This is a genomic window from Vibrio sp. 99K-1, from assembly GCF_013114585.1.
Classification (GTDB): Bacteria; Pseudomonadota; Gammaproteobacteria; order Enterobacterales; family Vibrionaceae; genus Vibrio; species Vibrio chagasii_B.
Genome location: NZ_VTXF01000025.1, coordinates 1 through 56,330 on the forward strand (window position 1 = coordinate 1; position 56,330 = coordinate 56,330).

Genomic DNA, 56,330 nt, shown 5'->3' on the forward strand with positions numbered 1-56,330 from the left:
AGGGAGACGGATTCGAACCATCGAAGGCAGTGCCGGCAGATTTACAGTCTGCTCCCTTTGGCCACTCGGGAACCCCTCCAGGGTGTGTCTTACTTTTCACAAAGTAAGCCTAAATTGATGTTTTCCCATAAGCCCATCAATCAGGTTGTTCTCTTAACTCTTAAAGGAGATAAGAAGAAATATGGTGGAGGGAGACGGATTCGAACCATCGAAGGCAGTGCCGGCAGATTTACAGTCTGCTCCCTTTGGCCACTCGGGAACCCCTCCAGGGTGTTTTTCCTAACTCATAATGGATAGGCTAAAGAGATGTTTTTCCCAACGCATCTCTCAAGTGCGGAGCGCATCATAGCAAACACGTTAAACCTGTAAAGAGTTTTTCTTATGGTTTTGTGTTGAATGCTGCCTTTTTGGGCAAAGATGGCGAAAAGTACGCATATTGCTCGGGAAGTGAACATCTGTACTAAGGTTTACGTATTAATAGGTAACACCTTGAGGTAACTGGCTTTCTGTACGGTGTTTGATTTGTGTAATTCGCTAAGAAACGTAAATGGAATTTAACCTAGATTTACACTTCTTGACGTTACAGCATTCATCAGTTGATAGAATACGGTTAATTTCATTTATAGATAATAATACCAATCGTAGTAAATAACATGTCATCCTAGCTTGTTAAAAAGCTCGATAACGGCGTTAGAATTTTTGATTGTAGAATAACTACTTATCGAAAACTCTTCCTTGTTCTCAAGCCTTTTTCCTGCGCTATTTCTGACCGTTTACTTATTGTGATTGGTACAAACTTACTTGCAGACCATTATTATGAAGCATAAATCTGTTTTAACCCTGCTTAGCTTGTCTATTCTTATGGCGTCTCCAGCCGTACTTGCAAAGCGCATGGGCCCTAGCACTGTCACTGTTGTTACTGAGCAGGTCGATATTCACCAAGTTAGCCAATCTCTTTCGTTGGTCGGTAAGTTAGAAGCCGAGCAATCTGTAATGATCACCTCTGAAGTGGCTGGCAGAGTGGACTCTATCAACATCAAAGCTAATCAAGATGTCACTAAAGGGCAGATGTTGATTCAATTAGATGACGACAAAGCAAAAGCTGCAGTAGCAGAAGCGCAGGCGTACCTAAAAGATGAGCAACGTAAGCTAGCGGAATTTCAACGCCTAGTGAAACGTAACGCGATTACGCAAACTGAAATTGATGCTCAGAAAACCAATGTAGAGATCGCTAATGCTCGTTTAGCCGCTGCAAATGCTAACCTGAAAGATCTGCACATCAGCGCGCCATTCTCGGGTACTGTTGGTTTTATCGACTTTAGCCGTGGCAAAATGGTAACTGCAGGTACTGAACTGGTAACCCTTGATGACCTGTCAGTAATGCAGTTAGACCTTCAGATCCCGGAGCGATACCTTTCTAAACTATCTAAAGGTATGAAAGTAACAGCTCGCACCAGCGCATGGGGTGATACTCAGTTTACTGGCACAGTCGTCGGTATTGATTCTCGTATTAACGCTGAAACTTTGAACCTTCGAGTTCGAATTCACTTCGACAACAATAATGATTATCTAAAGCCGGGCATGTTAGTGGCCGCTGATATGGACTTCCCGCCAGTAGAAGCTCCTATTATTCCAGTTCAAGCGCTTGAGTACTCAGGTACGAAGCGTTTCGTTTATGTTATCGATGAAGATAATAAAGCAACTCGTACAGAAGTCTTCCTTGGGGCACGTATTGATAACGAAGTCGTGATCGACAAAGGTATCGAGATTGGTCAGAAGATCGTAGTGCAAGGGATCGTAAATATGCGTGATGGCGTGTTGGTTCAAGAGCTCGCTGTTAATCATCCAGCTGATGCATTGAGCGATAACAAAGCACAAGAAGGCGCTAACTAATGTTGTTATCTGATGTTTCTGTAAAGAGACCAGTAGCGGCTGTCGTATTGAGCCTACTATTGGTTGTGTTTGGTATTGTCTCTTTCAATAAGCTCGCGGTTCGTGAGATGCCAGACATTGAAAGCCCGGTGGTATCGATCAGTACTCGCTATGAAGGTGCGTCCGCCACCATTATTGAAAGCCAAATAACCTCCAATCTTGAAGACCAGTTATCCGGCATCAGTGGTATCGATGAGATCGAATCCACAACACGTAACGGTATGTCGCGTATCACGATTACTTTTGAGCTTGGTTACGACCTTAATACCGGCGTTAGTGACGTTCGTGATGCTGTAGCTCGTGCGCAGCGTTCATTGCCCGATGAAGCCGACGACCCGATTGTTTATAAGAACAACGGTAGTGGTGAAGCCTCGGTCTACATCAACTTAAGCTCGACTGAGATGGACCGAACGCAGTTAACCGACTACACAGAACGTGTGTTGATCGACCGCTTTAGTTTGATTTCTGGTGTGAGCTCGGTGGATATCTCCGGTGGCTTGTACAAAGTAATGTACGTCAAGCTGAAACCAGCTCAGATGGCGGGTCGCGGTGTTACTACCTCGGACATCACTTCTGCGTTGAACAATGAGAACATTGAAAGCCCGGGTGGTGAAGTGCGTAACGATGCGATTGTTATGTCGGTTCGTACCGCTCGTTCTTACACTGAAGCGAAAGACTTCGAATACCTAGTCGTTAAACGTGCTTCTGATAACACACCTATCTACTTGAAAGACGTAGCGGATGTTTACATTGGCGCAGAAAACGAGAACTCGACCTTTAAGAGTGACGGCGTTGTTAACGTCAGTATGGGGATTGTGCCTCAGTCAGATGCGAACCCACTTGAGGTGGCTGACTTAGTCCATAAAGAAGTCGAAGCAATTCAAAAGTTCTTGCCAGATGGTACTCGCTTGGCTGTCGACTATGACTCGACCGTGTTCATCGACCGTTCAATCTCAGAAGTTTACAGCACACTCTTTATTACGGGTGGCTTGGTTATCCTTGTGCTTTACATCTTTATTGGTCAAGCACGTGCAACACTTATTCCAGCGGTAACTGTACCTGTATCTCTGATCTCGTCGTTTATTGCGGCGTACTACTTTGGCTTCTCTATTAACCTGATTACCTTGATGGCACTTATCCTGTCGATTGGTTTGGTGGTAGATGATGCGATTGTGGTGGTTGAGAACATTTTCCACCACATTGAACGTGGTGAGTCACCACTGCTTGCAGCCTATAAAGGTACGCGTGAAGTAGGATTTGCGGTAATCGCAACAACGCTTGTATTGGTTATGGTATTCCTACCAATCTCGTTCATGGACGGCATGGTTGGTCTGCTGTTTACCGAGTTCTCGGTATTGCTTGCTATGTCGGTGATCTTCTCGTCGCTAGTTGCATTGACGCTAACGCCAGTGCTAGGCAGTAAGATCCTAAAAGCGAACGTGAAACCAAACCGCTTTAATCTGTTTGTTGAACGTGTATTTGGTAAATTAGAGTCTGGATACCGCTCGGTATTACGCCGCGCGTTAAATTGGCGTTGGGCTGCTCCAATCATCATTATCGCATGTTTGGGTGGTAGCTATGGTTTGATGCAACAAGTGCCAGCGCAGCTTACTCCGCAAGAAGACCGTGGTGTTATCTTTGCGTTTGTTCGTGGCGCTGATGCAACCAGTTACAACCGCATGTCTGCCAACATGGACATTGTTGAAGAACGTCTAATGCCATTGCTTGGTCAAGGCTTCTTGAAGTCATTCAGTATTCAATCACCAGCATTCGGCGGTAATGCCGGCGACCAAACAGGTTTCGTCATCATGATCCTAGAAGATTGGAATGAACGTGACGTTACAGCACAAGAGGCGTTGAACGAAGTTCGTAAATCTTTGAATGGTATTCCCGATGTTCGTGTATTCCCGTTTATGCCTGGCTTTAAAGGCGGATCGAGCGAGCCTGTACAATTCGTTCTAGGTGGTTCGGATTACTCAGAACTGCAGAAGTGGGGTGAAATTCTTAAGCAAGCGGCTGAAGACTCACCAATGATGGAAGGTGCGGATATCGATTACTCTGAGAAAACGCCAGAGCTATTGGTTACTGTAGACAAGCAGCGTGCTGCAGAGCTAGGTGTGAGTGTTTCTGATATCTCAGATACCTTGGAAATCATGCTGGGCGGTCGCAGTGAAACGACCTTCGTTGAGCGCGGTCAGGAGTACGACGTTTACCTTCGTGGTGACGAAAACAGCTTTAACAACGCGAACGACCTAAGCCAAATCTACATGCGAACTCAATCTGGTGAGTTGGTGACATTAGATACGCTAACGCATATTGAAGAAGTTGCATCGTCGATCCGTTTATCACACTACAACAAGCAGAAATCGGTAACGATTAAAGCCAACCTTATGGAAGGTTACACACTGGGTGATGCGTTAGATTTCCTTGATCAGCAAGCGATTGAACAATTACCGGGTGATATCTCAGTGAGCTACTCTGGTGAGTCTAAAGACTTCAAAGAGAACCAATCGAGCATCTTAGTGGTGTTTGCATTAGCGATGTTGGTGGCGTACTTGGTACTGGCGGCGCAGTTCGAGAGCTTCATTAACCCGCTAGTGGTAATGTTCACTGTACCTATGGGTATCTTTGGTGGCTTCTTGGGCTTAGTGCTGATGAGTCAAGGGCTCAACGTGTACAGCCAGATTGGTATGATCATGTTGATCGGTATGGTAACCAAAAACGGTATCTTGATCGTTGAGTTTGCTAACCAACTGCGTGACCGCGGTATTGAGTTTGAAAAGGCGATCATTGATGCTTCAGCTCGACGTTTACGTCCAATCATGATGACGGCATTTACCACGCTAGCAGGTGCTATCCCATTGATTACCTCAACAGGTGCGGGTTACGAAAGCCGTGTGGCAGTGGGTACGGTTATCTTCTTCGGTATGGGCTTTGCGACTCTGGTAACTCTGTTCGTAATCCCTGCGATGTACCGACTGATTTCTGGCTCAACACGCTCTCCGGGTCACGTCGAAGCGGTGCTCAACAAAGAGCTAAGCCATGACAACATAGGTAGAACTAGCCACGGTTAATTTAGTGGTATAGATAAGTAATTGATGAAAGCCCGATAACTTACTTGTTGTCGGGCTTTTTTATTTGGTTTTCCGAATGGTGCCAGAAAAGAGTGAGACTCTATTGCTCGCTCAGGGATTGAATGGTTTCCAGCAGTTCTTCCATAGAGCGGTGGCCTCTTAGTTTCACCATATAGCGCCCATTAATAATAAAGCTCGGAATGCTGCTAATCGATGCTTGCTCGGTCTTAGTAACAGCATTTTCCATGAACTTAGCCCATTGCTGTTGTTGATCTTGAGTCATGTCTTTTTGCTTCAAAAGGTTGTGTTCTTTGAAAAAGGCATCGATATCCGTTTCTTGCAGCGGGTTTTTAGTTTGAACCAGCGAGAATAACTCACTCAAAAGTTCATGAGACAGATCAGGCTTTTGAGCCAACACGGTGTAGTAAATACCTGCAGCTTGTAAGGTCGAGTCGTTAAAAATCACGTGAGTACGATGCATTTTCAGTTCGTCAGAGCCTTCTTTACCTTTGAGTAACTCTGTCATCTGCCAACAAGGCATGCAGGTCAATGAAAAGAATTTGTCTACTTGATACTCGGTTGAATAAGGCTTTTCCAAAAGCGTGTATTGTTTTCCCTCTGATGGAGATGCAAAAGCTGTAGCGCTTATAATAAGAGAAACTAAAAGGATAAATACGTTTTGTAATCGTTTCATGGGAATTCCGGTTTATCTATGAATGTTTTGAAAAGCCTGCGTTTGCTCCTAGCGCAGTGCGGGCTTTTTTTGTATAACAATATCTGCTCAATACATTAAAAAATGAAAATTATTAAGGGACACTAAAGTGGCTGAATTTAAATACAAAGATCTTTCTCAAGAAGAACAAGACAAGCTGGATGCAGCAACCTTTCGTCGCCTATTAGCACACTTAGACAACAACAAAGATGTTCAGAATATTGATCTGATGATCTTGGCTGGCTTCTGTCGTAACTGCTTCAGTAAGTGGTACAAAGCCGAAGCTGAACAACAAGGTTTAGACCTTGATATTGATGATGCTCGTGAGCGTGTTTATGGCATGACTTACGATGAGTGGAAACAAAACCACCAACCAAAAGCAACACCAGAGCAACTGGCTGCTTTTGAAGCGAAGCAGAAGCCAGAATAGTCTTAGTTTGTCGTTAACCAAAGACATATAAAAAGAGCCCATCAAGGGCTCTTTTTATTTTGGACTCTTGTGTTTTGCTTGGTGCTTAAGCTAATTCACCCGTTTGAGAGAAAGCTTCTAATTTTGCAGCGTAAGGCTGAAGGTCACCAATGTTGTTGTTTACCCACTCGTCATTGAAGTAAGTGTCTAGGTAACGCTCGCCGCTATCACAAAGTAGAGTAACGATAGAGCCTTTCTCTCCACGCGCTTTCATCTCGCTTGCCAGTTGAAGCACACCGTACATGTTGGTACCCGTAGATGCGCCAACCTTACGGCCTAGAATGTCAGACAACCAGTGTGTCGTTGCGATGCTTGCTGCGTCTGGGATCTTACGCATTTCGTCAACCACACCTGGAATGAAGCTTGGTTCTGCACGAGGGCGACCAATACCTTCAATTTTGCTGAATGTGCTGCCTTTTACTTCTGTATTGCCTGTCTTGTAATACTCGTGGAAAACTGAGTTTTCAGGGTCAACGACACAAAGCTTAGTTTCATGCTGTTGGTAACGAATGAAACGGCCAATCGTTGCTGAAGTACCACCAGTACCAGGGCTCATTACAACCCAAGTTGGAACCGGATGATCTTCCATCTGCATTTGATTGAAAATCGAGTTTGCGATGTTGTTGTTACCACGCCAGTCGGTTGCGCGCTCAGCGTAAGTAAATTGGTCCATGTAATGGCCATTGAGTTCCGCTGCTAAACGACGAGACTCATCATAGATTTGGTCAGAGCGGTCAACTAGGTGTGCTTGGCCGCCGTAGAATTCAATCTGTTCGATCTTTTTCTTCGCCGTGCATTTTGGCATTACCGCGATAAACGGAAGACCAAGTAGGCGAGCGAAGTAAGCTTCAGATACTGCCGTGCTGCCAGACGACGATTCAATGATCGTGGTTTCTGGGCCAACCCAACCGTTACAGATAGCGTATAAGAACAGAGAACGCGCCAAACGGTGCTTCAAAGAGCCTGTTGGGTGTGTACTTTCATCTTTAAGGTAGATATCAATGCCTTCAATGCTTGGAAGGTCTAGTTTGATAAGGTGCGTATCCGCAGAGCGTTGGTAGTCCGCTTCAATTTTACGAATCGCGTTGTTAATCCATTGATGGTCAGTGCACATAAGCGTTCTCCTGATCGAGTGTAGGAATTTTTTGTAATTGGTATGGTTTTAATTTAGCTAGATCTGGAGAGAAAAACTTTGCCATATTTGCTTTATTTTGACTAAAATGTAGAAAATTATTCTATTTAAAAGCGATTTGGTGAAAGTGTGATAGATGCCGTAGATAAAAAAATATTAGCGTTATTACAAGAAGACAGCACCCTGTCATTGAACGATATTTCTGAAGCCGTCAACCTCACCACAACGCCTTGCTGGAAACGCTTAAAGCGTCTGGAAGAGAATGGCATCATTGAAAAAAGAGTGGCGCTGCTGAACCCAGAAAAGTTAGATCTTTCTTTTACCGCATTCGTATTGGTGAAGACCAGCGATCACTCTCATGAGTGGTATGGTCGTTTTGTGAATACTGTGTCGGAATTCCCAGAAGTCATGGAATTTTATCGTATGGCTGGCGAGTACGATTATATGATGAAGGTGCAGGTTAAAGACATGAAGTGCTTTGATGAGTTCTATAAGCGCTTGGTTAACAGTGTCGATGGTATATCAAACGTTACTTCTACGTTTGCGATGGAACCATTAAAGTACACCACCGCGCTACCGCTATAACCTTGTTAAAAATTGTGTTTCGAGTTTAGATATCGCCTCTGCGATGAAGAAAAGGATTATTCATGCTTGCAAAAGTTTCTACTGCTATTCAGCTCGTGTTAGCTATCGCCATTTTTTACCTTGGCTACACCATCTATTCCTTTACCAATAAAGTCGGTGAGATCGTCGATACCTATCCTCAGGTTATTGAGGACCTTTCTGTGCTCACTAAAGAGCTAAAAGTCGAAGAGTTTCTGATACTGGCGGAGCACGTCGACGAGTTGGCGCCACAGATGCTAAATACCGTTGAAGATGTAAGAAAGACGGTAGAGAAGGTGAACAAAACGGTCGCATCAGTCGACAGTAAAATTCCAGCTATATTAGACGAAGTGAAAAATGTTCGCGTTGAAGTCGAGCAGGTGAGAACCGATGTGATTCCGCCAACGCTGACCGAACTCAAGCGCTACCGTGTTGATGTGATGCCACCAATGCTGGCTGAAAGTAAGTCTTACCGCGAACAAACGATACCTGTGGTGATTGCCGAATCTGAAATGCTCAGAGCTGAAGTTCCTGGCATTTTAGCGCAGGCTAATTTTTTAGCCGATAAGAGTAAGGAGTTGGCTCAGGGCGCAGCTGAAGGTGCAGTAAAAGGAGTGGTGTTATCGCCATTTAATCTGCTGAGAGATGCGGGAGACGGCATTAAAACACGAGTACAAGGTGAGTTTGAGCCAGTAGAGCAGGGAAACTAGCGTTTAGTTCCTTTGGTTACTGAGTTGATATGGTGATGAGAAAGAGAAGAGGCTAAGTATGACACTAGCCTCTTTTTGTTTGGATCTAGCTTGTTTACGCAACTTAGAAATAATTCTTCGCTACTTAGTAAAGCGCATCACACCTTCTTGAACTGCTGTCGCGACTAGGTCACCTTTCTGGTTATAAATCTCACCGCGCACTAGGCCGCGAGTGTTCGCCGCCGTTGGGCTTTCAATCGCGTAAAGTAACCATTCATCCATTTTGAATGGGCGGTGGAACCAGATCGAGTGGTCAATCGTCGCCACTTGGAAGTTTGGCGTCATGATAGAAACTTCATGAGGATGAAGTGCCGTGACTAAGAACCCCCAATCTGATGCGTAAGCAAGCAGGTATTGGTGAATTAAGTGGTTGTCTGGCATCGCGCCATTTGCTCTTACCCAAAGGTACTGTTTCGCTTCCGTCTTCTTTGGGTTTAGTGGGTTAACCACCGTTACGGGGCGCATCTCAATGGGTTTTTCTCCACAGAAGGTTTTGCGCAGCTTTTCTGGGAGGAACTCCGCAATATGGCTCGCAAGCTCCGTTTCAGAGGCAAAGTTTTCCGGGCCTGGAATCTCCGGCATCGGATTTTGGTGTTCAAAGCCCGGTGCGTCACCGTGGTAAGAAGCCGTCAGGTAGAAAATAGGGCGGCCATTTTGAATCGCTTTCACACGGCGGGTACTAAAGCTGCGTCCATCTCTGAGATTTTCCACATCGTAAATAATCGGCTTTTCAGGATCACCGGGGAATAGAAAATAACTGTGGAACGAGTGAACACTACGGTCCTCTTCAACGGTATAACGAGCAGCTGAAAGCGCTTGCCCTAAGACCTGACCGCCATAAACTTGTGGAAGGCCGAGGTTTTCACTTTGCCCACGGAATAAACCTTCTTCCAGCTTCTCTAGCTGAAGTAAACTTAGTAATTCTTTTAAAGGTTGACTCATCGCCAGCATTCCTCTTCGTAAAATGAGTGTCAGATTATGGTGTTAATCATTTAGCTTAGTCAGATATCTGTCAATAAATCATAGGGTTTCAAGACAGAATATGAAAGCTCTCTTATAATTAGTCCGTAGATTTGCCGAGTCCGGCAAACATGTTGAGAGAAATTGAATATGAAAAAGGCTCTAATTCTTCTAACGTCTTTAGTATCGTTTGGCCTACTAGTGGGTTGCCAAACAACATCAGAAACGAACGCTTCGCAGGAAGTGGTTGCAGAGAATACTCAAGTGATTTCAGGAACAGTTAGCTACCGCGAAAGAATTGCATTACCAGAGAATGCATTGGTTACTGTAACGCTAGAAGATATTTCACTAGCAGATGCTCCATCAAAGGTTATCGCGACTCAAGAGTTCACAACCGATGGTAAGCAAGTGCCGTTTGCGTTCGAATTAGGCTACGACGACAACAAGATTCAGCCTAACCACCGTTACAACATGCGTGCAACTATCCATGTTGACGGCAAACTACGTTTCACAACAGATACCATCAAGTCTGTGATTACAGATGTAGAAAACACACAGTACGCTGACCTGCGCTTGGTCGGTGTTCGCTAATTAGAAATGGATGCTACTGTTAAGGCATCTTGATTGGCTTAATCTAGCCAGTTGAATCGGCGAATGATGGCAGCTTTAGGGCTGCCATTTGTATATTCTGAGTTTGACCTTTCCTGTGTCACTCACTTCAATCCCTTCTTCCAACAAATGCTTCTTTTGGCGATCAAACGAATCACCTTTCAAAGAGATTTCGCCTTTGCTGTTGATCACTCGATACCAAGGGAGTTTGCTGCCTTCAGGTAGATTACCCAATGCCTTTCCCACATGGCGCGCATAGCCCGGAAAACCTGAGAAACGTGCTATGTCTCCATAAGTTGTTACTTTTCCATATGGAATTTGGTGAATCACAGCAAAGATTTGGGCTAAAAATTGGTCCATACTAAATGTTCCTAGTTCATGAATACCACGGATCGGTAGAAGGAGAGAGCTATGGTCTTTTCAACGTTTCAATTTCTAATTACAACATTATTAGCCGTTGTGTGTGCGAGAGCAATCAGTTTAAGTGAGGGAGATATCCCAGTACTGGCGATGGTGATTCCTGCGTTATGGATCTTACCGCAGGGTGGTATCGCAGGTTTAGCTCTACTTGCTGCAATGACAACTTATGGCTTAACCCTTCCTCTACAGCCAATCACGCTCTCTGTTAGCGCGTGGGTGTTGTTCCCACTGTTAATGGTGGTTTTCTCAAGACGCAGTAGTTTGTCGGTAGTGATTATTTCGGGTTTGATCGTGACTACTTTGCAAGTCGGGATTATGGTCACGCAATCAGCAGGAAAGCTCGATGGCATGCCATGGATTACGGTCTTGCAGACCTTGTCTATTATGGTTATTTGGTGGGCTGCTAATCATCTTAAGCCCGCGAGTCGACACAGCTGGTGGTCATTAGGGTTAATCTTGCCCCTTTGGATTGCCGATTTACCTTATGCAGCGCTTGTGGCCTTGTGTGTGACGGGCATTATGGCGTCAATGGAAGCGATGACCAAGCTGAAAACCTTCCGCTGGAACAAGTTATTGTGTTGGACGCTACCAACTGCAGGCTTCGCAGCACTGGTTATTACACCGAGCATTGAAGTACCAAGTCCTGTATTTGTCGTTTGGCTATGCTTGTTAGGAACGGCATGGATGACGGACTACATCATTCGCACGGAAGATAACGAAGACATCGATATCTAGTGTCTGCTCAATCTAGATGATGTTGTACGAGAACTTCAAATCGCAGGTAAATGGTGAATTTACCTGCGATTTACTGGTGGTTTGAATAAAGGATAAGCACTTAGACCACAATTGCTCAAAAAGAAAGGGTAAGGGCTTGCAATGGCTGCCGGGATGCTTAATAATCCAATCACTCTTTGAGGTAAGCCTCTTAGAAAACGAATCTATGGGGGCCTGGTCCTCCCGCAACAATAGCTCGTGAACTCGGTCAGGTCCGGAAGGAAGCAGCCGCAGCGTGTGACTTGTGTGCCGGGATGTGGCTGGGTTCCCACCCCTTAAAAAAGCCGCTCTTAACGAGCGGCTTTTTGCTATCTGAAGCTTAATTTTATCTTGTTTATGACTAGAGGTGCGAAAATATCAGTTTTTGAGGAAACGGTTATAGACAAATAGCAACACAAATGCTCCAAGCGTTGCGGTTATAATACTACCGATGTTAATGCCGTCAGCACTGCCGAGGCCGATGAAGCTCCCTAAGAAACCACCAACAAAGGCACCAGCAATACCTAGAACCATGGTGGCGATCCATCCACCACCATCGTTGCCCGGCATTAGCCACTTAGCTAGCGCTCCTGCAATTAACCCAAGAATAATCCAAGATATAAACCCCATAACTTCTCCTTACTCATTATTGTGTTAGGTAAATGTCGTCACACATCCATGGTTAAGTTTAAATCATAGACCATGCATCAAAACTCAATTTAACTAACTGATCACCATTGCGATGTAACCTAATATCAGGACTAAAACTGAAGTTAATGCGTATGGCACGGGGTAGCCAATAGCTGGCATATCACTGTGGCTTGCATCTTGGGCTCCTTTCATTGCTGGGGTACTGTTTCTCCCTCCGGCACAGGCTCCCGCTAAAATAGCAGGGTTCATTTTGCGGAAGTACAATCCGTATAACCAAGCTAGCAGAGGTGGTACGAGTGCTGCAGTCACACCCAGTAACGCTATCTTGATGACAATGATGCCTTGGAAAGACGCCAATATTTTGGGGCCGACCGTTGCGGCTAATACCGCGACAAATAGGTTTAGACCAATGTCTTGTAGAAAGCTTCTTGCCCCTTCACTCATGGGGCCGCCAAAGCTCGGGTTACGAGTTCGTAAGAATGAGAAAACAATCCCGGTTAACATGCAACCAGCTGATGTGCCTAGGGCAAAAGGGATACCTGCAACGGTGACACTTAAATGTCCAAAGACATAACCAATCAACAAAGAAAGGGAGAGGTAGAAGGTTTCGGTGACCGTACTCTCTACAATTGGAACGCTATTGAGTTTGGATGCGGTTTGCTCTACGCACCATTGGGAGCCTGCAATACGCACAACATCGCCCACTTCGACCTTAGTTTGTGGGAGTAAAGGTTGCTGGTGACCTTGTCTGAAAACTGCTTTGAAGTAGACACCAAAGCCGATCTCCGCATGCAATTGCGCCATGGTTTTCCCCGCATACTCAGATTTACCAACGTGAATATCAGCCACTTCAATGTCGACATTTCTAGCTCGTGGATCATCGACTTCATTTCCGATATCAGCTTCACCTTCCGCAATCAAGATGCGATATTCTCCGCGAATGCCAATAACATCATTTAACTCAAGCGTTGGGTTATCGGAAGCATCAATGACTTGCTCACCTCGAACCACTTTAAGCACGGCCGCATCAGGGAATTTCTGATACAACTCTTGCACTGAACGGCCAACTAACTCTTGGTGTGTGACTTTATAGGCACGAACATCAATCGGTAGGACGCCCACGTCTGAAAAACCAAAGGTGCTTGGGAGTTTCTCGTTGTCATCGCCAGTTGAGAATTCCGCCTCTGCCTCTTTACCAGCTTTGACGGGGTCAATTCCAAAGAGAGAAGGGAGGTACTTAATGAACAAGATGATGAGGACGGTCGACAGGACATAGCTTATCGCGTAGCCCGCTGCGATATTGGCACTAACATGATCAATGCTCATCCCTTCAGGTGGAGTAAATGCGCCTGAGCTAATTGCTGACTGCGCTACGCCCATTACGGCGGTCACTGTGTAACTGCCAGAAATGATGCCCGCGGCATAGCCGGGCTCAAGGCCCATTAGCTTGGCGCCGATGACAACAATCGCAAAATTGCTGAACACGACAATTAAACCAATGACGACGAAGTCGATCCCTCCTCTGGCAAGACCGGAGAAAAATTGTGGCCCCACTTTCATCCCAATCGCGTACATGAACATCATTAAGAAGATATCTGAGACCAGACCCGGCTCTTCAATTTTTAGCCCATAAACCGAAAAGGAGGTCAGTGCTAAAGCAACCCCAACAACTAAAGTACCAGCGGTTGTTCCTAGGCTCACTCCCTTGAATGTGAGTCGACCAAGCGGGTAACCAATTGCGAGTGATAGAAAGAGAAATACAAACGGATTTTCTGACAAGTAACTAAATAGAAAGGACATAATGTCACCTGCTAACTTGTTGATATAAGGGCAAGGAACCATGAAGGTTCCTTGCTTTCAGTGAGATGGGACGATTAACCGTGATTAAAGTTACTCGACTCGTCAGCGTCGCTACCATTGACGACAGGGTGTTTGTCAAAGAAGTCTACGCAGTGTTGTAAATCGGAAATCAAAAGATCCGCCATGTCTCGGCTAAATCCATGTCGAACCAAAATACGCATGATCACTAGATCTTCGCGTTCGGCAGGCATCGCATAAGCCGCAATTTGCCAGCCACGAGATCGAATGCGATCAGAAAGATCGTAGAGATTGAAGCCTGGTTTTGCGCCATCTTTTATTGACCAACTCAGTGCAGGGATACCACCATGTCCATCATAGATGATGTGGAACATACCCATTTTTTCGACTTCTTTGGCAAGGTAACGAGCGGTGTCATAACAAGCGTCATGGATCTTACGATAGCCCTCTTTACCAAGACGCAAGAAGTTATAATATTGAGCAACGATTTGACCACCAGGGCGAGAAAAATTGAGTGCAAAGGTGGGCATGTTTCCACCGAGGTAGTTGACGTTAAAGATTAAGTCTTCATGTAGAGCATCGGCATCTCGCCAAACAACCCAACCAACGCCAAGTGGGGAAAGGCCAAACTTATGTCCAGAGGCATTGATGGACTTTACTCGTGGTAAACGGAAATCCCACACTAAATCTGGATCGCAGAATGGGGCAAGAAAGGCACCACTCGCACCATCAACGTGAATCGGAATATCTAGCCCGGTTTCTTCTTGTAGTTTATCTAACGCTTCATGTACTGCTTGTACTGGCTCATATTGGCAAGTGAAGGTCACGCCTAAAGTTGGGACAACACCAATCGTATTTTCGTCACAACGTTTGATTACTTCCTCTGGGGTCATGATCAGGCGGTCGCCTTGCATTGGGATTTCGCGAAGTTCAATGTCCCAGTAACGGGCAAATTTATGCCAACAAACCTGAACCGGGCCGCAGATAAGGTTAGGGCGGTCAGTTGGCTTGCCTTGCTTCTTCATTTTTTCACGCCATGCCCATTTAAGCGCCATACCGCCAAGCATTGCTGCTTCACTTGAGCCTGTTGTTGAGCACCCCATTGGATTCTCAGCGTTAGGTGCATGCCAAAGATCTGCAAGCATGTGTACACATCGAGATTCGATTTCTGCCGTTTGTGGGTATTCATCTTTATCGATCATGTTTTTGTCGATGCATTCATCCATTAATTTATGGACTTCGTCTTCGACCCATGTTTGACAGAATGTCGCAAGATTCTGACGCGAATTACCATCTAGCATTAATTCATCATGCACGACTTGGTAAGCATGATCGGGTGCATGCTCTTGCTCTGGAATTCGATACTTGGGCATAACAACAGAAAGATCTTTGGAAGAATAAACATCATCTAAGAGTGAACCACGGACAGTCGATTTTTTATGAAGAGGCATGGTAAATCCTTTATCTTATTGAATTTATGTTACTTATTACCATTGGTATATCAGTAAATAACAATGTGGGCAGCTAAGTGAACATAGCAGGATTTTATAAAAATTCCGCCTAAATAAGCGTGTTGTTGCTTATTTCACGTTGTTTTATCTTTTTTTGTGCACGGTAAAACAAATATTTCAAAAGTACACTGTGTGGTGAAAAAACGGAGTTGCCATGATGAGTTTTATATGCCGTTGATGCTTATTTTTTCGTATTTTAAGTTTGGATATATAATTTCGTTCACTGATTATAATTTGGTCATTTTACGATGTTGAATTTTTAATCCTCTTAATTCGCAGGCAACACCACTGCCGACGCTTCTTCTTCTGAATCTTCTTTGTCGTCTACTTGTTCAGCAACCCAATCAATTGTCTTGGTTAAATAAAGCTTATTGGTTTCTGTATCACACCAACGCTTTGATAGACCTCTGCGGTTAAATTCGCTGCCAATAGCGGCCAGTGTTTGATTACTCGGCCTTCCGTAATACAAGGTGTCGCACAGTTGTAGGTTCGACATCGATTGTGGGTATGTATTAACCGACGATGAGTTCATGCTTAGTGCTTTGGACTGATTATGCGTGCAACCCGTAAGGCTCAAGAAAAAGATCAATGCTAAGGCTTTCTTCATCATATCTCTGAACAGTTACTAATAATTGGCGGGGATTATGAGCATGATTAAGTCGTTGATTTGTCAATTCTTCGCTAACTGCTTAAAGAGCAAGATCTTGCTCGCAATTAGAGCACGTTATTGATCCGTTTAATTCCTAGGTCAAAAAATGTATTAACCGCCAAAAGCGCAATTTTGTACAAAAGCTAAAAGAGCCTATAGAGTAGACTGATAAGTCGCTCGATAATTAACAGGCTTGGGAATTGTTATGGAGAACAAGAAACGTTCTAAAGAAAAGGCCGAATATAAAGTCGCTGAGGAGCTCGGAGGCATTGAAATCCTTAATGCTGAGTACGAAAAGCAGAACTTCTCACGTCATAGTCATGAGGGTTACACGCTTGGGGTTATAGAGCAGGGCGCTCAACGTTTCTATCGCACAGGTGGTCATCATATCGCTCCCCAAGACGCTATTATTCTAGTCAATGCCGATGAGGTACATAGCGGTCATTCGGCAACGGAAGGCGGTTGGGCTTATCGTGCGATGTATCCGCTCCCAGAGCAACTGGCCAAAATTACTCAAGAACTTAACCTTCCTAATTATGGCGCCCCTTATTTCCCTAGGGCAGTCGTTGAAGACCCTGAACTCGCCAATCAATTGAGGCTGGTGTTTAATGCGATTGATGAATCGGATAATCGACTGCTCCGCGAAACCTTGATGTACGGGATGTTGGTTAAGCTGATTAGTCGACATGGCAAGTCGAGCCTTAAACCTCAGTTGGATAGTAAAACTCAGCGCCAACTTGTTCTGGTGAAAGAGTTTTTAGATGATTTTCCGCAGGCCGATGTCTCTTTGGAAGAGTTATCTAAATTGGCGGCCTTAAGTCCATTTCATTTAGTTCGATCATTTCAGAAAGAGTTTGGCCTTCCTCCTCATGCTTATCAGATCCAGTCTCGTTTGAGGCTGTCTCGCAAACTGTTGAAGCAAGGGCATACCATTTCAGATACTGCCCAAGAGTGTGGTTTTCACGACCAAAGCCATTTTCATCGACACTTTAAAAAGGCCAATGGCTACACACCGGGGCAATACATTAAGATGCTTTGAGCGTAGGCGAAAAATACGTTCGCTTAATCGAGCAAGTTTGTACAATCGAATCCACTCACGTGTTTTTACATTGAATAGCCAATGTGAAGAGAGAAAAGAACAATATGGATAATCAAAAGATGGATAGACGCACGCAGTTGTGGAAGGGCGTTTTAGCGGGAATGCCTCTGAGTATTGCCGTGATACCGTGGGGAATTTTAGCCGGCTCATACGCGATTGATGCTGGATTGAATCAACTGCAAGCACAAGCAATGTCAGCGATTTTGTTTGCTGGCTCGGCGCAACTGGTCGCCGCAGGTATGTTCAAAGCGGGCATTGGCCTTGGCACCATGTTGCTGACCACACTGTTCATCACCTCAAGGCACTTCTTATACAGTGTGTCGATGCGCGACAAAATCAGTCACCTTCCAGCACGTTGGCGTCTATTACTTGGTTTTTGGCTCACCGACGAGCTGTTTGCGATTTGTAGTGGGCAGTCTCAGCAAGAGTTTAATCGTTGGTACGCAGCGGGAGTGGGCGGCGGTTTTTATCTGGTTTGGAACATCGCGAGTTTCGTCGGCATTGTCGCTGGAAGCCAAATCCCGTCACTCAATGAAATCGGTCTCGATTTCGCGGTAGCCGCGACGTTTATCGCGTTGGTTTTTCCCTTAATACGAACATTGCCTGTTGTTGTGTGTGTGGTGGTTTCACTGGTCACTTCGGTTGCCATGTCGGTTAACAATATTGAGGGTGGGCTAATGATTGCAGCAATTGCTGGTATGTTGGCCGGCTTTTTTAGTGAGTCGTTTCAAGAGCGTAATAACGGCAAAAAGCCAGTCATGGAAGGGAAATAGAGATGATCTGGTTAACGATATTACTGATGACAGCGATTGTTTTCTTTAGTCGGTATCTGTTTCTTGAACCTGCTATTCCGCTTCGACTCAACCAAACGGCGCGACGTTTATTACGCTATTCAAGTCCAGCGGTGCTTACTGCGATCTGGGGGCCGATTGTGTTTGCTCCAGAGCAGACATTTTGGCCAAGTTTTGAAAACCCGTATTTAATCGGGGCGCTTGTGACAGGTTTGCTGATATGGAAAACAGGCAACGTGCTGCTAACCATTGGTGTCAGTATGGCTGTGTTTTTGTTCTACAACCTTGTGGCGATTGATTTCTTATTCTCTTGATGGCTAATCTAAATTTGGTGTGTTATTCAGTATTTGAGGGTGGTATATGATTACTTGTTATGTTCGATATGTAATTGATCCTAAAAAGATTAAGGAGTTTGAGACCTACGCAAAAATGTGGATTCCTTTGGTGGCTAAATTTGGCGGTCAGCACAATGGCTATTTTCTACCATCTGAAGGCGCGAACAATATTGCGATGGCACTGTTTTCATTTGATAGTTTAGCGGCTTATGAAGAGTATCGAACCTTATCTTTGAAAGACCCGGAGTGTATTCGAGCCTTTGAATATGCGGATGAAGTTGATTGTATTGTCAGTTATGAGCGCAGCTTCTTTCGCCCCGTTTTTGAGTGATTGACCTTGCAACACGTGGCTCGGTGACTTCTAATGTATTGATTCACAGTTTGTGTCGTTAGGTTTGGTAAGGAGTTAATTTGGCTAAGAAATATTATGTGGTTTGGAAAGGTCGTAAACCAGGTATCTTTACCACTTGGAATGAGTGTAAAGCGCAAGTCGATGGTTTTGCGGGCGCGAGATATAAATCGTTTCCAACACTGGGAGAAGCTGAATCAGCCTTTGGTGGTAGTTCGTCTTTTGCGACTAAGTCTACCTCAGGTTCTAAGTCTGCATTTCCGAAGTCCAGTGGTGCAAACAAGTCAAAGACTCCACCTCTTTCTCAGCAGCAAATTACTGACATGCCATTTGATATTAAAATCTTTACTGATGGTGCATGCGAGCCTAACCCAGGCGAAGCGGGAACGGGTTTAGCGGTTTATTTGAATAATGATCTCACTGAGCTATGGTATGGCTTGTACCAACCGATGGGGACTAATAATACTGCTGAGCTACAAGGTTTAGAACAGGCCTTTATTCTCGCGAAAGAGAAGCTGAAAGCTGGGCTGTCTGTGGCGATTTATAGCGACTCAAAATATTCGATAGACTGCATTACTAAGTGGGCATCAGGCTGGGAGAAAAAGGGCTGGACTAAATCTGGTGGTGAGATAAAAAACCTCGATATCATTAAAGCTGCTTATGCCCTTTATCAAGAGCTCGCTTCTAAAATTACTATCTACCACGTAAACGGTCACGTCGGTATTGAGGGCAATGAGCTTGCTGACCGAATGTCCATTGTGGCGATCTCTTCGAAAGAGCAAGATTTGAGTCGTTACACCGAAACGGATGATCTTGCAGAGATCTTAGCATTGCGCGCAGGTTAACAAGAGCTGCTCGTGAGAGCACGACCTGTCTGAAGCGTTACCGCTTTGAGCAATGTAACGCTTTGTTTTAGCTTCTATTCTACTCGACCGCCTTAGCAAGTACTAAGCGGGGTTCTCTATCCAGTTAGACAACTGCTGGGCTTGCTTGAGGGAGTTAAACATAGTCTCAACTCGTGCTCTGGCTCTCATCCCCATTTCTGCTCTCTCGTCACTGCTTAGCTGAGCCAGTCGCTCGATGGTTTCTCTTAACTCATCAACGCTTTTCTCATTGACTAAAAAGCCAGTCTCTGGAGTGACAATCTCCTTGCAGCCCATGATGTTTGTGGTGACCACGGGTACGCCAACCGCCATGGCCTCTTTCAGAACTAAGGGGCCGGTATCGACGCAGCCTGTTTCTGAAAAACAGAACGGCGCTACTAAAGTGTCGTACTTGGGCAAATTCTTTTTCACCCATTCGTGTGTTTGAGCCCCGTGGAAAGTAACGTTTCGGGTAAGTTCCTGATGCTCTACTTGCATCTTGAGTTGAGATTCTAAGTCGCCAGTTCCGATGATATCTAAATGAATATTGAGCGGTTGTGCAATGGGAGCTAGTGCATCGATCAAGTGATGCACGCCTTTTTGTTCGACAAGTCGTCCGAGGAACACTAAACGCAAGAGCCTAGTCTCACTTTTGACCTGCTGTTTAAACTGCTTGGTGTTCACACCACAGTGCAACAATTTAACGTTGCCTTTCGCCATGTTGTTGAAGTCGTTAAGCATGTCTTTGCACACAGCGACCACGAAATCACTTGAAGATATTTTGTGTTCGATGTCATAAGCAAACTCGTAAACATCATGCCCATGAGCGACAAATGAGCAGGTAATGTTAAGCAGCTTGGCAGCGACAATAGCATGTGCAGTAGTGTGTTGGCAGAAGTGCGCATGTACGTGGTCAATGTCTTTTTCTGCCAGTTGTAAAGCTAGCTTAAACCCATACCCGAAAAGAGACTTCTTGGGCATGCTGTTTTGTCTTGAGACAAATGACAGTGCTTTGACAAATCCTAGCCAATTAATGTGGGTTATTTTGCCCATACGAACATCTTGGCCGATTTTAACAATGTCGTAGTCGAACGATTTTTCGCTGCTTTCAATTTTGAATGTCATTACGCAGACGTCGTGTCCACAAGCTTTCACGGATTCCACTTCCGTTTGGATAAAAGTTTCGCTAAGTACCGGGTATGTCGGCGCAACGAACGCTACTTTCTTCATTTTTCTCTCCCTTGACGAAGGTCACTACAGCTAACTAAGCAAGATGCGAACCAAGATTAAAGCTCTTTTGGGAGAGGCTTTTTGATGCTTTTCTTAATCTTATACGACGGTTAACCCTGTTTTTCTCAAAATGGAAATCAATTTCGAATTGAGCATGCTTCAATGCTATTTGTCATTTTGCAAAAGGGCACATAGGTGGCTGATATGAAAGCGACCCAGTAGGTCATGGAATACGGCACAGAACATGCAATACAAGTGTACAACGTACAAATGTGAGAGCGTCATTATGGCTAAAGTAAGTGTTGTTATCCCTACCTACAACTGTTTGGACTATCTACCAAAGGCCATTGGTAGCGTGCTTAAGCAGACCCATCAAGATATCGAATTGATCATTATCGATGATAATAGCAATGATGGAACCTCGACTTATCTCGCATCGATTCAAGACCACCGGATCGTTAAGTTATCAGCCTTGGGAGTAGGGGCACCACAAGCAAGAAACCTGGGTATAGAGAAAGCAACAGGGGAGTTTATCGCCTTTTTAGACGCAGATGATTTTTGGTTCCCTGAAAAAATTGATCGCCAACTCGAGTTCCACCAACGATACCCTGAAATGGCAATGAGTTTCACTAACTACGAGCACCTAACAGAAGACTATGAAGTCATCGTTGATTGCTTTAGCTATTGGTCGCAATTTCAAAATCGAGAAGAGCAGTTCATCAACATCGATAACCCACTAGAGTTCATCATTGAAAACAATGTGATTGGTACGTCAACCGTCATGGTGAAAGCCGATGTGTTTTCGCAAACCGATAGCTTTAATGCAGACATCAAGTATGGTGAAGATTGGGAGTTGTGGCTTCGAATGAGCGAAAACCATCAGATTGGTGTGTTGAACTCTGTTGAGGTGGGTTACTTAATGAGAGCAACATCTGTGACTCAAACTGAAGAGCTCAAGCTCAGAAACCTAGCTTCTATAGAGACCATTCTTCAGCGTTATCAAAACAACAGCCAGCGATGGAATTTATCTCAGTCTAGTTTTAAAGTTGCAAAGGCCAGAATATTAGAGGGCTATGCAGACTATTATCGAGGTTTACAACAGAATAGACAGGCTATTGTCTACAGTTTCCGCTCTTTGGTGATGGCTCCTCAAAAACGTACATTGCGACATTTGATAGGTGACTGTAAGAGTTTCCTAAAGCCTGCATGGTAAGGGATCGGTGACTCGTATGGGTTCGTTAAAACAGTCAGCCTATTACGCTATTGGCATATTGATGATGAAAGGGATTTCTTTGGTGATGATCCCTTACATTACTCACAAAATGACGTTGGCAGAATATGGATCATTAGAAGCGATCGTCTTACTGGCGGACATCGGTACGATCCTGTTTAGTTTCGGTATTGTTGAATCGATGTATCGTTACGTTGGCGTCGCGGAAGGCGATGAAAAGCGAAAGCTGATATCTAACTGCTTCACGCTTAGCCTAGTGGTGTGTTTACTTGGTGGCGTGCTTATTGCGCTCAGCATGCCTCTGTTGCTGCTGACGTTGCCTGTTGAATTCAAACCTTATCAGATCGTTCTTCTACTCATTCCTACGATGCTCGACGGGGCAATATCCATTCCGCTTACTTTGATGCGCATGAACGCAATGGCAAAGCGTTTTTGCCAACTCAACGTATTGAAAGCCAGTATTCAGGCGATTATGACGTTTGTACTGCTTGAAGCGGGTTATGGCATTGATGGCGTGCTGATTTCTGCTGCTGCTTCCAGTGTACTATTGATGCTGTGTCTCGTTAGCTATCAATGGCAACAGATGGGCAGCTTAGGTTGTTTTCAATATTCAGCAAAGATCTTGAAATTTGGGTTACCAACCTTGGTTGGCGGCGCCTCTATTTATATGATCACCGGGCTAGATCGCTGGGTGATGGCAAGTTTTGTTGGAGTAGAGGAGCTGGCTATTTATGCGGTTAGTGGTAAGTTTGCGTTAATTCTAGGATTGCTACTGCAACCTTACGCGCTTTGGTGGTTTCCAAACCGAGTCGCCATGCTTCAGCAACCTGGCGGTAGCAAGATGTGTGCAGACAGAGCCTTAATCGGAGTTAACCTAGCCATAGTGTTAGGGGGCTTGATGATCTTAACTGTCCCTGGCTTCATTTCTCTTATCTTACCAAGCAGTTATCATCAGGCTGGGGTTATAGTTGTCGCATTGCTGGCTATCGCTGTTATTAAAAGTGCAGGCGACTACCTCAATTTAGGCTGTTTCAGCGGTAACTCAAGTCAATCTCAGATGTGGATACAAGGCGGCTGTGCGGTATTGGCAGCAATTGGTTATTTTACCATTACCCCAATATACGGAGTGTGGGGCGTGATAGCGGTTCTGTGTGCTATTTATACTTTGAGGCTACTGGTTCTGTATTTTGTTAGCCAATCGATGGAGCGTTTGCCTTATGATCATCGTAGATGGATAACTGCACTCAGCATTGCCATTGTCGCTATTGCTGGTGACCGTGTTCTAGGACTTTTCCTGGTCGATGTCCATGAGTTTGTTTTAGGAACCGTTGTTGCATTGATTACGCTGGTGGCCTTTGTGAAATATTCGGTGATCGTTATTCCACAGGCTCTACTTGATAAGCTCATACCGGAAAAACAGTCACACGCCAACTAAATAAAACACTGTTCATTATTGACTAAATTAGATAGTATTTATAAGTTAAATGAATGCTTACTATGGAAAGATATATGAATAAGTGGATTGTACTTTCAGCGTTTTGCTCAACTCTGTCTTATGCTTCTACTGAGCTTGTTAACCAAGATTTATTGTCTCACCATTTTAATGCCCCAGAGCCCCCATCTTTGAAAAAGCAACACAGCGTTTGTAACAGCCTTGTCTGTAATTCAATATCAGAACCACAATTAGTTTCTTCTGCGGGGGATTTTCCTGAACGCGAATCGAACCCAACAATAGATACGATAACCAGCGCAATCTACTTTGTGGGTGAAATGGGCGTTGCTGAAAACCTATCAACTCCGGAATATGAAAAATTCTTTGAGAATTAGTTGAAAGTGAGGATGGCCGACCAGTATCTCTTTTTATTGCTTGCTAAAAAGATAAACTTTAATTATGAAGGGACATTTTAACTTTAATGATTCAATTGCCTTGGCATATTGAAACTAGGACATACCAATGGAAATATGGAAGTTGCTGCTGTTTATTCCAGCGTGCTTTGCGCTGAACATGACGCCTGGCCCAAATAATCTTTTGTCTATGAATAATGCCCGTTGCTATGGCTTTAAAGCTGCATTTATCGCAGGGTTAGGCAGAATCGTTGCTTTCTCTGGCATGATTGCGTTGGCGGCGTCTGGCTTGGCCGTCGTTCTTTATACTTCTGAGACCTTGTTCTTTTTTATCAAGCTGTTTGGCGCAATGTATCTATTGTGGATCGCGTTTAATTTATGGCGTTCTCAAGCTAGCCCTATCGTAGGCATCGAACGCAATAAAAACTGGTTTGGTCTAGTTAAACAAGAGTTCGCCCTTGCAGCTGGTAACCCCAAAGCGATACTTATCTTTACCGCATTTCTGCCTCAATTCGTTGATGTTTCAGCCAATGTAAACACACAGTTCTTCATTCTAGGTGGCACATTCCTAGTGTTAGAGCTACTCGCGATATCTATCTACGCTGCCTTTGGTTTATACCTCAGAAACTGGTTCTCCAAGCCGCAAATGGCTAAGCGTTTCAACAAAGCGTGCTCGGTTTTTCTTGCTCTATCCGGTGCCAATCTGCTGGTGAGCCGACAGTAGCTCTCGGAATTAGAACAGTTAGTAATAGACAGTGTGAGGACGGTATTCAATGAGCAACAAAGACCTGTCTAAAATGGGTTCGGCTAAGGTAACTCTTGTAAATCGTAATGGCGTACCTTGTATTCGAAAGCAAGGGGCGGGTGAGGTTGAAATTTCTTTTTACCAACATGCTGCGCAACATTTATCTGGTGTACATAGCCCTACGTTGTTGGCAGTGGAAGGAGATACTCTGTTCATCGAGCACATCCCTCACTCTTTAACATTAAATGAGCTTCAAACGACTTCTGAGGTGTATCAGCAACTATCTCGTATTCATCAGTCTCAATATTTGCCAAGTTTTGCAGTGAAAGAGCATAGATGGAGTACCTGTGACACTGAATCTGCACTCACGTCTCTGAATTTACCTCAAGTGACTCAGGACAGCTTACAGAGTATTCAGCAGCATAGTGATGTTTTGTTTAACCATAACACGTTGCTTTCAGGTGATTCGAACGAAGGTAATTGGGGCAGAAGAGACAATGGTGAGCTCGTGTTATTTGATTGGGAGCGTTTTGGTTATGGCAGCCCAGCTATCGACTTGGCACCGCTCGTTTCTCGTATGGGCACTTTGTCTGACTATGAGTTTATTGTTGACCAGTACCTGCCTCATAACAATCTGATTTCCCGAGAAGGTTTAATAAGGCAATTGATCATCGCGAAAAGCTGGATCGTTATCGAAGTCACGAATATATTGGTCTCGCGTAACAACCCGGAAGCTTTGAAATACATTCACTGGTTTAGGGAGCAATTACCAACTTGGCTAGCTACTGTGGAAGGTCAGTTGTAGGAAGGTTGGAGTCAAATCTATAAGGGTCTACCTATGAATATTGTCTGTGCGGAAAAACAGGAACTGGCTGAAATTTACCAGCTTGAACATGCTTTGTTTGGTGACCATGCCTATCCGCAATTTTTCATTCGTCAGGCATTTGATTGTTGGGGAAAAGGCTTATTAGTTGCTAAGCAAGACTCAAAGATTGCGGGCTATGCCTTAACGACAACCACGGACACGCAGAATGAGTTTTGGGTCCTATCATTAGCGGTAGACCCGAATTATCGTGGTATGGGAATTGGCCGGAAATTGATGCAACATGCGGTTGAGCAGTTGCCGCGAGACGCTAGGCTTTTGCTCACTGTAGATCCAAATAACACATCCGCTTGCGCGCTCTACGCGTCGATGGGGTTTTCTACGATCAAACAAGAAGAAAACTACTTTGGTGATGATGAGCCGAGGTTAGTGATGCAGCTCATCATCTAGATTGTTGCTAACGGTTTTTAATCGAAGGCTCACAGTTCAAAGACAGTCTCGTAGCTCTAGGTCAGCATCACGATACCGTGCATTAATACTACGCTAGAGGTGAGCCGAGTTCTCATATCAAAGTAGCCATCGGGACCTTGGCTCTGGTTCTCTTCTCTTATCGTCCTTTCAGCTCGCCAAACCGCAATATAACCAAGGATAAGAATCAGAGTTGTCGCCAGTTCTTTTTGTTCACCAAGCAATACTGCTAGCCATGCGACGAGCACAATCGCGTTACTTAGCAGTAGCGCTTTGTTACTTGATTGGCTTTCAAAGTTTTCGATGCCATTTGCCCACAAGATCCCTGAAAGAAAGCTCAAAATAGCTACGCTGTAGGTGATGAACAGCGTTTCACCGCTTATCCCCACAAATTGGCTGTCGGTGAGCGAGAGGAGTAGACCAAATAGAAACGGGATTAACCCCATGTACCCCAGTTTGGCCATGGTGTTACGGGTTTGAGTTGTTGCCATGTAATCTGCCTTCATAGCTGTTGCTCGATCGCGTTTTTGAGCGTAGCGCTCACTGGTGATGTGGAGCTAGGGAAGGTGGCGACGACTTTGCCTTCTTTACTGATCAAGAATTTGTAAAAGTTCCACTTAGGCGTTACGCCAGCTTGCTGTTGTATCTCTGCAAATACCGGGTTGGCGTCGCTACCAGACAGTGAAGCTCGCGCCATCATTGGGAAGGTAACGCCATAGTCGAGGTAACAGACTTTTGCCGTTTTCTCTTCGCTTCCTTTGTCTTGGCGAAAATCATTACTTGGGAAACCGATAACGGTGAAGTCTTGATCTTTGTAGGTTTGATGAAGTTGTTCGAGCTGCTCAAACTGCGGAGTGAAGCCACATTGGCTAGCGGTGTTTACCACCAATAGAGTTTTGCCTTTAAACTCATCGCACAGCGCAATTTCTTCGGTTGAATTTAATAAGCGCTGTTTGCCATTGAGTATCTCTGGGCAGCTCGCTGCAAAGGCGATGGAACTCGTGAGGCTTGTAATCAGTGCGGTTGAGCAAAGTAGTGAACATTTCATGGGGTTGGCTCATTTTAGTTGGCGTAATGGTTATTACTCTTGAGCACGATGAAATGATCACTTTGCGTATTATTTATTGTCTCTTTAACTCGCGTTTTTAGTTGTACATTTGTTCTCTAAGATTAGATATGGAGTGACCAAACGACTGATATTCACTTTTGCACCAAGGCGAGCTGCTAATAGATACATACCCCCAATTTTTCGATGTAGGAACAGCGCATCGGCGGGTGGGGTGTGCCAATACTCTTGTTCCATGCTCAGAATGGTGCCAGCTTCACGAAGACGTTGTGCCAAACCACTTGCTTTGAAGTCGTAGTCTTCGTCTACCAACATCGGCTCGCAAGCCATCTTCACTAGGTTTAGAATCGCTTGGCGTTGATCAGGGAGAATTGTCTCGCTAAAGAATCCAATCTGCTCTAACGCTTGATTGAGCTCTTGCTCATCTTTGTTAATGACAGAGGAAAAAGCCAAGCGATAACCCTCGCTAAAGCGGTCACTGTATTCACGGGTTGCTCCAAAATCTAACAAGCCGATTTGTCGGGTGTTTTCAACATAAAGGTAGTTGGCGAAATTAGGGTCGGTTTGCACCATCTTAAAGTCGAACAATTCTCTGAATAGGAGCTCAAGCAGGCTGTGCATCACAAAGTCACGGGTGCTTTGGTCGTAGCTTTCTATCTGTTCTATTGAGACGCCCTCAATGAAGTCCATGGCGAGCACGGATTCTGAAGAGACTTGCGGATGAATCTTAGGTACGACGAAGTGCGAATGCTCTTTTAATGCGTCATGGTAACGAGTCGCGTAGTCAGCCTCGCGAGCATAGTCTGCTTCATCATGGAGCTGTTTTTTTGCTTCCTCTAACAAACCTTTGTAGTCGACCGATTTGGGTATCAAGCCAACGATGTTGAGTAGTGTGCCGACGTTATCTACATCACTGTCGATGCTTTTTCGAATGCCTGGATATTGGACTTTGACGGCGAGCTTGTCTCCAGCATCGCTGTATGCTTGATGAACTTGTCCAATGGACGCACTGGCAATCGGTTTAAAGTTGAAGGAAAGGAATTCGGTTTTCCAATGGTTTCCGAGTGAGCTTTCTAAGACTTGATTGAGCTGCTTTGTTGGCAATGGGTCAGCGTCTGAGCGCAGGCGAGAAAGAATGTCGGCTAACTCTGGCTCTAAGACATCTCCCGCATCCATTGAAAGCATTTGCCCCAATTTCATCGCAGCTCCACGCAGGTGCGCGAGCTGGTCGGTCAGGCGAGCTATGTTCTGTGGCGTTAACAGTAAATCTTTTGCCTTGGGCCTGTTGCCTTGTGCAATTTGCTTGGTGCCTTCTGTTAGCACGTTACCTGCGACTCTTGTCGCCAGCGAGGCGAACTTGCTGAATCTAGAAAGTCTATGAGTGGGAAGTTTTCTCTCTTTTGCCGACATAAAGTCTCTCTCTGGGAATCAGGGTTCACTACAAAGTTCTATCAATCGCTACACAACCTTGTGTCTTGTTGTGATAACTTGTCGCCTGAATCAGTAACTTGATTGAAAAGGACAAAGCATGAAGTTTATTTGGTTGAAAGTCGCTCTTACCGTACTAGTGTTTGCTGCACTGTTTGGCATCGTTTACTACAAAGTCTCCAGTGATATGTCTTAACTCAATACTATTTCGTACAGCTGTTTCCGTTGCAACGTGATTTTCCGGTTAGCCAGAATGAGATTTTATATCGATTCTTGGCGAACCTCAGGTAGCACCAGTCTGCAAACGGCTTAAATGTGGTCCAACGTAATGGCGCATAAAGCCAACCTTTTCCTACTAGGTTCCATGCTTGGTAGGTCACATCTAGCCCAAGTAGTAGCTTTCCGTTCTCATCAAGAGCATGCAGCACTGTGTTGGCCGCATCCGCATCAATCTGCGGATAGTTTGCAAACGCTTCGCTGTAGATATCGATAGTCTGGATCTTCCCCTCAGTGTCGTACTTGGCGAGTGCAGCCATCTCTTTGGCACACAGTGGACACGTTCCGTCATAAAATATCGTTAATTCAGTCATTGATTTCTTTACTATTTTTGCCATTTTCAAACTATACGCGAATGTTGATTAGGTGGATCATTCTGCCTACATATCCGACACTGTCAGTGTGACGACTGTTTTACGATATCATCTCGAGGTAACATCCGTTCCATGCAATTAGAAATTAAGAGTCGAATTTACATGACAACCAAGCTAATTAATCGCTTCATCATCACCTGTATCGCGCTCATCTTGAGTGGTTGTGTGAGCTACAGCGTTACTGAACAAGAAATGACGAACTACCTGCAAGATTCGGTGATGTTAGAACAAGAAGTCGGTGTGCAAAACGTTATGTATGCGCAAGTGGCGGTTGATGACTTAGCGGTGCAAATTGGTCGAACTGATGCCGAGCGTGTGTCTGTTCTGGCGAATACCAATGCAAAGGTTCAAGTGTTTAATTTGCCAAACATGGGGCTAGATCTGGATATCGAATTCAGCGCGATTCCTGAATATGACAAGGAAAGTGGTGAAGTGTACCTAAAGTCTCTGCGTCTAGAACGCTTTGAGGAAAAGGGAAAGCAGCTTTCTCCTGAGATAGAGAAGTTACTTAAGCCTGCCGTTTCTATGATTGGTTTTGCTTTGTCCCAGTCACCGGTTTACAAATTGGACAGCAACAAGGTTCAAGAGTCATTGATCAAGTCATCGGAACCTAATCTAGTGATTAAAGACAACAAGCTGGTCATCGAGTTATTTGATTAACCCTTCCCGTTTAACTTGGACTCAGATTTAAAACACAATGGCTGCCAATTTGGTGGCCATTTTTGTTTGTGTTGAACAAGCAATACTTCTGTTTTTAGGCTGTCTACTATGCTTGTTTTCACTGGCTCATTTATTGAATTCGCCGCGTATCTCACCTTTACTTTACTCTTGTGAGCAAGTCATCGCTTCAGTCATCAAATCATAATAAAGAAAAGGTGAACGAACTATGAAGAATCCAGTAATAGCGGATAACAAACCCGTTAAGGTCGAGCTAACCGAGGGCGAGGAGTATTACTTCTGTACCTGTGGCAAATCGAAAAACCAACCGTTTTGTGATGGTTCTCATGCAGGAACGGGTTTCAAACCAAAGAGTTTCGTGGCCGAGGAAAGCGGCGACGCTTATCTGTGTCGCTGTAAGTATTCGAACAACCTCCCTTTTTGCGATGGCACCCATAAACAGTTTACGACTGAGCAAGTGGGTCAAGAAGGCCCTGATGTTCATATCCAAGCGGCAACGCCCGATCTCTCACCTGCGGCTTCTGCAACCAAAGAAGAGCCTACCGTCGAGTTTATTCATCAACTGGCGCGTGATGGCTTGTCCAAAGTGGGTCACCATGGGCCAATGACTTCAATGGGCGTCCCAAGATATCTATTACCTCACTGGGATGATATTCAAGTGATGGTTGCACAAATGGCGACCAAGCCGTTATTGGAAAATGTGCCCGTCGGTACTGAGCTTATTATTGGGCCAAAAGCGAAAAAACCGCTCAAATTGAACATCTCCTTGTTTGTTTCTGATATGAGTTTTGGGTCGTTATCTGAAGAAGCGAAAATCTCTTTAGCGACAGGCGCGGAGCTTGCGGGAACCGGAATTTGCTCGGGTGAGGGCGGAATGTTGCCCGAAGAGCAAGCGGCGAACTCACGTTACTTTTACGAACTAGCCAGTGCACAATTTGGTTACGATGAATCTAAGCTCAAAAACGTCCAAGCCTTCCATTTTAAAGGTGGGCAGGGGGCGAAAACCGGAACGGGCGGGCACTTACCGGGCGCGAAGAACATAGGTAAGATAGCAGAGGTGCGTGGCATTGAAGCGGGTACAGCCGCGATTTCACCACCCACCTTTGTTGATCTAAAAACCGTCGAGGATTTCAAAAATTTCGCCGACCGAGTTCGAGAAGTGACGGGCGGTATCCCAATAGGGTTCAAGTTGAGTGCCAATCATATTGAAGAGGATATTCAGTTCGCATTGGATGCCAGTGCCGATTACATCATTTTAGACGGTCGAGGCGGCGGTACAGGCGCAGCACCAGAAATGTTCCGAGACCATATCAGTGTGCCAACGATTCCAGCTTTAGCTCGCGCTAGAGCGTATCTCGATAAACAAGGTGTCAGTGACAGAGTCACGTTGATCATCACGGGTGGTCTACGTGTGCCGATGGACTTTGTAAAAGCGATGGCACTTGGCGCTGATGGTGTCGCTATCTCGAACAGTGCCATGCAGTCGATAGGGTGTGTGGCGGCGAGAATGTGTAACACTAATAATTGCCCAGCGGGTATTGCGACTCAAAAGGCCGACTTACGCCAGCGTTTAAATGTGGAGAAAGCATCGAATCAGCTTAAAAACTTCTTCGAGGCGTCGACAGAGTTAATGCAAGTGATGGCGAGAGCGTGTGGACATGATCACCTGAATCAATTTAACCCTCACGATTTGGCTACATGGAATCGTGAGATGTCAGAACTATCGGGCGTTGCCTATTCTGGTGTTGGTCCACTCAACCCACTTAAGTAAACAGCAAATCGATAAAGCACATTCACTGGATTTGTGAGTGTGCTTGTTTTCTCCATTTAATTATTAACCCATTATAATTTATTTACTCATTACAAGTCATTGCTTTGTAAGTACTTTTAAATTATTTCCTGTTTTTTGAAAATATCGCTTTACCTCAAGTTAACTTGAGGTTTTATCATCCTTCCCAATCTAAAAAAACAAACCATCACCTTGTTACTTTCTAAAGGCTGCAAGCTCAGTAGAGGGCAATCATGAGGTGACAAACGAATCAGGGGTTAGGTATGGAACAGAGTCAAATCAGCGAGTATTTTTCAAGGATCGGCTTATCTCAACCAAGCGACACCACAATCGAGAGCTTGAAGGCGATTCATCAACATCAACACAGAAATATCCCTTTTGAAAACTTTGATGTGATTCAGGGCTTACCGATTCAGCTTTCAGCAGAGTCACTGTACGAGAAGTTAGTGGTTAATCAGCGCGGCGGTTATTGCCAAGAACTGAATGGACTGCTGTTGAGCGTGCTCAGCCATATGGGCTTTGAAGCGAGAGCCTTGCTTGGTCGAGTACACCTAGCGGCAGAGCCTACAGGGCGTAGCCATCGAGTGACATTGGTGACGATTGAAGGCAAACAGTGGTTAGTGGATGCGGGCTTTGGCACCTTTACCCCTCGTGCTCCATTGCTGATTGAAACCAATATTGAGCAGTCTAATGACTTACAAACTTTTCGTTTTATCGAAGATGAACGATATGGCTTCTTACTGCAGATAAAGCAGGGTGAAGAGTGGATGAACGTCTACAGCCTAGACATGACGTATGTGGGCGCCAACGACTTAGAGTCGAGCAACTTCTTCACTTCAAACAGCCCGAAATCCATTTTTACATCAAACTGTATTGCGGCACTGCCGATTGAAGGTGGGATTGTCACGCTGCTTAACCAGAAAATTAAAATTAGCAAAAATGGCTCAAAAGAGGAATGGCTACTTGAAGATGAGCCTACGTATCTTGCTGCATTACAAACGTACTTTGGTTTAGCGCCAAATGTGCCTTTTCAAACATTAGAGAAATGTTTCTAACCAAACTCGAGGATCAACAATGAAAGTATTAGCAATTGGCGCAACCAACAGTAAAGCATCGATTAACCAACAATTGGCAGCGTACACCGCAAGCTTAGTTGAGGGCGCGCAAGTAGAGGTGCTCGATCTTAATGATTTCGAGATGCCTATTTACAGTGAAGACAGAGAAAAAGAGTCTGGCGTTCATCAACACGCGAAGCGCTTTTTTAGCAAGATTGGTGAGGCAGATGCTGTGGTTATCTCTTTTGCAGAGTACAACGGCTTATACACCGCAGCCTTTAAGAATGTGTTTGATTGGACATCACGAATCGACATGAAAGTGTACCAAGGCAAACCTGTTGTGATGCTCTCCACATCACCAGGCCCAGGCGGCGCAAGCTCTGTGTTGTCGTCCGCGGTAAATTCTGCACCTTACTTTGATGCTGATGTGAAGGGGTCGATGTCGGTGCCAAGTTTCTACGACAACTTTAATGTAGAAACGGGTGAGATCATCAATGCCGAAATGGCCGAGAGCCTGAAATCGATCATGAGTCAGATCTAACTGCTTCAGTGAGTGAGAGAATTACTACATCGGTGCACAGATAAATAGATACATAAATGGCCATCAAGCGATGGCCATTTAATTGCGTCATTGTCTATTGTGATAACTCTGCTGCGGTGTCAACGAAGATACCTTGAATGTCTTTCGCTTCACGCTCAGTTTGACCACCGTGTTTTAGAAACGCACCGATAATTGCTGCGGTTTTTTGCTCTTTTGCGCGCTCTAAGAAGTAACGCAGTTCTAGCTCAGCGCCCGCTTGCTCATCTTTGATTGAGGCTGCGATGATCTCTTTGTACATCACGATATCACGAACTTCTAATTGGCTGATCACACCGAGTGTCGCTGCTAAGAAATCTTCAAGCTCTGCTTTCGGCACGAACTGCGTAATGATGTTACGGCTTTCAGCTTGTTGCGCTGTAAAATCGTTGCCTAGTAACAGGGCTTGTAGGGCTTTGTTTTTGCCCATGCGTCTCGCAAATTGCACCGCGCCTTGGCCACCCGTTGGGATGTTTACATGAATTTCAGGTTGTGCGAACGCTGAGTTTTCAGTGCCGTAAGCAAGGTCACACGCCATCACAAATTCATTACCGCCCCCACGAGCTACGCCATCAACTACCGCGACAGAGACTTGTTTCATCGCTTTAATGTTCTCAATCATATGGTTGAATTCAATCGAACCGGCTTGTCCGCCTTGTGTACCGTTGATCACATTGAGATCTAGGTGAGCCAGAAAGAAGCTCTCATGTAATGATTTAAATACAACAACCTTAGTATCACGATCATCTTTCAATGAAAGTACAAAGGCATTGATCTCGTTGATCAAGTCGAAAGTCAGCACGTTCACTGGTGGGTTGTTGATTGATACCGTTGCGATGCCATTTTGGTTAGTCACAGATAGTAGTGTCATGGGATGTTCCTCTATTAGGTCGGGACTGAATGTTGTCTCCGTTATGTGCAGCTACTATAGATTTGTAATAAGATGAGAAAAATAGTCATATTGGCACTTAATTGGTGCTCTAAATGCAACAAAGGACGTTATGGATATATCGAGTCGTTTATTATTGTTACTTGAAGTGGTTGAGCTGGGTTCGTTTGTCAAAGTGGCGGAGCAAAGAAACGTCGACCGTTCCGTTATCTCTAAACAGATCAGCCGCCTCGAGGAAGAGCTTGATGTTCGGTTACTCAATCGCACCACTCGTTCGTTATCTCTGACAGCCGCAGGCAATGAGATGGTCAATCAAGCGCATCAGCTTCGTGCACTATTGAACGATACTCGACGCTTGGCGCAAAATTATCATGCAGAGCCTCGAGGATTATTAAGAATCACCAGCTCGACCATGTTCGGTCGACAATATGTTCAGCAGGCGATTGCGGTTTTCCAGAAGCAGTATCCAGATGTTGATTTTGAATTGAGACTCGAAGACCGAATCGTCGATATGGTTAAAGAGGGGTTTGATATTGGTTTCCGTATAGGTAAGCCCAAAAACTCTAGCCTGATCAGCCGCAAGATAGCCAGAAGTCGATTGTTGATTGTTGCTTCACCTGAGTTCATTGCTCAGCATGGCGAGATCAACACCATCGAAAAACTCGAGTCATTACCTGCGACTATCTATGCCGCTCCGGGGTTGTTGATCGATAAGTTTTCTTATGTCGATCAAGAGGGGCAAGCGCAGCATTTCCAGCTTAATGCCGCTTATAAAGTGAATGACGTTGAGATGATTTCCAAGAGTGCGTTAACCGGCAGTACTCTGGCGGTCGTCACGGCGCAGATGATTGAAGATGAAGTGCTCAGTGGAGAGTTGGTGCCTATAATGACTCACTTAAACTTGGATGACTTTGGCACTTTCTATGCGGTGTACCCACATCGAGATGCACCCATAAAAACCAAGCTCTTCATTGATACATTGAAAACCATTGTTGGTGAAGATAAGCCTGTGTGGGAGCAAGGCATTCCCGGGTTTGACAACATGTATGGTAATCAGCGAACAAAATCATAGCTCAGAGAATCAATACGTTAGGTTTCTTTGTTCGGCGTATTTTGTAACCTAGTCCAAACCTAAATTTGAACCAAAACATCAAGTTAAAGTGAACTCTATTATACTGGTCATTATCAGGATGAAACGGCTATTCAAACAGGAAGTGAAAGATCATGAGAAACATCGTATACCTCAGCATAGGCCAGTTGGCAGAGCGCAGTGGCGTGGCTCCTTCGGCGTTACGTTTTTACGAAACCAAGGGGTTGATTGCTTCGATTCGTACTAACGGAAATCAGCGCCGTTATCAGTCGGCGATGTTGAGACGAATTGCGTTGATCCAAGTCGCGCAGTCGATAGGCTTCACGCTAGAAGAGATCACTGAAGAGCTGTCTAGCTTACCGATGAACCATACCGCGACTAAGCGAGACTGGGAGCGCGTAGCTAAGAAGTGGCAGGGGCAACTCGACAGTAAAATGGCGCAGATTAAATCGCTACAAGAGAACTTAACAGGCTGTATCGGTTGTGGATGCTTGAGTATGCAAAAGTGCAACTTGTTAAATCCTGATGATATCTTGCATGACCAAGGGCAGGGCGCACAACGGATCGTTGATTAGCCCTGACTTAAGGTTCCCTATCTGAGAGCGTCGAATCCAATGCACTCAATCTGATGGTCAGCCAACCACTGTTTTAGCGCAGGGCTAGTGAGCAGTTGATGCTCTTCGACTCGTTTATCACTGTAACTTGATAGGGACTTAAGCTGTTCACTTGCCACTGATGAAGGGTGACACATTAACTCAAGTACACCGTTAGGCATCATAGCTTGGTAACTCAGTAATAAATCTTTCAGGCCATTCAGCGATACGCCTTGGTCAAAGAAACGCATGTCGAAAGCATCCGGCGTTGGCACTCGCAGTGTATCTTGGCCACTCAAGATGTTATCGATTCGTCTAACTGGCAGACCAATGCGATTCACTGTGCGGGTAAACGCTGCTTTTAGAGGTTTAAACACACCACCAAAGTGATGACTGTCGATATGGTTGATCTCTAAACCGGCATCGAGGGCGGCTTGATATTGCGCGTTGAGTTCAAGCACCACCTCATCTTCATTCACATCTGATTTATCGAACAGAGTAACATTGCTAAAGAAGTGGCCGTATTCGTCGACTAAGCTCGGAACTAACTCTGGTGACGTCAATGGTTTGCCTGCGGTGACCGTAAAGTGCAAGCCAACTTCAGGGACTAAACCTTGATGATAGAGCTCAATCGCGTTTTGTGTACCCGGTTGATTCATCATGATGGTGGTCGACTTAACCAAACCCGCCTTAAAGCAGTCGACGATGCCGTGGTTCACGCTTTCAGTGAGGCCGAAATCATCGGCGTTGAGTATTAATTTCATCATGACCTCTGTAAAAAGATTTGGATTCAATATGTTGAATGAGCTCTCTGTCATTGAGCTCACTTGCTGTTATCACTGAGCTTATTAGCTGTTATAACCGAGCTTATTAGTTGCTAACAAAATGCCACATTAAGCGAGTCGATGAGTGAACGCAGGCATGAAGTCTAAGTTCTCGCGAATGGTTTCTTGCAAAGCCTCGTCGATATGCGAACCACTATCAACGATAGGGTTTAAGAGCAGAGCACGTTTTGCTGTTGCGATGTCACCCGTCATCGCCGCTTTAACGGTCAGAGTTTCAAACTCTTTCATCTGTTGAATCAAGCGCAGCGTGTCGCTATCAAAAGGTTCAACGTTCAGTGGCAGGATCGCACTGCTGGTGATTACCGAACTTACTTCTACCGCGCAGTCATTGGGTAATCCTTGAATCGCACCATTGTTGCGAGTGTTGACGTGCATGATAGAACGCTTGTTATTGTGGATACTGCTCATGAGCTCACAGGCCGCTTCAGAGTAGTAAGCACCACCTCGTTCTTCTAACAATTTAGGCTTGGTATCGAGCATGGGATCTTTGTAGATCTCCAATAACTGTTGTTCAACCTTGGCAACTAAGTCTGCGCGATTGGTGTTGTTTTCAGACGCAGCAAACTCTTTGTCTAAGATGTCTCTGGATTGGTAGTAGTAGCGTAGGTAGGCACAAGGAACGATGTTCAGAGAACGAATCAATTCAGCGTCCCACTCAAAAGGAGGGATGTTCTTTGGCATCATTTGATCGTTACCACCGAGGAGTTGCTCGATGAGTTCTCCCAATTTATCTTCACCTTTATGAAGCACCTTACGAGCCCAAACTAGGTGGTTTAATCCGGCGATTTGCATCGTCATATCTTGACGTTCTGCACCAAGCATTTTCGCCGCGCCTAGCTCCATGTTGACGGGAACGTTACATAGACCAACGGTTTTAATGGTTGAGTGCTTAATCAGTGCTTCCGTTACCATGCCTGATGGGTTGGTGAAGTTGAGTAACCATGCATTCGGACACAGTTCTTCCATCTCTTTCGCTATCTCGAGTGCAATCGGAATGGTTCGGCAAGCATTAGAGAAGCCACCCAAGCCATTGGTCTCTTGGCCGATCATACGATATTTCAGAGCAATCCTCTCGTCGCGTAGTCTGGCTTCCATTCTTCCGGCGCGAAATTGAGAGCAGACAAAATCCGCGTCTTTCAGGGCTGCTTTTCGATCTGTGGTGAGGTGAACATTAATCACACAGCCCGATTTGTTTATCATTCGCTTGGTGAGCGCCGCGATTATTTCTGCTTTTTCCATGCCTTGTTCGATATCGACTAACCACAGATCAGAGATAGGTAATTCGTGATGGCGCTTGAGCAGTCCTTCAACGAGCTCTGGGGTGTAACTTGAGCCACCACCAATCACGGTTACTTTGAGTATTTGATTCTGTTGCATGCTGTTCACCATTTAATGTTGTAGATTACTTGGTTTAATTTATATGATGGTTACATACACAGACAAACCAGTTACGACGACTTATGAATTAGTGGAGTTAATGTATGGGGCTGTTCGAGAATCGCCAACAAACGCTGTCACTGCTGCACACCTTTAGTGTTGCGGCTAAACATTTAAGCTTTACGCTTGCCGCCGATGAGCTCTTCTTAACTCAGGGAGGGATCAGTCATCGCATTAAAAAACTCGAACAACAACTGAAGTTCAACCTGTTTGTGCGCAAGACAAGAAAGCTCGAACTGACGCCAGAAGGTCAGCGCGTGTTATCCATGTTAAACGTCTCGTTTGAATCTATTTTTTCTGAGCTCATGGATATTCAAACGGGTGAGCTAAGCGGGGAGTTGTACATCGCGACATCGCCTTATTTCGCTTCCTCGTGGTTGATGCCGCGTTTGCCCGAATTCAGACGCTTGTATCCGAATTTAAGCATCAAACTGCAAACCAAACAGAGCCAGTCAGACTTCCAGTTTGAACCTTATGACGTGGCAATTTTCTATAGCGAAGGCCATTACCCAAACCATTACAGCGAGCGATTATTCAGTGGAGTAAGAACCCCAGTGTGCAGCCCTGAATACGCGAAACGCTTCAAACTAGACCAAGGCATTCAACACTTAGACGATGTTCGTTTCATTCACAGTGGCGATATCACTGCGTGGCAACGTTGGTTGTATGAAGCTCAAAGTGATACCAATTGCGCACTTCAGTGTGACTATTACAGCGATAACCGCTTGGCGATGGATGCGGCGATATTATCGATGGGGTTGGCACTAGGGCGGTTAGAGTTCATGGCACCGCAGATTGAACAAGGCTTGTTGGTCGCACCTCTTATGAGCATTGAATCGGGCAAAGGATATGATTTAGTGTGTCCGAAAGGCATGGAGCAACGAACTAAGTTTCAGGTGTTTGCTCAATGGGTTAAGCAACAGTTGTGACCGAATTGCGTGCCTAGACAAACACAAACTATAGGTCTAGTGTAGGTGGTTCTTTCAATAAAAGAAGAGGTTAGTTATGTTCAGCCATGTTTTTCTCGGTACCGAAGATATTGAACGCGCGAAGGCTTTTTATGACCCAATCATGAAAGTGCTTGGTTACAGTGAAGGTTCCGTTGACCCTAAAGGGCGCTGTGTTTACGTTAGCCAAACTGGTGTATTAGGTTTAACCAAACCGATTGATGGTCAGCCTGCAACGCACGGCAATGGTATGACGATCGGCTTCCTAGCGTCTTCTCCTGAACTGGTGGACGAATGGCATCGAGTTGGCGTCGAAAATGGCGGCACCAGTATTGAAAACGGCCCCGGAGCGAGAGGTTCTGACGAGCGTCGTTTGTACATGGCTTATTTGCGAGATCCTGATGGAAACAAGATCTGTGCAACTCACTTTATGCCGTAGTATATGTTATGCCATAGTGGCGTATGCTTAGATCATATTGATGGTTCGGAGTTGGCGAAGTCGCGGCTCTGAACTTGTTAGCTTCCCGAAGACTCAATATTTTGCAAAGGACTGGCTAGATGAAACCGAATGAACTGTTTTATGAAAGCTTTGAGCGCTGCCGGATTGACCAAGAATTTTTGGAGAGCTTTCTGGCGGATTTTTGCGAGCATAATCCAAGATTTTCAGAACGTTTTGAAAAGATAGGGTTAGAGCAGCAAACCAAGATGCTTAAAGCTTCGATCATCCTTATCTATAACTCTGCTGGTCTACCGAGCGTACGAAACTCGGTGAAAAAGCTTGGGAAGCGACATAAAGATTTAGGAATGGATATCTCTGAGCAAGAACTCAACGAGTGGTTCAATTCGTTGCTCAATACGGTTAAAAAATACGATCCTCACTACGATGAAAGCGTCGAACAAGCATGGACAGAAACGCTCGAGGCCGGCTTATCAATCATGAAGAAAGAGTGCGTAGTCTGAATCCAAAGTAAGCCACGAATCATATGTGGCTTACTTTAGTGTTATCGGTGACTAGATTAGAAGGTAAAGCCAGTTTGAATACCCAATGCTGAATCCTTGGTGTACCAGCTACTTGAACCACCGAACTCATACCAATCAAACCCTACGCGAGTCAGTAGCTTAGAGTTGCCAAAGATCGGCTTTGCTGACTTGTATTCAGCGCCGATACCGTAAGTTAAGCCAAGATCACCATGCGAACCTTTATCAACTTTAGTCTCGTTGCTAGAGTTGATCACCACCTTTGTATCTGAGTGTGAATAGAAAGCGCCGAACTTACCCAAAATAGCAAAATTTTCACTGAAACTGTGTTTGTATACTGGCGTCAACGAGAGCATTAAGGTATCGAACTCTTCTTTTCGGTGTTTTGTCTCGTTGTGGCTGTAATCAAAGTAACTAGATTTGTCATCGACGCTGATAACAAACAGCGTTGATTCAACATACCAGTTGCTTTGCATGACTTGGCTACCAAATGTGAACTGGCCACCGACATCGCCATCATCCATCCCGAAACCGCCTAGAGCATACATTTCATTTGATGCAAAAGCTGAAGTTAATGCGATGCCGGTAACTGAGGGCAGTCGTAAGAGCCGCTAAGATTAACTTTTTCATTGTTTCCACTCTGGTTTGTAAATTTCGGGAGAGGATTCTAGCGATATTTTCAAAATAAAAAACACTGTTCGAATGGGGCGAGAATTAAATAAAGATTAAATATCTCAAGATATAAACCTGCATTTCCATGATCTAAAATTACAACTTTTTAGATAGATTAAATGAACGATATGCAGGCGTTACTCTATGATTTTATGGGCTTTCCTGGATGGAGGGCGGTGCATGTTTCACGAAGAAAAACCTCTGGCAATAGAGAGCACCACCAGAGGTACGAATCATTTGAGGCTTACGTTTTAATAGAAATTAAATCCAAATGAGCAATATTGGGTTGGCCTAGGTTCTAACACGTTACGATAATTGGATTAAAAGTGAGCAGCCCAACCAATCAGGAACCCTTGCGATGCGGTATCGTATTCAAAGGTGCCCTTGTTTTCGTAATCAACCCAGGTCGATTTGTAGGCAACATTTAAGTCAGACCAACTGTTTATTTGGTATCGCACGCCAGTTAGCAGAGATGAAGTAAAGTTGGTGTCACTGCCAAGCCCTGCATCAATAGTTGCGTGAAACTTCCAATCCTTATTGATCTGCGTTATCCATCTCACACCTATTTGGTAGTCAACCCAATCTTCATCGAGTGATCGGTCTGTACTTAGCTTACCACCTGAACCGTAAAGCTTGGCATCAATGTCGTTATCCCACCAACGAAGCCCAAACAGATAATCAATCGAGCCAAAATCGTATTGGTAGCGCTTAAACCCCTTCACATCTAAAACACCTTGTCGGATATCAAGATTGCCTTTCAATACCTCTAGGTTGCTACCTAAAACTGAGTTCGTTTTTCCGCTTAACTTCATGAAGCTGTAGTCAATGTAATAGCCCCACTGATTGTCATAGATACCCTCTAAACGCACCATTGCGGTCATATCCAGATGATCCATGATGAATGCAGGATCCACATCGACATCAGCAGACAAATCACCAATGGTACTGTCTCCGCGGATATTGAGTGCGAGCGCGTAAATTTCGAAGCTATGTTGCCACTTTTTTGTATCCGCTTGTTCGTTTGCTTCCTGAGCATTTACGGTTGAACTGGCAGCCAATGCTGATGCGAGTAGGTAACGCCATTTAGCCATATTGATATCCCTATATTCGATGTGAAACTGCGCCTTAGTGAATGAGTGGATCTTTGATTTACTTTGCTTATATGCAACTTGTATATCCCTGATTGTAGACTATGTTTTTTTTAAAGAGCCAAATTTTGAGAGTAAGGGTATGAAGCCACAAAGTATTTTCTTGTTAGTTGCTGTTGTGGGACTAACACCTATTGCGCTGTCTTATGGCTATGCGCCAGTTGTCTCTCTTGATTACCTTTTTGGGATCGATGCTAGCCCCATTAATGTGACTCATATCTTTCGTGCAGTGATGGGGCTTTATTTGGCTCTGGCGTTGTTTTGGGTGTTTGGCGCACTGTTCAAAAAGTATCGACTGCCAGCGCTCTATAGTTTGGTGGTATTCATGTTGGGTTTGGCTGCCGGACGAGTCATCAGTTTGGTGGTGGATGGCATGCCGCATTGGCTACTTTTCGTCTATCTGATCTTGGAACTGGGCTTTGGCTTAGTCGGTTTAAAAATGATTCATAACGAGCAATCTGAAACAGTATAAGGACATTCTATGAAAAGGATTTTCCATCTTCTTATGCTGAGTGTGTTGAGTAGCGTTTCGCTATCAGCATGGTCAGCTCAAGAGCAGCCTAACATTTTTGTAATTTTTACTGATGACATTGGTATTTCAAACCTCAGTGCTTACCACAACGGAGTGATGAGTAGTGAAACACCGAACATCGACAGCATTGCCGAGAAGGGAATGCTATTGACAGATTATTATGCGCAGCCATCGTGTACGGCTGGGCGCTCTGCATTCTTAACGGGGCAGTTACCAGTGCGAACGGGTATGCACACGGTGGGCTTACCGGGTGGGCCTGTTGGGCTGCATGCGGATACGCCAACACTACCAGAAATCCTCAAAACCATGGGTTACGTGACAGGTCAGTTTGGTAAAAACCACTTAGGTGACCGTGATGAGTTCTTGCCAACAATGCACGGTTTCGATGAGTATTGGGGCTGGTTGTATCACCTGAATGCGATGGAATACACCGAAGATCCAGATTGGCCAAAAGACGGTTCGTTGGATGCTTTTGCGCCTCGCAATGTGATTTACGCGAAATCCGATGGCAAAGGCGGACAAACCATTGAAGATGATGGCGCGCTAACTATCGAGCGTATGCGCACACTAGATGATGAAGTAAATAAACACGCGATCAACTTCATCGAAAGGGCGGTTGAAGCGGATAAGCCATTCTTCACTTGGTACTGTCCATCACGTGGTCACGTTTGGACACACCTTTCACCTGAATACGAAGCCATGCTTGGTCAGAATGGGTGGGGACTTCAAGAAGTGGTGATGAAAGATCTCGATGATCATGTCGGCGAGATGATGGCGAAAATGGAGGAGCTCGGCATTGCTGACAACACCATCATAATTTTCACGGCTGATAATGGCCCTGAAATCATGACTTGGCCTGATGGTGGTATGACACCATACCACGGTGAGAAAGGCACTACGTGGGAAGGTGGCGTTCGTGCTCCAGCTCTAGTTAGTTGGCCAGGTAAGATTCCAGCGGGTAGTGTGGGTAACGGCATCTTTGATGGTATGGACTGGCTACCGACACTTGTTGCAGCTGCGGGGGGCCCTGCCGATCTGAAAGAGAAAATGCTAAAAGGTCACGATGGCTTTAAAGCACACCTCGATGGTTATAACCAGGTCGATATGTTGACGGAAAAAGGTGAGTCGAATCGTAAAGAGATTTACTACTACGAACGAGACAAGCTACAAGCCGTTCGAGTTGGAGATTGGAAAGCGCACTTCGTGGTTCAGAATCATGGTTGGAGTGGTCCGAAAGAAGAGCTTAATGCACCGCTACTGTTTAACTTACGTCGAGATCCTTATGAGCGAGCAGCGGAAGAGTCAGGTATGTACTTGAAGTGGATGGGGCAGAAGATGTGGGCATTTGGCCCAGCTCAAGCAGCCGTACAGCAGCACCTAGCGACCTTCAAAGAATGGCCTCCTAAAACGCCAGAAACTCAGCCAGACAATACCGGTGGTGTGGGCAATTAATTAAATATCCAAATAAAAATCCCGCTCTAGATGAGCGGGATTTTTTATTCGAGAGTGTCTTAGTTTTGGTTCTATTTGAGCGTCGTTTTTCTCTCAATAAACTTAACCGGAACCATGAGTTTTACTAGACTGGTGTCTTGATCTTGAATTTGATTGACTACAATCTTGACTGATTCACGAGCAAGGCGTCTGAAGTCTTGCTTGAAGGTAGTGAGTTGGTAGTTCAGCCATTGAGTCTGCGGGATATCATCAAAACCGATCACTTGAAGATCTTCTGGAATACGTAGGTTGAACTCTAAGCGCGCCACATCCATTACCGCCATCGCCAGGTTATCTGTCGCACAGAAAATCGCTTGAGGATGTGTGGGTTCTGAAAACAGAGTCCGAATGGTATCTAGAGCATCAAGGTAGTCATAGTCAGCTTCAATCACGCGAGCTTGCTTGCCCGTTAGATCTTCGAATTCTGAGCAAAAGCCCGATTCACGCTCACCGTTGGTGTAGGTTGGTACGTTACCTGTCAGGTAAACCGCTGACTTTGTTCCAACGCTATGCAAGTGCTGAGCGGCAACTTGGCCTGCTGCATAGTTATCGCTCACCACATGGCTGCTCTTAGTGCCTTCAACTACACGAGCATATTGAACAATTGGGATGTCGAACTCTTCACACTCTTCATAAAGTGACTTGTTGAAGGTTGCAGAAGCGGCAATCACACCATCAACTCGATACTGGAAGATGTTAGGAATCGAGTGGTTGTCATTGCCATCGACTTGCCACGGGATAAGCACCGCAGAATAGCCCTGTTTTTGTAACTCAGTAGAGATAAGCTGCAGGGTTTTCATGTGAATTGGGTAGTCAGCATCAGGGAAGACCAAGCCAATCAATTTAGACTCGTTGGTGGTTAGGCTTCGAGCAAAGGCATTAGGGCGATAGTTGAGTGCTTTCGCGGCTTCAAATACTTTCTGCTTGGTCTTTTCAGATACCGAACTGCCCGGAACAAATACACGAGAAACGGTAGATTGAGAAACGCCAGCGAGCTTAGCGACATCTTTTGAAGTAACGGTTGGTTTTGACGCCGTGGAGTGTTTTGGTGAGTTCATAGACCATGCTTTTAAGCCAATTTAACGGCCTACAGAGTATCATAGATAGGTACGTATTCAAAAAAGCAATGCATGAGAATGTTATGAAAGATAAGGGCTAATTGAGGTTGTTGGGTATTACCTTGGGTATGACCCAAAAGAAAGCTCTACGTACATGCATAAGCAGATTGTAGAGCTTTAGTTGGACAGTGTTGTTCAATACGTCTTACTTATCTAACGCCTTATTCAGTTATTAGAAGTAGTAACGAATACCTGCAGCGAATTGGTCGTCGCTGTTTTCGTAACGGTTACCCACTGATTTGTCGTTGCCGTTGTCGAATTGGTATTCCGTCCACACTAAGAATTTGTTTTTCTTAAAGTGGTACTCAAGACCAGGAATGATCAGCTGACGTTCGTAGCCGTTAGCGTTGTCGTCTGTATCCGTTAAGTAGTTAACGTTAAAGGTTGGACGCAGACCGTTTTCAAAGTGGTAGTACGTGAAGAATTCAGCACCACGGTGGTCGTAGAATTCAGCTTGGCTGGTGGTTTCCCAGTTTGAGCCTTGGCTGTAGGTGAAACCAACAAATAGGCCATCATTGGTGTAGTTCACACCCAACAAACCGATGCGCTGTGTATCGCCATCTTTGATGTTTTGCACGCCGGCATCAACATCATCAAACTCATTCTGGTGGTAAGCTAAACCAATTGTTAAGCCATCCATCACAGTGTAAAGCGTTGACGCACCCATACCGTTTTTCAGCGTCGCGGTTAAACCATCAGCTAGGCCGACATCTTCACGAGTGGTTTGGTAAGTGAAGCCGTATTTCCAGTTGTCGTTGATGCTGTTGCGGTAGGTGATTGAGTTCTCGGCACGGCCTGTACCAGAAGCAATACCCCAGTCAGATAGGTTGTAGTAGCCAGAGCCACGTGAACCAAATACGCGGCCCATATCGGTAAACCAAGCCACATCGTAGAAGGTCGACCATTGCTTAGTACCCGCAGCAACCTTGCCGTATTTTTCGTGCTCTACGCCAGCGTATAGAAGTCGGTCATAAATATTGTCGCCGTTAGCACCTGAGTTGTAACCCCATTCGGCATGGCCAAAGCCAGTCCAGTCGTTGTCTAGCCCCATTTGACCTTTAAGACCGAAACGAGAACTACCACTGTTCCATTCACCGTTATGGTCGCCACCTTTGTCTTGGTAACGAACGTCAAAACGGCCATCTAGAGTCAGGCTGTCGCCCGCGTCATTGGTAAAAGTGTGTGCAGCAAAAGCAGAACCCGAAGTAAGTGCTGTCAGGATCACTGCTGAAAGAATCGACTTTTTCATTGTTATTCTCTTTATTCAGGCCGTAGAAAGCCGCCGTGCTTTCAAGCCCGTTATATAGGTAATGGTTTGGCAGGGTGCGCCCATCCGTTAGGCACAAGTTGGTTATCTTGGGTGGAGCAAGTTGCCGAGGGCGAGAAGGAGCCCTCGGCAGTCATGTTTATCTAGTGTAGGTATGGACTAGATAGACAATAGGACACAGTTACAGCGTTGGGTTCATGATGGTTGAGGTACGTTCGAAAACGTCTAGACCTTGCTGTTGTAGCCAGTAAGGAAGGTCGATAAGAACCCAGTTCTCAGACAGTTTGTCACCGTCACGGTAGTAAACGTCAACCACTTGCATGTTTGCGCGTACTTCGCCGCCAGTCATACCTAGGAAGCCACCTGTTGGTGTGTTTGATAGGTTTGGCCAACCGAAGAAACAAGAGAAGTTACCTTCAGCGAAACGACAAACGTGGCCGTTGAACTTCTTGTCTTTCAGGTTGTTACGGAAAGGAAGCTGGTGCTGCTGTTGGTAGCGAGGAATTGTGTAAGACGCACCGATACCACATGGGCCGTACCAAATCATGTCTTTTGACCAGCTCTTCGCTAGCACTTCTGGTGGGCAACCCATCGCGCCGCTGTCGTTAAGAGCAGACAGGTCATCAACCATTTTGTTTACTAGCGCTAGTGTTGCAACGCCTTCTTCTGGATCTGCATCTTCAAACAACAGACCATCGTGGTTACGTGGACCAGGGTAAACGAAGTGCTTACCAGTTGATGGTGGAAGCGGGTAGCAACCCGCTTGATCCATCATGCCTAGTAGATCTAGGAACAAGCCTGTCTTAGTGATTTTGCCATCAACCACACAGTTAAATTCTGCATAGCGAACGTTCATGATCTTGCCAGTTGGGCGCATGCCTAGGTATTCAGCGTCGAATAGACCCATGAAGTGACCCATGCTCATTACCCAAATTTCATCTGGGTTAACTTCGTTGTTACCGCCGATGAAGATGTCTTGACGGCGCTGCATGCGAGTCATCGACTTCATCATTGGCGCCCAGAATACGTCAGCTGCTGCTTGTGCGCCTTCTTGCTCACGGAATGGGTAAACGCCGCGCCACAAGTAGTTTTCAGAAGTGTGTGCTTTTAAAACTTCAGCAACGTTCTCGTGAGTTGCGTTTTCCATTGCATCAAAGTATTCGCGAACGATGCGTTTAGCTTCTTGATATTTAGACATAATAATTTCTCTTTGTGTTGTCGAGTCAACATTCGGAACAGGACTCGATTTGGATTTTGTTACCGGCTGACTTATCAGCCGGCTTTACATTTTTTGTATTTGAATTTCAGCGTATGAGTTTCGAATTAAGCTTTTGCTGTTTCCGCTTTTTTGCTCTTGTCGAAGATGCCGCCTTTCAATGTTTCTGGTAGTGATAGCCACAGTAAACCAGCCACAATCCATACGATTGGTGAGCCCCACATTGCTGTCGCAAGGTCGCTGCGCTCTTGAATGAATACCAACACCATTGGTGCCCACATGCCGATGATACGACCGCCGTGGAACAGTGCTGCACCGAAGCTACGTAGGTGAGCTGGGAACAATTCAGAGAAGTAACCACCCCATACCGCAGAAGCAGACAGACCGAAGTTGTAGATAAGACCTAGGATAGCCAGCATGTTTAGGCTGCCGATCATCACGTCGCTTGGTGCGACAAAGAATACTGAAGCCATAACACCCGCAAGGATGAAGCCAAACGCGTTCACTTTACGGCCGTATTTATCGGCGATTGCACCCCATACCCAAGCACCGAATAGAGAACCGAATGCTGAGATAGAGAAGATGATGCCGATGGTCGCACCGTCGAATTGGCGAACATCTTTTAGGTACGTTGTCACGAAGCCAGAGAAGAATTGGTAGCCGTAGAAGTTAAGGCCAGCCAGTAATAGACAAGTGATCGTTAGCTTGCGGTAAGGCGCGCTTAGCATTTCACCCCAAGAACCTTTCTTCGCTGGTGCATTAGATGCTTCAGCCGCGGCTTGATCTTCTTCACCGTAAGCGATCACTTTCTTGTCGCTAGGTACGATAAAGATCATCAGTGCAGCAGCAACTAGAGGAGGAATACCACCCACCCACATTAGGCTCTGCCAAGGTGCATCGATGCTAGAAATGAACGCTGCGTACGCACCCATTGCCATTAGCGCAACTGAGAACATAGAAGAAGCGAATGCCGTCAACTTACCGCGAACGGTTGGTGTGAATAGGCCGATCATCAGGCTTACTGCTACGGTGAAGTAACCACCCAAAGAAATACCGATGATGAAACGCATCGCTGCCCACATCGCGTAGTCGGTAAACATCATGTTGATGATGGTTGCGCCACCGTTTAGTGCAGTGATGACAATAAGAGTCGATTTCTTACCAAAGTTTGATGCCACCCATGCACAGCTTAGGGCACCAATAAGTGCGCCAACCGACTGCCATGTATAGAACTGAGCGGTATCCGCCAAGTTAATACCATCATACGCATCAACGATGTATGGGCGTACGTAGTCAATAATTACAAAGTTATAACAATAGAAAAAGTAGCCGACTAGAATTGCAAGATAAGCAGCTACCCTTTGAATCATAGGAACTTCGCTCATGTGTTTTTTAGTAGTCATGACCGATAAACCTTTATTTTATATAGGGTGGTTTTAGTTTTGATTATTGTGCAGTGGTTATTGATATTCACCACACCGTCTTCGTTTCGGGAGAGATAATAGAGTTTTTGTGGTTATTAGATCCGTGATCAAAGTCAATTTTAAAATGAGTGCGTACCCATTTTGTGTATTTTAGTGATCTGGATCCCGTTAGATCGTGTGTTTGAGCTTTTTTGGGCATTTTGAGCGTTTATTCGTCTATATTAGTGACAATACTCACACTTACTGTGGGTTTTTGAGGGAAAATATCCAATTTTGAGTAATATTGGCGGCGAATGATTAGAAGAATACAATAAACGGAATCTAAAAATGGTTACGTACTCAAGTTTTGTGGTTATTGCTCTTTATGTGTTAACTACTTTATTTATCAGCTACTTAGTAAACAAGCGCTATAGCGTTGGTGGCGACTTTTCGACTGGTGGGAAACAATTTGGTTGGTTTACGGCGGGTGTGTCGATTCTTGCAACCTACATCAGTGCGATGACGTTCGTGGGTATGCCGGGCTGGGTTTATAGCTCAGGCATGGAAGCGATGAGCGTTCATCTGAATTACCCAATAGTGATCTTTTTCGCTGTGGTTTTCTTTGTTCCAGTGTTCTACAAACTCGGCCTGACTTCGATTTATGAATACTTAGAGCACCGCTTTGGCGTTGTCGCTCGCACGATCAACTCAATCGTATTTATTGTGGTTCAGTGTATTTCGGCAGGGGTGATTTTGTATGCGGTGGCATTGATCTTGGTGCAAGTGCTACCGGTGAGTATCTCCGAGGCGATCATCTACATCAGCCTGTTTACCGCCTTGTATACTTATGCGGGGGGCATCTCAACTGTCATATGGACAGACATGCTGCAGTCGGCAGTATTGATTATTGGCAGCATTGCGATCTTTGGTTTATTGCTGATGAAGATTGATGCGGGGGAGGTGTTGTCTCCTGAGCATCTGAATATCATCAACCTAGATTTTGATCTTGGCGTCGACACCACATTGTGGGCGGGTGTAGTGGCAGTGAGCTTTTTGCACCTGAGCGTATATGGCACTAACCAACTGATTATCCAAAGAACACTGGCGACAAAAAACGTTCAGACAGCGCAAAAATCCATGCTGCTTTGTGGTTACGGCGCGTTCTTCATCTATCTGTTTTTTGCTGTGATGGGCGTTCTGCTGAGTGTCTTTTATCAAGACACCAGCTTTGAGAACAGTAATGAAGTGATTCTCGATTTCGTGTTTAACCACACTAACCCAATCATTGTTGGGCTTGTGATTTCGGCTCTTTCTGCTGCGGCAATGTCGACACTGGATTCGACGTATAACTCAATGGCAACCGTGGCAACGTTCGATTTTTATAAGCGTTTTTTCCGTAAATCAGCTTCCGATACACATTACGAATCGGTAGCAAGAAAAATGAGCCTGGTCGCTGCGGCTTCGGTTGTTGTGCCTGCATTACTGGCGGTCTCGAATGAATCTGTACTCAAAACGATTGCTAGCTTAACTTCGATTTTTGTCGGTATTCGCCTTGGCTCTTTCATCCTAGGTTTGTTCTTCAAGCGAGCGAATGAAAAAGGGGTGATTGCAGGCAGTATCGGTAGTGTCGTAGTGGTATTTATTGCCAAATACAGTGGCATCTCTTGGCCTTGGTTTGCCTTGATTGGCACGGTGGTTTTCTTAGTGTTAGGTGTTGTTGTGAGCCATTTCTGGGGAGAGGTGACACAACAGCAAAACGAATTTATCGCCAAGCAAAAGCACTTGTTCGCTAAGCCTACCGCGAGTCATTACGGCTTGTTGGTCTTTGCTGTTGTGACGATCGCTGCTTGTATTGTTATCCCTGATTGGCTTTATGCCGCTCTTTCTTAATTGACCGATTCTTTACTGGTATAACTATGTTATCGATCTTTGATATCTACAAAATTGGTGTGGGGCCATCGAGCTCACACACTAACGGCCCAATGATTGCGGGTTTCCATTTCACTCAATTAATCGCAGACAGAATCACAGAGGTGGTTCGTGTTCAGGTCGATCTTTATGGTTCGTTATCGTTAACCGGAATAGGTCACCATACCGATAGAGCGACCATTTTGGGTTTGCTTGGTAATAAGCCAGACACGATTAAGATCACTAGCGCTAATGAAGCGATGCGACGCGCTATCGACAGTGGTGAAATGCAATTGAGTGGCAGCCACGCGATTGGCTTTAACTACCAAACCGACATGCTCTTTCACGAAGACAATCTGCCCCTGCATGAAAACGGCATGATGATTACCGCGTTTGATCAAGCTGGAAAGGTAATTGTCGATGAAACCTACTACTCGATTGGTGGTGGTTTTATCGCAACTGCAGATGAGCTGCAAAACGGCACCAAAACTCAATCAGTCGAGGTGGCTTACCCTTTCAAGAATGCCGATGAAATGCTTAAACAAGCTGAAGACAACGGCATGAGCCTAGGTGGAATGATTCTGAAAAATGAGTCGGCCTTCCAAGATTCTGATGCGATTGCAGAAAAGGCAGACCAGATCTGGCGCGTGATGTCGCGTTGTATGGAACGTGGTTTTGAGACTGAAGGTATTCTAGATGGCGGTTTGAACGTCACTCGCCGTGCGCCAAACCTATTGAAAAAGCTAGAAGCGAATGCAGCCGTTGAAAACGACCCGATGGAAATCATGGATTGGATTAACTTGTTTGCCTTTGCCGCGAGTGAAGAAAACGCGGCTGGTGGTCAAGTAGTTACATCTCCAACCAATGGCGCGGCGGGCATGATTCCTGCGGTATTGATGTATTACCATCGCTTTATTAAAGAGTTGGATACCAAGCAGCTCAAAGACTTCTTAGCTGTATCGGGTGCGATTGGTATTTTGTACAAAGCCAACGCTTCGATTTCGGGTGCCGAAGTAGGGTGCCAAGGAGAGGTGGGCGTTTCATCTTCTATGGCGGCTGCAGGTTTAACTGCCCTGCGCGGTGGTAGTAATGAGCAGATTTGTATTGCTGCAGAGATTGCGATGGAACATTCACTCGGTATGACATGTGACCCAATTGGTGGCTTAGTACAAGTACCGTGTATTGAACGAAATGCTATGGGTGCGATGAAGGCGATTAATGCGTCTCGTATGGCACTTAAACGTAATAGCAAATCTTTGATCTCACTTGATAAAGTTATCGCGACCATGTACCAAACGGGTAAAGACATGAATAAGAAGTATCGTGAAACGTCTCTCGGAGGCTTAGCGCTGATTCATTTAGCTCACCCCTGTGAATAGAAAGCGTAAATAACGATATTCGTTTCAAACAAAGCTCAGCCCCTAAGTTTTAGAAACCTAGGGAGCTGGGCTTTTGTTTTGCTGAAAGAACAGGACAGTCAGGAGATGTGAGCTAATCCTCAAGAGGAAGTTGATAGCTGTTTTTCAGTTCTTTCACTGAGATGTTGGATTGAATCGCGCTCACGCCTTTTACTCGTCTTATTGAGCTAATACGCTCAAAGTACTCTTCTAAATCTTTTGCTAACACTTGCACCATGTAGTCGGCGCCACCTGCGATACAGTGACACATCGGAATCCAATCCGTGACTGCAACAAACTCTTCGAATGGTTCTGTGTTTTCAACTTCGTGGTTGCCTAGCGTGACCAAGGTAAAACCTGCCACATGAAAGCCTAATTTCTTGCGATTGAGCTTGGCGGCATAACCGTCGATATAGCCTGTTTCTTCCATGCGTTTCCAACGGCGCCAACATGGGGTTTCGCTGAGGTTTACCTTCTCGGCGAGCTTACTGTTGCTCATGCGACCGTCTTGTTGGATATGTCCTAAGATGGCGATATCTGTGTCATCTAATACTTCTTTGGTGGATTCTTTCTGTTTCATGGTGATTTTAGAAAAATCTTGCTCAAATTTGCATTAATATTAGCCTATATAGCAATTTAATTCCTAATCGAATCTGTAAACTCTCTCCCTATCAATATTTTACTTATTAGGAGTGAGAGGGAATGAGCTCTCAATTAATGCTGGCGTTCTTGCTATTTTCAACATCGATTGCAATTACACCTGGGGCAGGGAATATCGCATTACTTGGGATTTCAAGTCGTTATGGGTTTGCTGCAACTTTACCTTTTATCTCTGGGAACGCTTTTGGCATCATCATCGTACTGGCAGGGTCCAGTGTCGGCTTGGTGAGTCTATTCACTCTTTACCCAGAGCTATACAATATTTTGAAGTACGCGGGCGCGGCTTATTTGTTGTTCATGGCGTGGTCGATTGCCAATATGCAAATCGAAGAGAGCACCACCGATAATCGTTCGGGCTTTGTGTCGGGTGTGTTGGTTCAGGTGTTAAACCCTAAAGGTTGGATTGCTTCGTTAACTGTGTTTTCTCAGTTCATCACTCCGAATGCTGACTATCTGATTCAAGTGGTGACCATTATTGCAGGCATGGTGATCACGGGCGTACCGTGCATGTTGGTGTGGGCGTATTGCGGTACGATGCTTAAAAAGCTGCTTCAATCACCAAAACAGATGATGGTGGTAAACCGTTGTTTGGGCGGAAGCCTCGCACTAGTGGTTGCCTTTATGCTTTATCAACCAGCATAAAAATTACAACGAAAAAAACCACTCCTAAATCCATAGGAGTGGTGTCTAAATATCGACAAAGTCGTTAACGATAAACAGTCAGTTAATCATCACTAATAAGTTAATCATAACTGATACGTTAACAAGGACACTTAAGGAAAATTTGATTACAAGATTAAGTGGTTTCAGCCTCTTTAACTGGAGCTGGGTTACGAATTAGGTGGTCAAATGCGCCTAGACTTGCTTTCGCACCTTCACCCATCGCAATGATGATCTGCTTGTAAGGTACTGTTGTTACATCGCCTGCTGCGAACACACCTTTCATCGATGTTGCGCCATGAGCGTTAATCTCAATCTCACCGCGTGGTGAAAGCTCAACCTTCGAACCTTTCAACCATTCGCTGTTCGGCATTAGACCGATTTGAACGAAGATACCCGCAAGCTCAATCTGTTTAAGCTCTTCAGTGTTGCGGTCTTTGTATTCCAGACCTGTTACGCGGTTTCCATCACCCAACACTTGTGTGGTTTGAGCCATTTTGATGATTTCGATGTTTGGTGTTGCGTTCGCTTTATCAATAAGTACTTGGTCAGCGCGTAGCGTGTCTGCAAATTCAAGTACGGTTACGTGTTCCACAATGCCTGCTAGGTCAATAGCGGCTTCAATACCTGAGTTACCACCGCCGATAACGGCTGTTTTCTTGCCTTTGAACAGTGGGCCGTCACAGTGTGGGCAGTAAGCCACGCCTTTGTTACGGTATTCTTGTTCACCCGGAACGTTCATTTCACGCCAGCGTGCACCTGTACTTGTGATAACAGAGCGAGCTCGTAGTGTTGCGCCACTCTCTAATTCAACGTGGATGTAGCCGTCTTTTGTGTCTTCTGCAGCAATGATGTTTGCAGCGCGCTGCTCAGTCATTACTTCAACACCGTACTCTTTTACGTGCTCTTCTAAGCTAGCCACTAGCTTAGGACCTGTTGTCGCTTTCACTGAGATAAAGTTCTCAATTGCCATGGTATCCATTACCTGACCACCAAATCGGTCAGCAACCACACCTGTACGAATGCCTTTACGTGCTGCATAAATTGCTGCTGAAGAACCTGCTGGGCCACCACCCACAACTAACACGTCAAATGGTGCTTGTTGATTTAGGTTTGCTGCTTTCTTTTCCGCTGCACCTGAGTCTACTTTATTAAGGATCTCAGCCAGTGACATACGGCCTTGACCGAATAGTTCACCATTAATGAACACGCTTGGTACTGCCATGATATCGCGAGATTTCACTTCCTCTTGGAATGCTGCGCCATCAATCATGGTGGTCTTAATCAACGGGTTAATCGCTGACATCATGTTGAATGCCTGAACCACTTCTGGACAGTTCTGGCACGATAGTGAGATGAAAATTTCTACATTCAGCTCTTGATCTAATTCTTTAATTTGCTCGATTACGTCAGCTTCAAGCTTGATTGGGTGACCGCCACTGTGAAGCAGTGCCAGTACAAGAGACGTGAACTCGTGACCCATTGGTAAACCGGCGAAACCGATCGCTGTGCCTTTTTCTTGGTTCACTACCTGCATGATAGGGCTGCGCGTGCTTGCGCTATCATCGCGTGTTACTTCAATTTTGTCCGTTAAAGACGCGATGTCGTTTGCTAGGTTTTGGAGTTTGTTTGCGGTATCGCTGTCATCTAGGCTCAGCACTAACTGAACATTAGTTTTTAGGTTTTCTAGGTATGCTTTTAGCTGCTGCTTCATTGCTTGATCTAACATAATCGTGCCTGCTCTTAAATTCTGTGTCTTGGTATTGACCAATACCTTCTTGCTGAAAAAGGAAAATAAAAAGGGGGCGCAAGTCGGCAAATATTGTGGTTTTGATGGTTTGAAAGGGTGGCGCGCAACTGCCCTTTAGGAGGGAGGCCGAAGCGCGCCTGTAGAACCGTTTTATTTGTTCTTTTTAGCTATTCTTGTTAGCTAGGCTTAGATTAAATCTTACCTACTAGGTCTAGAGATGGTGCTAGTGTCTCTTCGCCTTCTTTCCATTTAGCTGGGCAAACTTCACCTGGGTTAGCCGCTACGTATTGTGCTGCTTTAACCTTGCGTAGTAGGTCTTCAGCGTCACGACCGATACCTTCAGCAGTGATTTCCATTGCTTGGATAACGCCTTCTGGGTCGATTAGGAACGTAGCACGGTCTGCTAGGCCTTGACCTTCACGCATTACGTTGAAGTTGTTTGTGATAGTGCCTGTTTGGTCACCTACCATGAAGTATTCGATAGTGCCGATTTTGTCAGAAGTATCGTGCCATGCTTTGTGAGAGAAGTGAGTGTCAGTTGATACTGAGTAAACTTCTACACCGCGAGATTGAAGCTCTGCGTATTTTTCTTGTAGGTCAACTAGCTCAGTTGGACATACGAAAGTGAAGTCTGCTGGGTAGAAGAAGAATACTGCCCACTTGCCTTTAACGTCTTGCTCAGTGATTTCTACGAATTCGCCGTTTTTGAATGCTGTTGCGTTGAATGGTTTGATTTCTGTGTTGATCATGTTTGGACTCTCTTTCTAATTTGTAGTGTTTAACGCTATCCCGCGTCGATGGAGATATATTGCATCCGCACCGAAAATTAGTGAAATCGGACATTTCTATAGATTCAATAGGTGATTCCTATCTTCGAAAGGAGAAAGCTATCAACAAAAACGATTAACAAAAGCCATCAAACATCAGCAATACTCGATTTGAGTGGCTATGCTCTTTAGGTTGTTCTCTATATTGGGCTGACCTCCTGCTAATGTGAGCGTCTATTTATAGTGTGAGCATGTATGTAGATAGCGTTTCTTTAAGTGAGCTGAGATCCCATTTTAATCTGGGAATAACAAAAAATTATCATTAATATAAATTATGATAATTTTAGTTAATCGCAATCTCTCCCTATACTCTTTTCATCGAAACGAGATACTGAAGTTAGACTTCGAAAAGCACAGAATAAAAAACGAATTGGAGAAAGTTATGAAAATGAATCACGTAGGCATCATGGTTGGCGATATGGACCAGGCAGTAGAGTT

At 45.1% G+C, this 56,330-nt stretch carries 57 protein-coding genes, 1 tRNA gene, 1 other RNA gene and 1 pseudogene (1 of these 60 running past the window's edge); 34 read left to right on the forward strand and 26 right to left on the reverse strand.

Annotated elements, in window-relative coordinates:
• Positions 1-182 precede the first annotated feature (182 nt).
• Positions 183-267, reverse strand: a tRNA-Tyr gene (locus F0228_RS18545).
• Between the two features lie 549 nt (positions 268-816).
• On the opposite strand from F0228_RS18545, the gene F0228_RS18550 reads away from it, so the two are divergent.
• Positions 817-1,893, forward strand: a complete 1,077-nt coding sequence (locus tag F0228_RS18550) for an efflux RND transporter periplasmic adaptor subunit (RefSeq protein WP_171762620.1) — start codon at positions 817-819, stop codon at positions 1,891-1,893.
• The gene (gene vexH / locus F0228_RS18555; protein ID WP_171762621.1) at positions 1,893-5,006 is read left to right on the forward strand and encodes a vibriobactin export RND transporter permease subunit VexH; all 3,114 of its coding nucleotides are present in this window, start codon (positions 1,893-1,895) and stop codon (positions 5,004-5,006) included. Before F0228_RS18550 ends, vexH begins: the two co-directional genes overlap by 1 nt.
• A gap of 100 nt (positions 5,007-5,106) precedes the next feature.
• On the opposite strand, the gene F0228_RS18560 is transcribed toward vexH, so the two are convergent.
• Complete coding sequence (locus tag F0228_RS18560; RefSeq protein WP_171762622.1) at positions 5,107-5,700, reverse strand: thioredoxin domain-containing protein; 594 nt, start codon at positions 5,698-5,700, stop codon at positions 5,107-5,109.
• A gap of 127 nt (positions 5,701-5,827) precedes the next feature.
• On the opposite strand from F0228_RS18560, the gene F0228_RS18565 reads away from it, so the two are divergent.
• Positions 5,828-6,148, forward strand: a complete 321-nt coding sequence (locus F0228_RS18565) for a DUF1244 domain-containing protein (RefSeq protein WP_004736423.1) — start codon at positions 5,828-5,830, stop codon at positions 6,146-6,148.
• 85 nt (positions 6,149-6,233) lie between these two features.
• On the opposite strand, the gene F0228_RS18570 is transcribed toward F0228_RS18565, so the two are convergent.
• Positions 6,234-7,301 carry a PLP-dependent cysteine synthase family protein gene (locus F0228_RS18570; RefSeq protein ID WP_061031884.1) on the reverse strand — a complete coding sequence of 356 codons (1,068 nt, stop codon included), beginning with the start codon at positions 7,299-7,301 and terminating at the stop codon, positions 6,234-6,236.
• A gap of 147 nt (positions 7,302-7,448) precedes the next feature.
• On the opposite strand from F0228_RS18570, the gene F0228_RS18575 reads away from it, so the two are divergent.
• The gene (locus tag F0228_RS18575; protein WP_004739953.1) at positions 7,449-7,904 is read left to right on the forward strand and encodes an Lrp/AsnC family transcriptional regulator; all 456 of its coding nucleotides are present in this window, start codon (positions 7,449-7,451) and stop codon (positions 7,902-7,904) included.
• 62 nt (positions 7,905-7,966) lie between these two features.
• Positions 7,967-8,632, forward strand: coding sequence for a hypothetical protein (locus F0228_RS18580; protein ID WP_171762623.1), 666 nt, complete (start codon positions 7,967-7,969; stop codon positions 8,630-8,632).
• A 120-nt stretch (positions 8,633-8,752) separates the two neighbouring features.
• Here F0228_RS18580 and tesB read toward each other — a convergent pair whose 3' ends face one another.
• Positions 8,753-9,613 (reverse strand): acyl-CoA thioesterase II, encoded by an 861-nt coding sequence (tesB, locus tag F0228_RS18585; RefSeq protein ID WP_171762624.1) that lies wholly within the window; start codon positions 9,611-9,613, stop codon positions 8,753-8,755.
• A 168-nt stretch (positions 9,614-9,781) separates the two neighbouring features.
• Here tesB and F0228_RS18590 point away from each other — a divergent pair, with 168 nt between their 5' ends.
• A complete protein-coding gene (locus F0228_RS18590; RefSeq protein ID WP_171762625.1) occupies positions 9,782-10,222 on the forward strand; it encodes a YbaY family lipoprotein in 441 nt (146 codons plus the stop codon).
• A 75-nt stretch (positions 10,223-10,297) separates the two neighbouring features.
• Here the strand turns inward: F0228_RS18590 and F0228_RS18595 are convergent, their stop codons facing one another.
• A complete protein-coding gene (locus F0228_RS18595) occupies positions 10,298-10,600 on the reverse strand; it encodes an MGMT family protein (protein ID WP_061031881.1) in 303 nt (100 codons plus the stop codon).
• 51 nt (positions 10,601-10,651) lie between these two features.
• On the opposite strand from F0228_RS18595, the gene F0228_RS18600 reads away from it, so the two are divergent.
• Positions 10,652-11,395 carry a hypothetical protein gene (locus F0228_RS18600; protein ID WP_105059196.1) on the forward strand — a complete coding sequence of 248 codons (744 nt, stop codon included), beginning with the start codon at positions 10,652-10,654 and terminating at the stop codon, positions 11,393-11,395.
• 211 nt (positions 11,396-11,606) lie between these two features.
• Positions 11,607-11,703, forward strand: an RNA gene (ffs, locus tag F0228_RS18605) — signal recognition particle sRNA small type.
• Between the two features lie 88 nt (positions 11,704-11,791).
• Here the strand turns inward: ffs and F0228_RS18610 are convergent.
• The 4 genes from F0228_RS18610 to F0228_RS18625 all read right to left on the reverse strand — a co-directional run bounded on the left by F0228_RS18610 (position 11,792) and on the right by F0228_RS18625 (position 16,000).
• Positions 11,792-12,043: a GlsB/YeaQ/YmgE family stress response membrane protein gene (locus tag F0228_RS18610; RefSeq protein WP_017105442.1), complete on the reverse strand. Its 252-nt coding sequence runs from the start codon at positions 12,041-12,043 to the stop codon at positions 11,792-11,794.
• A gap of 93 nt (positions 12,044-12,136) precedes the next feature.
• A complete protein-coding gene (locus F0228_RS18615; RefSeq protein ID WP_061031917.1) occupies positions 12,137-13,864 on the reverse strand; it encodes a transporter in 1,728 nt (575 codons plus the stop codon).
• 74 nt (positions 13,865-13,938) lie between these two features.
• On the reverse strand, positions 13,939-15,333 hold the full coding sequence (locus F0228_RS18620) for a glutamate decarboxylase (RefSeq protein WP_061031879.1): 1,395 nt from the start codon (positions 15,331-15,333) through the stop codon (positions 13,939-13,941).
• A 328-nt stretch (positions 15,334-15,661) separates the two neighbouring features.
• Positions 15,662-16,000, reverse strand: coding sequence for a hypothetical protein (locus tag F0228_RS18625; RefSeq protein ID WP_017065233.1), 339 nt, complete (start codon positions 15,998-16,000; stop codon positions 15,662-15,664).
• A 247-nt stretch (positions 16,001-16,247) separates the two neighbouring features.
• Between F0228_RS18625 and F0228_RS18630 the strand changes: the two genes are divergently transcribed.
• From F0228_RS18630 to F0228_RS18650, 5 genes are all read left to right on the forward strand, one after another.
• The gene (locus F0228_RS18630; protein WP_004739967.1) at positions 16,248-17,081 is read left to right on the forward strand and encodes an AraC family transcriptional regulator; all 834 of its coding nucleotides are present in this window, start codon (positions 16,248-16,250) and stop codon (positions 17,079-17,081) included.
• A 104-nt stretch (positions 17,082-17,185) separates the two neighbouring features.
• The gene (locus F0228_RS18635; RefSeq protein ID WP_171762626.1) at positions 17,186-17,914 is read left to right on the forward strand and encodes an AzlC family ABC transporter permease; all 729 of its coding nucleotides are present in this window, start codon (positions 17,186-17,188) and stop codon (positions 17,912-17,914) included.
• Between the two features lie 2 nt (positions 17,915-17,916).
• Complete coding sequence (locus tag F0228_RS18640) at positions 17,917-18,246, forward strand: AzlD domain-containing protein (RefSeq protein WP_171368837.1); 330 nt, start codon at positions 17,917-17,919, stop codon at positions 18,244-18,246.
• Positions 18,247-18,292: 46 nt separating this feature from the next.
• Positions 18,293-18,598 (forward strand): NIPSNAP family protein, encoded by a 306-nt coding sequence (locus F0228_RS18645; protein WP_116870221.1) that lies wholly within the window; start codon positions 18,293-18,295, stop codon positions 18,596-18,598.
• A gap of 80 nt (positions 18,599-18,678) precedes the next feature.
• Complete coding sequence (locus tag F0228_RS18650) at positions 18,679-19,461, forward strand: ribonuclease H family protein (protein WP_171762627.1); 783 nt, start codon at positions 18,679-18,681, stop codon at positions 19,459-19,461.
• 102 nt (positions 19,462-19,563) lie between these two features.
• Here the strand turns inward: F0228_RS18650 and F0228_RS18655 are convergent, their stop codons facing one another.
• The gene (locus F0228_RS18655) at positions 19,564-20,709 is read right to left on the reverse strand and encodes a glycosyltransferase family 4 protein (protein WP_171762628.1); all 1,146 of its coding nucleotides are present in this window, start codon (positions 20,707-20,709) and stop codon (positions 19,564-19,566) included.
• A gap of 286 nt (positions 20,710-20,995) precedes the next feature.
• Here F0228_RS18655 and F0228_RS18660 point away from each other — a divergent pair, with 286 nt between their 5' ends.
• The 6 genes from F0228_RS18660 to F0228_RS18685 all read left to right on the forward strand — a co-directional run bounded on the left by F0228_RS18660 (position 20,996) and on the right by F0228_RS18685 (position 25,803).
• Positions 20,996-21,922, forward strand: a complete 927-nt coding sequence (locus F0228_RS18660; protein WP_171762629.1) for a glycosyltransferase — start codon at positions 20,996-20,998, stop codon at positions 21,920-21,922.
• Between the two features lie 16 nt (positions 21,923-21,938).
• Entirely contained in the window at positions 21,939-23,375 is a 1,437-nt protein-coding gene (locus F0228_RS18665; protein ID WP_171762630.1) for an oligosaccharide flippase family protein, read from the forward strand.
• A gap of 74 nt (positions 23,376-23,449) precedes the next feature.
• The gene (locus F0228_RS18670; RefSeq protein ID WP_128161475.1) at positions 23,450-23,767 is read left to right on the forward strand and encodes a hypothetical protein; all 318 of its coding nucleotides are present in this window, start codon (positions 23,450-23,452) and stop codon (positions 23,765-23,767) included.
• A gap of 127 nt (positions 23,768-23,894) precedes the next feature.
• Positions 23,895-24,509 (forward strand): LysE family translocator, encoded by a 615-nt coding sequence (locus F0228_RS18675; RefSeq protein ID WP_171762631.1) that lies wholly within the window; start codon positions 23,895-23,897, stop codon positions 24,507-24,509.
• 49 nt (positions 24,510-24,558) lie between these two features.
• Complete coding sequence (locus tag F0228_RS18680) at positions 24,559-25,335, forward strand: choline kinase (protein WP_061031868.1); 777 nt, start codon at positions 24,559-24,561, stop codon at positions 25,333-25,335.
• A gap of 33 nt (positions 25,336-25,368) precedes the next feature.
• On the forward strand, positions 25,369-25,803 hold the full coding sequence (locus F0228_RS18685; RefSeq protein WP_061031867.1) for an N-acetyltransferase: 435 nt from the start codon (positions 25,369-25,371) through the stop codon (positions 25,801-25,803).
• Between the two features lie 56 nt (positions 25,804-25,859).
• Here F0228_RS18685 and F0228_RS18690 read toward each other — a convergent pair whose 3' ends face one another.
• The 4 genes from F0228_RS18690 to F0228_RS18705 all read right to left on the reverse strand — a co-directional run bounded on the left by F0228_RS18690 (position 25,860) and on the right by F0228_RS18705 (position 28,905).
• On the reverse strand, positions 25,860-26,327 hold the full coding sequence (locus F0228_RS18690) for a DUF3429 domain-containing protein (protein ID WP_061031866.1): 468 nt from the start codon (positions 26,325-26,327) through the stop codon (positions 25,860-25,862).
• Positions 26,324-26,869, reverse strand: coding sequence for a glutathione peroxidase (locus F0228_RS18695; protein ID WP_061031865.1), 546 nt, complete (start codon positions 26,867-26,869; stop codon positions 26,324-26,326). Before F0228_RS18695 ends, F0228_RS18690 begins: the two co-directional genes overlap by 4 nt.
• Before the next feature lie 84 nt (positions 26,870-26,953).
• Complete coding sequence (locus F0228_RS18700) at positions 26,954-28,297, reverse strand: AarF/ABC1/UbiB kinase family protein (protein WP_171762632.1); 1,344 nt, start codon at positions 28,295-28,297, stop codon at positions 26,954-26,956.
• 221 nt (positions 28,298-28,518) lie between these two features.
• The gene (locus F0228_RS18705; protein ID WP_116870231.1) at positions 28,519-28,905 is read right to left on the reverse strand and encodes a DUF393 domain-containing protein; all 387 of its coding nucleotides are present in this window, start codon (positions 28,903-28,905) and stop codon (positions 28,519-28,521) included.
• A 162-nt stretch (positions 28,906-29,067) separates the two neighbouring features.
• Between F0228_RS18705 and F0228_RS18710 the strand changes: the two genes are divergently transcribed.
• The 4 genes from F0228_RS18710 to F0228_RS18725 all read left to right on the forward strand — a co-directional run bounded on the left by F0228_RS18710 (position 29,068) and on the right by F0228_RS18725 (position 33,028).
• Positions 29,068-29,625: a DUF1439 domain-containing protein gene (locus tag F0228_RS18710; protein ID WP_171730113.1), complete on the forward strand. Its 558-nt coding sequence runs from the start codon at positions 29,068-29,070 to the stop codon at positions 29,623-29,625.
• A 226-nt stretch (positions 29,626-29,851) separates the two neighbouring features.
• The gene (locus tag F0228_RS18715) at positions 29,852-31,414 is read left to right on the forward strand and encodes a glutamate synthase-related protein (protein WP_061031861.1); all 1,563 of its coding nucleotides are present in this window, start codon (positions 29,852-29,854) and stop codon (positions 31,412-31,414) included.
• Positions 31,415-31,695: 281 nt separating this feature from the next.
• Entirely contained in the window at positions 31,696-32,487 is a 792-nt protein-coding gene (locus F0228_RS18720) for an arylamine N-acetyltransferase (RefSeq protein WP_171762633.1), read from the forward strand.
• A 19-nt stretch (positions 32,488-32,506) separates the two neighbouring features.
• Positions 32,507-33,028, forward strand: coding sequence for an NAD(P)H-dependent oxidoreductase (locus tag F0228_RS18725; protein ID WP_171762634.1), 522 nt, complete (start codon positions 32,507-32,509; stop codon positions 33,026-33,028).
• A 94-nt stretch (positions 33,029-33,122) separates the two neighbouring features.
• On the opposite strand, the gene F0228_RS18730 is transcribed toward F0228_RS18725, so the two are convergent.
• On the reverse strand, positions 33,123-33,935 hold the full coding sequence (locus F0228_RS18730) for an enoyl-CoA hydratase/isomerase family protein (RefSeq protein WP_050622087.1): 813 nt from the start codon (positions 33,933-33,935) through the stop codon (positions 33,123-33,125).
• Positions 33,936-34,065: 130 nt separating this feature from the next.
• On the opposite strand from F0228_RS18730, the gene F0228_RS18735 reads away from it, so the two are divergent.
• Together F0228_RS18735 and soxR are read left to right on the forward strand one after the other, a co-directional pair.
• On the forward strand, positions 34,066-35,025 hold the full coding sequence (locus tag F0228_RS18735) for a LysR family transcriptional regulator (RefSeq protein ID WP_116870235.1): 960 nt from the start codon (positions 34,066-34,068) through the stop codon (positions 35,023-35,025).
• Positions 35,026-35,177: 152 nt separating this feature from the next.
• Positions 35,178-35,618: a redox-sensitive transcriptional activator SoxR gene (soxR, locus tag F0228_RS18740; protein ID WP_116870236.1), complete on the forward strand. Its 441-nt coding sequence runs from the start codon at positions 35,178-35,180 to the stop codon at positions 35,616-35,618.
• Positions 35,619-35,635: 17 nt separating this feature from the next.
• Here the strand turns inward: soxR and F0228_RS18745 are convergent, their stop codons facing one another.
• Both F0228_RS18745 and F0228_RS18750 read right to left on the reverse strand, forming a co-directional pair.
• Positions 35,636-36,400 (reverse strand): carbohydrate deacetylase, encoded by a 765-nt coding sequence (locus F0228_RS18745; protein WP_116870237.1) that lies wholly within the window; start codon positions 36,398-36,400, stop codon positions 35,636-35,638.
• A gap of 129 nt (positions 36,401-36,529) precedes the next feature.
• Positions 36,530-37,858, reverse strand: a complete 1,329-nt coding sequence (locus tag F0228_RS18750; protein ID WP_171762635.1) for a 6-phospho-beta-glucosidase — start codon at positions 37,856-37,858, stop codon at positions 36,530-36,532.
• A 104-nt stretch (positions 37,859-37,962) separates the two neighbouring features.
• Between F0228_RS18750 and F0228_RS18755 the strand changes: the two genes are divergently transcribed.
• The 3 genes from F0228_RS18755 to F0228_RS18765 all read left to right on the forward strand — a co-directional run bounded on the left by F0228_RS18755 (position 37,963) and on the right by F0228_RS18765 (position 39,825).
• Positions 37,963-38,847, forward strand: a complete 885-nt coding sequence (locus F0228_RS18755; RefSeq protein WP_171762636.1) for a LysR substrate-binding domain-containing protein — start codon at positions 37,963-37,965, stop codon at positions 38,845-38,847.
• Positions 38,848-38,923: 76 nt separating this feature from the next.
• On the forward strand, positions 38,924-39,304 hold the full coding sequence (locus tag F0228_RS18760) for a VOC family protein (RefSeq protein WP_105059217.1): 381 nt from the start codon (positions 38,924-38,926) through the stop codon (positions 39,302-39,304).
• 119 nt (positions 39,305-39,423) lie between these two features.
• Positions 39,424-39,825, forward strand: coding sequence for a globin (locus tag F0228_RS18765; protein WP_171762637.1), 402 nt, complete (start codon positions 39,424-39,426; stop codon positions 39,823-39,825).
• Between the two features lie 56 nt (positions 39,826-39,881).
• Here the strand turns inward: F0228_RS18765 and F0228_RS18770 are convergent.
• Positions 39,882-40,473 (reverse strand): annotated as a pseudogene (locus F0228_RS18770) (hypothetical protein).
• 362 nt (positions 40,474-40,835) lie between these two features.
• Positions 40,836-41,606: a DUF481 domain-containing protein gene (locus F0228_RS18775; protein ID WP_171762638.1), complete on the reverse strand. Its 771-nt coding sequence runs from the start codon at positions 41,604-41,606 to the stop codon at positions 40,836-40,838.
• Between the two features lie 139 nt (positions 41,607-41,745).
• Here F0228_RS18775 and F0228_RS18780 point away from each other — a divergent pair, with 139 nt between their 5' ends.
• Complete coding sequence (locus tag F0228_RS18780) at positions 41,746-42,135, forward strand: DUF4345 domain-containing protein (RefSeq protein WP_017631181.1); 390 nt, start codon at positions 41,746-41,748, stop codon at positions 42,133-42,135.
• A gap of 9 nt (positions 42,136-42,144) precedes the next feature.
• Complete coding sequence (locus F0228_RS18785; protein WP_116870242.1) at positions 42,145-43,647, forward strand: arylsulfatase; 1,503 nt, start codon at positions 42,145-42,147, stop codon at positions 43,645-43,647.
• A 71-nt stretch (positions 43,648-43,718) separates the two neighbouring features.
• On the opposite strand, the gene F0228_RS18790 is transcribed toward F0228_RS18785, so the two are convergent.
• The 4 genes from F0228_RS18790 to F0228_RS18805 all read right to left on the reverse strand — a co-directional run bounded on the left by F0228_RS18790 (position 43,719) and on the right by F0228_RS18805 (position 48,690).
• Complete coding sequence (locus F0228_RS18790) at positions 43,719-44,744, reverse strand: LacI family DNA-binding transcriptional regulator (protein ID WP_171762639.1); 1,026 nt, start codon at positions 44,742-44,744, stop codon at positions 43,719-43,721.
• Between the two features lie 232 nt (positions 44,745-44,976).
• Positions 44,977-46,053, reverse strand: a complete 1,077-nt coding sequence (locus F0228_RS18795) for a porin (RefSeq protein ID WP_171762640.1) — start codon at positions 46,051-46,053, stop codon at positions 44,977-44,979.
• A 199-nt stretch (positions 46,054-46,252) separates the two neighbouring features.
• Positions 46,253-47,269 (reverse strand): nuclear transport factor 2 family protein, encoded by a 1,017-nt coding sequence (locus F0228_RS18800; protein ID WP_171762641.1) that lies wholly within the window; start codon positions 47,267-47,269, stop codon positions 46,253-46,255.
• Positions 47,270-47,394: 125 nt separating this feature from the next.
• Positions 47,395-48,690, reverse strand: a complete 1,296-nt coding sequence (locus F0228_RS18805) for an MFS transporter (protein ID WP_171762642.1) — start codon at positions 48,688-48,690, stop codon at positions 47,395-47,397.
• 348 nt (positions 48,691-49,038) lie between these two features.
• On the opposite strand from F0228_RS18805, the gene F0228_RS18810 reads away from it, so the two are divergent.
• Together F0228_RS18810 and F0228_RS18815 are read left to right on the forward strand one after the other, a co-directional pair.
• On the forward strand, positions 49,039-50,580 hold the full coding sequence (locus tag F0228_RS18810) for a sodium/solute symporter (protein WP_171762643.1): 1,542 nt from the start codon (positions 49,039-49,041) through the stop codon (positions 50,578-50,580).
• Between the two features lie 26 nt (positions 50,581-50,606).
• Entirely contained in the window at positions 50,607-51,977 is a 1,371-nt protein-coding gene (locus F0228_RS18815) for an L-serine ammonia-lyase (RefSeq protein ID WP_171762644.1), read from the forward strand.
• A 112-nt stretch (positions 51,978-52,089) separates the two neighbouring features.
• Here F0228_RS18815 and F0228_RS18820 read toward each other — a convergent pair whose 3' ends face one another.
• Positions 52,090-52,575 carry an Lrp/AsnC family transcriptional regulator gene (locus F0228_RS18820; RefSeq protein WP_019825927.1) on the reverse strand — a complete coding sequence of 162 codons (486 nt, stop codon included), beginning with the start codon at positions 52,573-52,575 and terminating at the stop codon, positions 52,090-52,092.
• 122 nt (positions 52,576-52,697) lie between these two features.
• Here F0228_RS18820 and F0228_RS18825 point away from each other — a divergent pair, with 122 nt between their 5' ends.
• Positions 52,698-53,297: a LysE family translocator gene (locus F0228_RS18825; protein ID WP_017629766.1), complete on the forward strand. Its 600-nt coding sequence runs from the start codon at positions 52,698-52,700 to the stop codon at positions 53,295-53,297.
• 154 nt (positions 53,298-53,451) lie between these two features.
• On the opposite strand, the gene ahpF is transcribed toward F0228_RS18825, so the two are convergent.
• The gene (ahpF, locus tag F0228_RS18830) at positions 53,452-55,044 is read right to left on the reverse strand and encodes an alkyl hydroperoxide reductase subunit F (RefSeq protein ID WP_171762645.1); all 1,593 of its coding nucleotides are present in this window, start codon (positions 55,042-55,044) and stop codon (positions 53,452-53,454) included.
• A 212-nt stretch (positions 55,045-55,256) separates the two neighbouring features.
• On the reverse strand, positions 55,257-55,814 hold the full coding sequence (gene ahpC / locus F0228_RS18835; protein ID WP_008220943.1) for an alkyl hydroperoxide reductase subunit C: 558 nt from the start codon (positions 55,812-55,814) through the stop codon (positions 55,257-55,259).
• 460 nt (positions 55,815-56,274) lie between these two features.
• Between ahpC and F0228_RS18840 the strand changes: the two genes are divergently transcribed.
• Positions 56,275-56,330, forward strand: the 5' portion of a protein-coding gene (locus F0228_RS18840) for a VOC family protein (protein WP_059021055.1). 436 nt of this gene lie beyond the right edge of the window; the window shows 56 of its 492 coding nt (coding positions 1-56); its start codon is at positions 56,275-56,277; its stop codon lies off the right edge, out of view.

Excerpts from the sequence above, each read along its gene's own strand:
- F0228_RS18550 (WP_171762620.1), top strand. The coding sequence starts at position 817 with ATGAAGCATAAATCTGTTTTAACCCTGCTTAGCTTGTCTATTCTTATG.
- vexH (WP_171762621.1), top strand. The coding sequence starts at position 1,893 with ATGTTGTTATCTGATGTTTCTGTAAAGAGACCAGTAGCGGCTGTCGTA.
- F0228_RS18560 (WP_171762622.1), bottom strand. The coding sequence starts at position 5,700 with ATGAAACGATTACAAAACGTATTTATCCTTTTAGTTTCTCTTATTATA.
- F0228_RS18570 (WP_061031884.1), bottom strand. The coding sequence starts at position 7,301 with ATGTGCACTGACCATCAATGGATTAACAACGCGATTCGTAAAATTGAA.
- F0228_RS18580 (WP_171762623.1), top strand. The coding sequence starts at position 7,967 with ATGCTTGCAAAAGTTTCTACTGCTATTCAGCTCGTGTTAGCTATCGCC.
- tesB (WP_171762624.1), bottom strand. The coding sequence starts at position 9,613 with ATGAGTCAACCTTTAAAAGAATTACTAAGTTTACTTCAGCTAGAGAAG.
- F0228_RS18590 (WP_171762625.1), top strand. The coding sequence starts at position 9,782 with ATGAAAAAGGCTCTAATTCTTCTAACGTCTTTAGTATCGTTTGGCCTA.
- F0228_RS18595 (WP_061031881.1), bottom strand. The coding sequence starts at position 10,600 with ATGGACCAATTTTTAGCCCAAATCTTTGCTGTGATTCACCAAATTCCA.
- F0228_RS18600 (WP_105059196.1), top strand. The coding sequence starts at position 10,652 with ATGGTCTTTTCAACGTTTCAATTTCTAATTACAACATTATTAGCCGTT.
- F0228_RS18610 (WP_017105442.1), bottom strand. The coding sequence starts at position 12,043 with ATGGGGTTTATATCTTGGATTATTCTTGGGTTAATTGCAGGAGCGCTA.
- F0228_RS18615 (WP_061031917.1), bottom strand. The coding sequence starts at position 13,864 with ATGTCCTTTCTATTTAGTTACTTGTCAGAAAATCCGTTTGTATTTCTC.
- F0228_RS18620 (WP_061031879.1), bottom strand. The coding sequence starts at position 15,333 with ATGCCTCTTCATAAAAAATCGACTGTCCGTGGTTCACTCTTAGATGAT.
- F0228_RS18625 (WP_017065233.1), bottom strand. The coding sequence starts at position 16,000 with ATGAAGAAAGCCTTAGCATTGATCTTTTTCTTGAGCCTTACGGGTTGC.
- F0228_RS18630 (WP_004739967.1), top strand. The coding sequence starts at position 16,248 with ATGGAGAACAAGAAACGTTCTAAAGAAAAGGCCGAATATAAAGTCGCT.
- F0228_RS18635 (WP_171762626.1), top strand. The coding sequence starts at position 17,186 with ATGGATAATCAAAAGATGGATAGACGCACGCAGTTGTGGAAGGGCGTT.
- F0228_RS18640 (WP_171368837.1), top strand. The coding sequence starts at position 17,917 with ATGATCTGGTTAACGATATTACTGATGACAGCGATTGTTTTCTTTAGT.
- F0228_RS18645 (WP_116870221.1), top strand. The coding sequence starts at position 18,293 with ATGATTACTTGTTATGTTCGATATGTAATTGATCCTAAAAAGATTAAG.
- F0228_RS18655 (WP_171762628.1), bottom strand. The coding sequence starts at position 20,709 with ATGAAGAAAGTAGCGTTCGTTGCGCCGACATACCCGGTACTTAGCGAA.
- F0228_RS18660 (WP_171762629.1), top strand. The coding sequence starts at position 20,996 with ATGGCTAAAGTAAGTGTTGTTATCCCTACCTACAACTGTTTGGACTAT.
- F0228_RS18665 (WP_171762630.1), top strand. The coding sequence starts at position 21,939 with ATGGGTTCGTTAAAACAGTCAGCCTATTACGCTATTGGCATATTGATG.
- F0228_RS18670 (WP_128161475.1), top strand. The coding sequence starts at position 23,450 with ATGAATAAGTGGATTGTACTTTCAGCGTTTTGCTCAACTCTGTCTTAT.
- F0228_RS18675 (WP_171762631.1), top strand. The coding sequence starts at position 23,895 with ATGGAAATATGGAAGTTGCTGCTGTTTATTCCAGCGTGCTTTGCGCTG.
- F0228_RS18680 (WP_061031868.1), top strand. The coding sequence starts at position 24,559 with ATGAGCAACAAAGACCTGTCTAAAATGGGTTCGGCTAAGGTAACTCTT.
- F0228_RS18685 (WP_061031867.1), top strand. The coding sequence starts at position 25,369 with ATGAATATTGTCTGTGCGGAAAAACAGGAACTGGCTGAAATTTACCAG.
- F0228_RS18690 (WP_061031866.1), bottom strand. The coding sequence starts at position 26,327 with ATGAAGGCAGATTACATGGCAACAACTCAAACCCGTAACACCATGGCC.
- F0228_RS18695 (WP_061031865.1), bottom strand. The coding sequence starts at position 26,869 with ATGAAATGTTCACTACTTTGCTCAACCGCACTGATTACAAGCCTCACG.
- F0228_RS18700 (WP_171762632.1), bottom strand. The coding sequence starts at position 28,297 with ATGTCGGCAAAAGAGAGAAAACTTCCCACTCATAGACTTTCTAGATTC.
- F0228_RS18705 (WP_116870231.1), bottom strand. The coding sequence starts at position 28,905 with ATGACTGAATTAACGATATTTTATGACGGAACGTGTCCACTGTGTGCC.
- F0228_RS18710 (WP_171730113.1), top strand. The coding sequence starts at position 29,068 with ATGACAACCAAGCTAATTAATCGCTTCATCATCACCTGTATCGCGCTC.
- F0228_RS18715 (WP_061031861.1), top strand. The coding sequence starts at position 29,852 with ATGAAGAATCCAGTAATAGCGGATAACAAACCCGTTAAGGTCGAGCTA.
- F0228_RS18720 (WP_171762633.1), top strand. The coding sequence starts at position 31,696 with ATGGAACAGAGTCAAATCAGCGAGTATTTTTCAAGGATCGGCTTATCT.
- F0228_RS18725 (WP_171762634.1), top strand. The coding sequence starts at position 32,507 with ATGAAAGTATTAGCAATTGGCGCAACCAACAGTAAAGCATCGATTAAC.
- F0228_RS18730 (WP_050622087.1), bottom strand. The coding sequence starts at position 33,935 with ATGACACTACTATCTGTGACTAACCAAAATGGCATCGCAACGGTATCA.
- F0228_RS18735 (WP_116870235.1), top strand. The coding sequence starts at position 34,066 with ATGGATATATCGAGTCGTTTATTATTGTTACTTGAAGTGGTTGAGCTG.
- soxR (WP_116870236.1), top strand. The coding sequence starts at position 35,178 with ATGAGAAACATCGTATACCTCAGCATAGGCCAGTTGGCAGAGCGCAGT.
- F0228_RS18745 (WP_116870237.1), bottom strand. The coding sequence starts at position 36,400 with ATGAAATTAATACTCAACGCCGATGATTTCGGCCTCACTGAAAGCGTG.
- F0228_RS18750 (WP_171762635.1), bottom strand. The coding sequence starts at position 37,858 with ATGCAACAGAATCAAATACTCAAAGTAACCGTGATTGGTGGTGGCTCA.
- F0228_RS18755 (WP_171762636.1), top strand. The coding sequence starts at position 37,963 with ATGGGGCTGTTCGAGAATCGCCAACAAACGCTGTCACTGCTGCACACC.
- F0228_RS18760 (WP_105059217.1), top strand. The coding sequence starts at position 38,924 with ATGTTCAGCCATGTTTTTCTCGGTACCGAAGATATTGAACGCGCGAAG.
- F0228_RS18765 (WP_171762637.1), top strand. The coding sequence starts at position 39,424 with ATGAAACCGAATGAACTGTTTTATGAAAGCTTTGAGCGCTGCCGGATT.
- F0228_RS18775 (WP_171762638.1), bottom strand. The coding sequence starts at position 41,606 with ATGGCTAAATGGCGTTACCTACTCGCATCAGCATTGGCTGCCAGTTCA.
- F0228_RS18780 (WP_017631181.1), top strand. The coding sequence starts at position 41,746 with ATGAAGCCACAAAGTATTTTCTTGTTAGTTGCTGTTGTGGGACTAACA.
- F0228_RS18785 (WP_116870242.1), top strand. The coding sequence starts at position 42,145 with ATGAAAAGGATTTTCCATCTTCTTATGCTGAGTGTGTTGAGTAGCGTT.
- F0228_RS18790 (WP_171762639.1), bottom strand. The coding sequence starts at position 44,744 with ATGAACTCACCAAAACACTCCACGGCGTCAAAACCAACCGTTACTTCA.
- F0228_RS18795 (WP_171762640.1), bottom strand. The coding sequence starts at position 46,053 with ATGAAAAAGTCGATTCTTTCAGCAGTGATCCTGACAGCACTTACTTCG.
- F0228_RS18800 (WP_171762641.1), bottom strand. The coding sequence starts at position 47,269 with ATGTCTAAATATCAAGAAGCTAAACGCATCGTTCGCGAATACTTTGAT.
- F0228_RS18805 (WP_171762642.1), bottom strand. The coding sequence starts at position 48,690 with ATGACTACTAAAAAACACATGAGCGAAGTTCCTATGATTCAAAGGGTA.
- F0228_RS18810 (WP_171762643.1), top strand. The coding sequence starts at position 49,039 with ATGGTTACGTACTCAAGTTTTGTGGTTATTGCTCTTTATGTGTTAACT.
- F0228_RS18815 (WP_171762644.1), top strand. The coding sequence starts at position 50,607 with ATGTTATCGATCTTTGATATCTACAAAATTGGTGTGGGGCCATCGAGC.
- F0228_RS18820 (WP_019825927.1), bottom strand. The coding sequence starts at position 52,575 with ATGAAACAGAAAGAATCCACCAAAGAAGTATTAGATGACACAGATATC.
- F0228_RS18825 (WP_017629766.1), top strand. The coding sequence starts at position 52,698 with ATGAGCTCTCAATTAATGCTGGCGTTCTTGCTATTTTCAACATCGATT.
- ahpF (WP_171762645.1), bottom strand. The coding sequence starts at position 55,044 with ATGTTAGATCAAGCAATGAAGCAGCAGCTAAAAGCATACCTAGAAAAC.
- ahpC (WP_008220943.1), bottom strand. The coding sequence starts at position 55,814 with ATGATCAACACAGAAATCAAACCATTCAACGCAACAGCATTCAAAAAC.